46 protein-coding genes and 1 pseudogene (2 of these 47 cut by a window edge) are annotated in these 57,671 nt (G+C 47.2%); 25 read left to right on the top strand and 22 right to left on the bottom strand.

Features of this window, described 5'->3' with window-relative positions:
* The 5 genes from ABEW73_RS17115 to ABEW73_RS17095 form a co-directional block, all read right to left on the bottom strand.
* On the bottom strand, positions 1 to 33 hold the 5' end (the start) of the coding sequence (locus ABEW73_RS17115) for an EVE domain-containing protein (RefSeq protein WP_430166898.1). 474 nt of this gene lie to the left of the window's left edge; the window shows 33 of its 507 coding nt (coding positions 1–33); its start codon is at positions 31 to 33; its stop codon lies beyond the left edge, outside the window.
* Entirely contained in the window at positions 33 to 575 is a 543-nt protein-coding gene (locus tag ABEW73_RS17110) for a DinB family protein (protein WP_430166479.1), read from the bottom strand. The genes ABEW73_RS17115 and ABEW73_RS17110 overlap by 1 nt, the downstream gene beginning before the upstream one ends.
* Before the next feature lie 63 nt (positions 576 to 638).
* A complete protein-coding gene (locus ABEW73_RS17105) occupies positions 639 to 1,586 on the bottom strand; it encodes a helix-turn-helix transcriptional regulator (protein ID WP_430166478.1) in 948 nt (315 codons plus the stop codon).
* A 79-nt stretch (positions 1,587 to 1,665) separates the two neighbouring features.
* Positions 1,666 to 2,415: a class I SAM-dependent methyltransferase gene (locus tag ABEW73_RS17100; protein WP_430166476.1), complete on the bottom strand. Its 750-nt coding sequence runs from the start codon at positions 2,413 to 2,415 to the stop codon at positions 1,666 to 1,668.
* Positions 2,416 to 2,753: 338 nt separating this feature from the next.
* Positions 2,754 to 3,290, bottom strand: a complete 537-nt coding sequence (locus tag ABEW73_RS17095) for a hypothetical protein (protein WP_430166474.1) — start codon at positions 3,288 to 3,290, stop codon at positions 2,754 to 2,756.
* Positions 3,291 to 3,396: 106 nt separating this feature from the next.
* On the opposite strand from ABEW73_RS17095, the gene ABEW73_RS17090 reads away from it, so the two are divergent.
* The 4 genes from ABEW73_RS17090 (at position 3,397) to ABEW73_RS17075 (ending at position 8,371) form a co-directional block, all read left to right on the top strand.
* Complete coding sequence (locus ABEW73_RS17090; protein ID WP_430166472.1) at positions 3,397 to 4,311, top strand: phosphatidate cytidylyltransferase; 915 nt, start codon at positions 3,397 to 3,399, stop codon at positions 4,309 to 4,311.
* A 415-nt stretch (positions 4,312 to 4,726) separates the two neighbouring features.
* The gene (locus ABEW73_RS17085) at positions 4,727 to 6,079 is read left to right on the top strand and encodes a glycosyltransferase family 2 protein (protein ID WP_430166470.1); all 1,353 of its coding nucleotides are present in this window, start codon (positions 4,727 to 4,729) and stop codon (positions 6,077 to 6,079) included.
* 30 nt (positions 6,080 to 6,109) lie between these two features.
* Positions 6,110 to 7,201, top strand: a complete 1,092-nt coding sequence (locus ABEW73_RS17080) for an acyltransferase (RefSeq protein WP_430166468.1) — start codon at positions 6,110 to 6,112, stop codon at positions 7,199 to 7,201.
* 6 nt (positions 7,202 to 7,207) lie between these two features.
* The gene (locus ABEW73_RS17075) at positions 7,208 to 8,371 is read left to right on the top strand and encodes a glycoside hydrolase family 18 protein (protein ID WP_430166466.1); all 1,164 of its coding nucleotides are present in this window, start codon (positions 7,208 to 7,210) and stop codon (positions 8,369 to 8,371) included.
* Between the two features lie 198 nt (positions 8,372 to 8,569).
* Here ABEW73_RS17075 and ABEW73_RS17070 read toward each other — a convergent pair whose 3' ends face one another.
* The gene (locus ABEW73_RS17070) at positions 8,570 to 9,706 is read right to left on the bottom strand and encodes a VanZ family protein (RefSeq protein WP_430166464.1); all 1,137 of its coding nucleotides are present in this window, start codon (positions 9,704 to 9,706) and stop codon (positions 8,570 to 8,572) included.
* Positions 9,707 to 9,929: 223 nt separating this feature from the next.
* Between ABEW73_RS17070 and ABEW73_RS17065 the strand changes: the two genes are divergently transcribed.
* Positions 9,930 to 10,325 (top strand): MerR family transcriptional regulator, encoded by a 396-nt coding sequence (locus ABEW73_RS17065; RefSeq protein WP_430166462.1) that lies wholly within the window; start codon positions 9,930 to 9,932, stop codon positions 10,323 to 10,325.
* 17 nt (positions 10,326 to 10,342) lie between these two features.
* Entirely contained in the window at positions 10,343 to 11,191 is an 849-nt protein-coding gene (locus ABEW73_RS17060) for an SDR family NAD(P)-dependent oxidoreductase (protein WP_430166460.1), read from the top strand.
* 50 nt (positions 11,192 to 11,241) lie between these two features.
* Here the strand turns inward: ABEW73_RS17060 and ABEW73_RS17055 are convergent, their stop codons facing one another.
* The 3 genes from ABEW73_RS17055 to ABEW73_RS17045 all read right to left on the bottom strand — a co-directional run bounded on the left by ABEW73_RS17055 (position 11,242) and on the right by ABEW73_RS17045 (position 15,046).
* Positions 11,242 to 12,231 carry a phosphotransferase gene (locus tag ABEW73_RS17055; protein ID WP_430166458.1) on the bottom strand — a complete coding sequence of 330 codons (990 nt, stop codon included), beginning with the start codon at positions 12,229 to 12,231 and terminating at the stop codon, positions 11,242 to 11,244.
* A 371-nt stretch (positions 12,232 to 12,602) separates the two neighbouring features.
* Positions 12,603 to 14,081, bottom strand: coding sequence for a protein adenylyltransferase SelO (locus ABEW73_RS17050; protein ID WP_430166456.1), 1,479 nt, complete (start codon positions 14,079 to 14,081; stop codon positions 12,603 to 12,605).
* Positions 14,082 to 14,305: 224 nt separating this feature from the next.
* The gene (locus ABEW73_RS17045) at positions 14,306 to 15,046 is read right to left on the bottom strand and encodes a Bax inhibitor-1/YccA family protein (protein ID WP_430166454.1); all 741 of its coding nucleotides are present in this window, start codon (positions 15,044 to 15,046) and stop codon (positions 14,306 to 14,308) included.
* Between the two features lie 563 nt (positions 15,047 to 15,609).
* On the opposite strand from ABEW73_RS17045, the gene ABEW73_RS17040 reads away from it, so the two are divergent.
* From ABEW73_RS17040 to ABEW73_RS17030, 3 genes are read left to right on the top strand one after another with little or no spacing between them, the layout of a single operon-like run.
* Positions 15,610 to 16,245 (top strand): hypothetical protein, encoded by a 636-nt coding sequence (locus ABEW73_RS17040; RefSeq protein ID WP_430166452.1) that lies wholly within the window; start codon positions 15,610 to 15,612, stop codon positions 16,243 to 16,245.
* Positions 16,245 to 17,459 carry a 7-cyano-7-deazaguanine synthase gene (locus ABEW73_RS17035; RefSeq protein WP_430166450.1) on the top strand — a complete coding sequence of 405 codons (1,215 nt, stop codon included), beginning with the start codon at positions 16,245 to 16,247 and terminating at the stop codon, positions 17,457 to 17,459. Before ABEW73_RS17040 ends, ABEW73_RS17035 begins: the two co-directional genes overlap by 1 nt.
* The gene (locus tag ABEW73_RS17030; protein WP_430166448.1) at positions 17,446 to 18,177 is read left to right on the top strand and encodes a TatD family hydrolase; all 732 of its coding nucleotides are present in this window, start codon (positions 17,446 to 17,448) and stop codon (positions 18,175 to 18,177) included. Before ABEW73_RS17035 ends, ABEW73_RS17030 begins: the two co-directional genes overlap by 14 nt.
* A gap of 204 nt (positions 18,178 to 18,381) precedes the next feature.
* Here the strand turns inward: ABEW73_RS17030 and ABEW73_RS17025 are convergent, their stop codons facing one another.
* On the bottom strand, positions 18,382 to 19,254 hold the full coding sequence (locus tag ABEW73_RS17025) for an SMI1/KNR4 family protein (RefSeq protein ID WP_430166446.1): 873 nt from the start codon (positions 19,252 to 19,254) through the stop codon (positions 18,382 to 18,384).
* A gap of 202 nt (positions 19,255 to 19,456) precedes the next feature.
* Entirely contained in the window at positions 19,457 to 19,810 is a 354-nt protein-coding gene (locus tag ABEW73_RS17020) for a helix-turn-helix domain-containing protein (protein ID WP_430166444.1), read from the bottom strand.
* A 141-nt stretch (positions 19,811 to 19,951) separates the two neighbouring features.
* Here ABEW73_RS17020 and ABEW73_RS17015 point away from each other — a divergent pair, with 141 nt between their 5' ends.
* The 3 genes from ABEW73_RS17015 (at position 19,952) to ABEW73_RS17005 (ending at position 22,619) form a co-directional block, all read left to right on the top strand.
* Positions 19,952 to 20,332, top strand: coding sequence for a HEPN domain-containing protein (locus tag ABEW73_RS17015; protein WP_430166442.1), 381 nt, complete (start codon positions 19,952 to 19,954; stop codon positions 20,330 to 20,332).
* A 134-nt stretch (positions 20,333 to 20,466) separates the two neighbouring features.
* Positions 20,467 to 20,901 carry a VOC family protein gene (locus ABEW73_RS17010; RefSeq protein ID WP_430166896.1) on the top strand — a complete coding sequence of 145 codons (435 nt, stop codon included), beginning with the start codon at positions 20,467 to 20,469 and terminating at the stop codon, positions 20,899 to 20,901.
* Between the two features lie 272 nt (positions 20,902 to 21,173).
* Entirely contained in the window at positions 21,174 to 22,619 is a 1,446-nt protein-coding gene (locus tag ABEW73_RS17005) for a DEAD/DEAH box helicase (protein WP_430166440.1), read from the top strand.
* A 250-nt stretch (positions 22,620 to 22,869) separates the two neighbouring features.
* Here ABEW73_RS17005 and ABEW73_RS17000 read toward each other — a convergent pair whose 3' ends face one another.
* Entirely contained in the window at positions 22,870 to 23,949 is a 1,080-nt protein-coding gene (locus ABEW73_RS17000; protein WP_430166438.1) for an ankyrin repeat domain-containing protein, read from the bottom strand.
* A 204-nt stretch (positions 23,950 to 24,153) separates the two neighbouring features.
* Complete coding sequence (locus tag ABEW73_RS16995; RefSeq protein ID WP_430166436.1) at positions 24,154 to 24,897, bottom strand: hypothetical protein; 744 nt, start codon at positions 24,895 to 24,897, stop codon at positions 24,154 to 24,156.
* Positions 24,898 to 25,141: 244 nt separating this feature from the next.
* Between ABEW73_RS16995 and ABEW73_RS16990 the strand changes: the two genes are divergently transcribed.
* From ABEW73_RS16990 to ABEW73_RS16975, 4 genes are read left to right on the top strand one after another with little or no spacing between them, the layout of a single operon-like run.
* Complete coding sequence (locus tag ABEW73_RS16990; protein WP_430166435.1) at positions 25,142 to 26,278, top strand: DUF418 domain-containing protein; 1,137 nt, start codon at positions 25,142 to 25,144, stop codon at positions 26,276 to 26,278.
* A 19-nt stretch (positions 26,279 to 26,297) separates the two neighbouring features.
* A complete protein-coding gene (locus tag ABEW73_RS16985) occupies positions 26,298 to 27,419 on the top strand; it encodes a sensor histidine kinase (protein ID WP_430166433.1) in 1,122 nt (373 codons plus the stop codon).
* The gene (locus tag ABEW73_RS16980; RefSeq protein WP_430166431.1) at positions 27,416 to 28,021 is read left to right on the top strand and encodes a response regulator transcription factor; all 606 of its coding nucleotides are present in this window, start codon (positions 27,416 to 27,418) and stop codon (positions 28,019 to 28,021) included. The genes ABEW73_RS16985 and ABEW73_RS16980 overlap by 4 nt, the downstream gene beginning before the upstream one ends.
* 51 nt (positions 28,022 to 28,072) lie before the next feature.
* Positions 28,073 to 28,615 carry a hypothetical protein gene (locus ABEW73_RS16975; protein WP_430166429.1) on the top strand — a complete coding sequence of 181 codons (543 nt, stop codon included), beginning with the start codon at positions 28,073 to 28,075 and terminating at the stop codon, positions 28,613 to 28,615.
* A 148-nt stretch (positions 28,616 to 28,763) separates the two neighbouring features.
* Here ABEW73_RS16975 and ABEW73_RS16970 read toward each other — a convergent pair whose 3' ends face one another.
* The gene (locus ABEW73_RS16970; protein WP_430166427.1) at positions 28,764 to 29,387 is read right to left on the bottom strand and encodes a class D sortase; all 624 of its coding nucleotides are present in this window, start codon (positions 29,385 to 29,387) and stop codon (positions 28,764 to 28,766) included.
* A 443-nt stretch (positions 29,388 to 29,830) separates the two neighbouring features.
* On the opposite strand from ABEW73_RS16970, the gene ABEW73_RS16965 reads away from it, so the two are divergent.
* The 3 genes and pseudogenes from ABEW73_RS16965 to ABEW73_RS16955 all read left to right on the top strand — a co-directional run.
* The gene (locus ABEW73_RS16965; RefSeq protein ID WP_430166425.1) at positions 29,831 to 31,336 is read left to right on the top strand and encodes an alpha/beta hydrolase family protein; all 1,506 of its coding nucleotides are present in this window, start codon (positions 29,831 to 29,833) and stop codon (positions 31,334 to 31,336) included.
* A gap of 269 nt (positions 31,337 to 31,605) precedes the next feature.
* Positions 31,606 to 35,025 (top strand): S-layer homology domain-containing protein, encoded by a 3,420-nt coding sequence (locus ABEW73_RS16960; protein WP_430166423.1) that lies wholly within the window; start codon positions 31,606 to 31,608, stop codon positions 35,023 to 35,025.
* A 126-nt stretch (positions 35,026 to 35,151) separates the two neighbouring features.
* Positions 35,152 to 35,316, top strand: a pseudogene (locus tag ABEW73_RS16955) (aquaporin); the annotation flags it as partial.
* A gap of 10 nt (positions 35,317 to 35,326) precedes the next feature.
* On the opposite strand, the gene ABEW73_RS16950 reads toward ABEW73_RS16955, so the two are convergent.
* From ABEW73_RS16950 to ABEW73_RS16920, 7 genes are all read right to left on the bottom strand, one after another.
* Complete coding sequence (locus ABEW73_RS16950) at positions 35,327 to 38,440, bottom strand: ATP-binding protein (RefSeq protein ID WP_430166894.1); 3,114 nt, start codon at positions 38,438 to 38,440, stop codon at positions 35,327 to 35,329.
* A gap of 389 nt (positions 38,441 to 38,829) precedes the next feature.
* Positions 38,830 to 41,610, bottom strand: coding sequence for an endo-beta-N-acetylglucosaminidase (locus ABEW73_RS16945; RefSeq protein ID WP_430166421.1), 2,781 nt, complete (start codon positions 41,608 to 41,610; stop codon positions 38,830 to 38,832).
* A 94-nt stretch (positions 41,611 to 41,704) separates the two neighbouring features.
* Positions 41,705 to 43,225 carry an ABC transporter substrate-binding protein gene (locus tag ABEW73_RS16940; RefSeq protein WP_430166419.1) on the bottom strand — a complete coding sequence of 507 codons (1,521 nt, stop codon included), beginning with the start codon at positions 43,223 to 43,225 and terminating at the stop codon, positions 41,705 to 41,707.
* 116 nt (positions 43,226 to 43,341) lie between these two features.
* On the bottom strand, positions 43,342 to 44,289 hold the full coding sequence (locus ABEW73_RS16935; protein WP_430166417.1) for a carbohydrate ABC transporter permease: 948 nt from the start codon (positions 44,287 to 44,289) through the stop codon (positions 43,342 to 43,344).
* Positions 44,290 to 44,310: 21 nt separating this feature from the next.
* The gene (locus ABEW73_RS16930) at positions 44,311 to 45,240 is read right to left on the bottom strand and encodes an ABC transporter permease (protein WP_215158247.1); all 930 of its coding nucleotides are present in this window, start codon (positions 45,238 to 45,240) and stop codon (positions 44,311 to 44,313) included.
* Positions 45,241 to 45,673: 433 nt separating this feature from the next.
* Positions 45,674 to 47,224 (bottom strand): response regulator, encoded by a 1,551-nt coding sequence (locus tag ABEW73_RS16925; protein WP_430166415.1) that lies wholly within the window; start codon positions 47,222 to 47,224, stop codon positions 45,674 to 45,676.
* Positions 47,221 to 49,083: a sensor histidine kinase gene (locus tag ABEW73_RS16920; protein WP_430166413.1), complete on the bottom strand. Its 1,863-nt coding sequence runs from the start codon at positions 49,081 to 49,083 to the stop codon at positions 47,221 to 47,223. The genes ABEW73_RS16925 and ABEW73_RS16920 overlap by 4 nt, the downstream gene beginning before the upstream one ends.
* Positions 49,084 to 49,441: 358 nt before the next feature.
* Here ABEW73_RS16920 and ABEW73_RS16915 point away from each other — a divergent pair, with 358 nt between their 5' ends.
* Both ABEW73_RS16915 and ABEW73_RS16910 read left to right on the top strand, forming a co-directional pair.
* A complete protein-coding gene (locus tag ABEW73_RS16915; RefSeq protein ID WP_430166411.1) occupies positions 49,442 to 50,515 on the top strand; it encodes a hypothetical protein in 1,074 nt (357 codons plus the stop codon).
* A 154-nt stretch (positions 50,516 to 50,669) separates the two neighbouring features.
* Complete coding sequence (locus ABEW73_RS16910) at positions 50,670 to 53,294, top strand: family 16 glycosylhydrolase (RefSeq protein ID WP_430166409.1); 2,625 nt, start codon at positions 50,670 to 50,672, stop codon at positions 53,292 to 53,294.
* A gap of 203 nt (positions 53,295 to 53,497) precedes the next feature.
* Here ABEW73_RS16910 and ABEW73_RS16905 read toward each other — a convergent pair whose 3' ends face one another.
* On the bottom strand, positions 53,498 to 54,016 hold the full coding sequence (locus ABEW73_RS16905) for a hypothetical protein (protein WP_430166408.1): 519 nt from the start codon (positions 54,014 to 54,016) through the stop codon (positions 53,498 to 53,500).
* 393 nt (positions 54,017 to 54,409) lie between these two features.
* Here ABEW73_RS16905 and ABEW73_RS16900 point away from each other — a divergent pair, with 393 nt between their 5' ends.
* From ABEW73_RS16900 to ABEW73_RS16885, 4 genes are all read left to right on the top strand, one after another.
* Positions 54,410 to 55,861, top strand: a complete 1,452-nt coding sequence (locus ABEW73_RS16900) for a helix-turn-helix domain-containing protein (protein WP_430166406.1) — start codon at positions 54,410 to 54,412, stop codon at positions 55,859 to 55,861.
* Between the two features lie 135 nt (positions 55,862 to 55,996).
* Positions 55,997 to 56,707, top strand: a complete 711-nt coding sequence (gene deoD, locus ABEW73_RS16895; protein WP_430166404.1) for a purine-nucleoside phosphorylase — start codon at positions 55,997 to 55,999, stop codon at positions 56,705 to 56,707.
* 40 nt (positions 56,708 to 56,747) lie between these two features.
* The gene (locus tag ABEW73_RS16890) at positions 56,748 to 57,347 is read left to right on the top strand and encodes an ECF transporter S component (protein WP_015738050.1); all 600 of its coding nucleotides are present in this window, start codon (positions 56,748 to 56,750) and stop codon (positions 57,345 to 57,347) included.
* Positions 57,348 to 57,391: 44 nt separating this feature from the next.
* Positions 57,392 to 57,671, top strand: partial view of an energy-coupling factor transporter transmembrane component T gene (locus tag ABEW73_RS16885; RefSeq protein WP_430166402.1) — the 5' portion only. It continues 470 nt past the right edge of the window; only the first 280 of its 750 coding nucleotides appear in the window; the start codon lies at positions 57,392 to 57,394; its stop codon lies beyond the right edge, outside the window.

Genomic DNA, 57,671 nt, shown 5'->3' with positions numbered 1-57,671 from the left:
CACATCCTGATATTCCACGACCTGATGTTCCATCATACACGCTGCTGCTCTAAAGCCTGTTTCAACCGGTCGAGCTGCCGGACATGATGCCTGTAATGCATCTCGATGAGCAAAAACCACTCTTGTGCATGCAATCCTCCGAAGCTCGGATGGGAGACGGTATGCAGCAGGGATGCCTCTCCAAGCATTGGCTCGGTTTGTCTCATTCGTTGGACGACAGTATCCAAACCTTGAATCAATTGCTCTTTCGTTGCAGGCTGCTCCGGCGTATATTGGGGAGACGGCGGAACCTGAATGCGGATGGGAGGGTAACCTCCCTGTTCGAATATTGCCATACCTACTTCCGTTTTTCCCGCTGGAGGGGCTGCTGCATCCCCAATCGGGTTTAAACATAACTCAATATTTTGCAGATGCATGTATAACGCGGATTGAATCAAGTGCTGATACATTTGCCCGATCGACCACTCGTCCTCTGCCTGTCTGTACTTTAATTCCTCCATGCTGAAACCATCCAGCTCCTGTAGATAAACCTGCACCGTCTCTTCGAACCGCTGCAATGCTTCCGTTGTATTCATATCTACCACTCCCTTAAATCGTCTTTGTACCGAATATACAAAAACGCTACTGACAACGTCATGTCAGTAGCGTTTTAACATCTTTTCCGCTTCATCACGGATCTGATCACGGAAGGATTCCGGCTCAAGGACGACGACATTGGATCCCCAGCCGAGCACCCACTGAATAATCTCCTCCGGCCGGCGAACGCGAAGGCTCACAAGCAGCCCGTCCTCACATTCTTCCAATGTCTCCATGTAATAATTACCGGATTCCTTAACTCGATCCGCAATATCGGGATTTGCCAGAATCCGAACTTGCAGATTTCGATCATCCGGAGGTCGATAGTCGGCCAAGTCAAAATCCGGCGGCATCTCAAACCGCTCTTCAAGAACCGTCAGATCCTTCATGCGGGACAGCCGAAAATGGCGGATGCCTTGCCGCAGATCACACCAGGCAACTAATGTCCATGAACCTTGAAGAAAGACCAGCCCATAAGGAGCTGCCGAGCGAATGCTCTTCCGATCACCTCTGGAATCGGGCATTTTCTTCACATAATGGAATTCCACCTTACGCCCTTCCAGTATGGCTCGGCGAACCATTTCCACATAATCCTTCTCTTCTCCTGAAGTTGCCTGGTTACCGGTAGTCAGCAGCCGCATGGTCTTTCGAACCCGCGAGGCATCTGCGCGGACAGGCTCCGGCAGAATAGACTCTAGCTTTTTACGGGAAGCCTGAGCCTTCAAACCATATCCTGCGTCAAAGCGTTGTTCGACGAAATCCGTTCCAATGAGCAGCGCCACGGCTTCCTCCGCCGTGAACATGACCGGCGGCAGAAAATACCCTTCCATTAACGAGTATCCTTGCCCGGGGGCTCCCATCACAGGTACGCCCGCTTCGCTAAGGGCCTGAATATCCCGGTAGATGGTCCGGACGCTCGTCTCGTATATGGATGCCAAATCTTCAGCCCGCACAACCTTTCGCTGCTGCAGCTCAAGCACGATAGCCAGCATCCGATCTGTTTTGTTCATGCTGCTGTACCTCCCGTTCCATTATTAAAGCCAGTACTCTATTATTCTGCAAACAGCGAAATCGATCAAGAAGGTCTGCCTAAACCTCTCCCCAGTACACCTTCGTCTCATAATCAAAAAACACGCAGCCATCCTGCTCATTCCGTTCATATATCGTGCGCAGTTCGTTCATCATTGGTTCGTAGTTCGGATGCCCTGACAGCGGAGCGTAAGAGGACGAGTGCAAACGGCCGCATAATCCCTCATAATCAAACGTCTGCCGATTGAAGAATTCCGCCTCCTTCATGTCCCCCGCCCGGAAAAAAGCAGCCAGCGTTTCGTGCGCAATGTTCTTCTGATCCACTTCTTTATAATCGGTGCCATAGGTAAGGAGCAGCTGCTCATACGCTTCCAGGAATGGCGTTCCCTGCGTGAGCCTGGAATTCCATATCAGGGCAACCTTCCCGCCCGGTCTCAGGATCCGCCGGAACTCCGTTTGGGCGGCGTCACGGTCAAACCAATGAAAAGCCTGGGCGCTCACGATATGATCCACCGATTGATCAGGTAGTCCCGTCACTTCGGCTGAACCCGAGACCATTCGAAAACCGGGCTTGCCCCCAAGGTCCGACTCGGCAGCTTCCCGCATCGCCTGATTGGGTTCCACGGCAGTTACGCGGCTCCCCCGCTTCAGCAACAGCTTCGTGAATATCCCCGTCCCGGCGCCAACATCGGCAATCTCGCCGTCCAATCCTACCGTATCATACAGATAATCCATGACCTCTTGGGGATAACTCGGGCGATACTTCGTGTACGAATCGACGCGATTCGAAAACCGTTCCTTGCTGTTCATCCTAAACCACGCTCCCATCCAAGATATAAGCGAAATCCAGACAACGACGATTATTGTTTCATTAGATGAAACCCAATTTCATTTTCAACTCCATTTTATAGCAACACTCGCTGATTAGCCAGCATTTATTGCCTAACCCCTAACAAGATCGGCGGGTGTCTCATTTTGAGCACTTACATTACAGAAAACCCCGCATTCGCCTGGACAGGCAAACCGGGGTTATTTGGGATTCAATTAGAACGGGCTGCCTGTCGAGCTGGAGTCGTGATGGTCATCGCCGCCACCTGCAAAATATGTTACAGCAAATCGGCTGCCGAAACCTGCACGCGAAGTTGTATCTAGGGCTCATACTCACTCAGTTTCCCTTCATAGATCAGTTGCAGGCGCTCGCTTTGGCGAAAATCATCCGGCGTCACCAAGGCGGGCAGCTTATCCCATAGCCTGACTCCGGACCGATGTAGAATCTCCGCCACGAATTGCGAACAGAAATAGGAATTGCTGAATTCGATCGGTTCCTTTAGCGCGATGCCCAGGACGCCCAATATATTATAAAAATACTTTTTGTCCTTTCGGATAAAAGCCTGCAGCACCCGCTTCATTTTCGCGATGTCGCGTTCCGATACCTGTAGCTCATAGATGACGCACGTCGTGTTGGGATATTTGCTGAACGTTCCCGTCTTCAAATCCTCCTTCACGAACCCGCCGTTCAAGGGATTGTTGGGATTCTTTCTCCCGAAGCTATATAACTCCGACAGCTCCCGGTTAAAGGATATCGAAGCGTGGTTGTAAGGTGCTCTTGTATAGCCCTGAATGACTTTCGTAAAGAGCGTTCCGGTATTGGTAAGCAGTACAAAGACCGAGTGATCGTCTACCATTCACGAAATTTCCCCTTATCCATATTGAATTATTCCTTCATAATAACATATGATTCCTTTAGTAGAACAAAGAATGATACCCTTACAAGTTGGTGATGATAGGCATATGGACAGCTCGCTTTTAACTATAATCCTGATATTCTCCGTCTTATCGGTCATCCAGCTTCTCTATTACGTGATGAGCAAGACGCAGCCGAATATCGACTATACCGAAGTCGGATTTCGCATCAAAACCTGGTGGGGCATGCTGGTCATCTTCTGCTTGGCAACGCTTCTGAATCCGGTGGTTTCCCTGCTATCCCTTATGGTGCTGACCTTCTTTACGCTCAAAGAATATTTCTCGATGATCAAAACACGGAAGGCCGATCGCCGTTTATTTCTGTGGGCGTATTTAACCATACCCGTTCAATTCTATTGGATCTATATCGAGTGGTACGGGATGTTTATCGTGTTCATTCCGATCTATGTATTCCTGGTGCTGCCGCTTCCGCGGTTGATCAATAAAGGCACTGTCGGATTTATGCGCAGCGTCAGCTCGACCCAATGGGGCCTGATGCTTATGGTGTTCGGTCTCAGCCACCTGGCCTATTTCCAGTTTGCCACGCCCCAGTATGGAGCAGGGCTCGTGCTGTTTCTCGTCGTCTTAACGCAGCTGAACGATGTGGTGCACACGCTCGCCTCCCTCTATTTTGGCAGACGAAGAATCGTGCCGACCTCCAATCCAAATCTGACTTGGGAAGGCTTTGCCTGCGCGTTTATCATTACCACCGCAAGCTCCTATCTTATCTATCCCTATCTGACGCCGCTCAGCCCGACGTTTGGCCTTCTGTCCGGCATGCTCATCAGCCTCGCCGGCTTCTTCGGCAGCTTGACGGTTTCGGTGCTGAAGCGCGATTTATTAATCGGGGATGACGGGCGATTCGATGCCTTGAAGAAAAGCTATCTGAGCCGGGTCGACAGCCTGACCTATACCTCCCCGATCTTTTTTCATTTCATCCGTTACTTCTATGACTTTATGTAGTACCTCAGATAACCACAGGTATACAAGCCATAACCATGCGAGCTTAGGCTCAACTTGGTTATGGCTTTTGTCAGATATAGATTTCCGTGCCAAATCGCTTTAGCCTTCTAAAATATAGAAAGTTGAACCAAAACAGAGACTGCTCTTGAAAAGCATCTATGTATTCGTTTTCTTGCTCCATAGAGCGGTTTTACATTTAGGAGCCAATTACGATAGTTTATTACATAGGGTGTCATATGGGTTTATATGGAATGAAAGGTTTTAAATGGGATGATATTATCCCTTTATACCTGAATTTTATCCCTTGACATTGCTTGTTATAGAAAAAGCGCATACCTAATCCGAGTCCAATAGAGTAGGCGCACCATACTGGTCTTCATTACAAAGAGAGACAGAGAAGAGAGGAGTGAGGAGTTTGCAGTACTTTTTTTATGGATTAGCCGGCGTATTCCTTGTGTTTCAAACCCTGTATACGTTCATCCCGCTGCTATGCAGCAAGGTGAAGAAGCTGAATCCCGATCTCGTCGAAAAATCAATCTCTGTGCTCGTCCCCGCTTACAACGAGGAGCTGACGATTCGGAATTGCATCGATGCCATGACCGGCTTGCATTACAGCAACTATGAAATCATGATCATCAACGACGGCTCCAAGGATGGGACGTTATCCGCGCTTGACGAACTCCTGGATTTGGAGCCGGATGCCAGGATGGCAGACAGTAAACTGACTTATAAGCCGATAAAAGGATTCTATCGTTCCAATCGATACCGCCATATTTACGTTATCGACAAGGTGAATGGCGGAAAAGCCGACTCGCTGAATGCGGGCATCGATTATGCCGCCTCCGATATCGTGATCACCCTGGATGCGGACAGCATGCTGGAAGCCGACTCGCTCAAGTATGTGAATCAATACTTTCACGATGACGAGATCATTGCGCTGGGCGGTACCGTCAAAATTGTACAGGGTGCCGTGCGGGACAAGAACGGTGCCATTATGGAGAAGTTTCGCGGAAAAGGGCTCATCAAGAGCCAGATCATCAATTATACGCACGGCTTCTACGTCCGCAAACTCACGCAATCGTATTTTAATTCGATCGTAGTGATTTCAGGCGCTTTTGGTGCCTTCTATAAAGACGTTCTCGTTCATGTTAACGGATTCCGCAGCACGGTGGGGGAGGATATCGACATTACGCTGAAAATCCACGAGTACATCAAAGCCAATCAATTGAAGAAAAAACTCGTCTACGCCCCCGAAGCGGTATGTTACACCGAATGTCCGGAGAATCTCCCCAACTTCTATAAGCAGCGCATTCGCTGGCAGAAGGCGTTTATTGACTGCATCCTCATCTATTGGTCCAGGCTGTCCCAGAAATTCAGCGTTAGCGTGAGTCTGTTCTTTGCGATTGACGGGTTTATGCTGGGGACGCTCTCGGCGTTTACGACGATATTTTATCTGGGGCAGACGCTGATCGTTGGCGGGAACATCCTGCATGCGATCATCTTCCTGCTGATGAGCGTGCTGCTGAATGCCGCACAGATCATCATCGCCCTGTACTTATGCCGTAAATATGGCAGTACGTATACGTTCTCCGATTATGTGAAGATGTTCTTGTTCAGCCAAGCGGAGCTGTTAACCTATCGAAATTTGCTGCTGTACATTAACATTGCGGGGACATTCAAATATTTTGACAATGATGAGGGCTGGGGCTTCGTGGAGCGCAAAGGCGTGGCCGCCATCAGCCAGAACATTGCCGCAGGATCGAATTAACTTAAGGTGAAGGAGGCTGCCTGAAACAGCATGGTTCCCAATAAAAGAATTATCTATGTCGATATTCTACGAATTCTATCCATTGTTGCCGTCATTATTCTGCACTACACAGCGGAGGTGCTGACCAACACGAATGATTTCAATTCCTCCTCCTGGTGGATCAGCAACGGGTTCAACTCCATATCCCGCTTCGCCGTACCGGTCTTCTTCATGATTAGCGGAGCGATGATCCTGCGCACGAAGATTACATCCTACCGGGAGTTCTATACCAAGCGGGTCGTACCGCTGCTCATTCCCCTTCTGACCTGGTCGCTCATCTATGGCTTGTACAATCAATACTATCTGATGCAAAGCAAGCTGAATGCCTATGAGTTCGTTGTTGACTTCGGGTATCGGCTGCTGACCGACCGGAATTATGTGCATCTGTGGTTCCTATACGCCATTATTGCCATCTATATGACGGTGCCGCTGATGAGCAAATTCATCAAATCCTGCAGCGAGAAGGATCTGCGGTATTATCTGCTCCTCTGGTTCATCGTCAGTATCGCCTATCGCTTCATCTCGGATGCCGTATTCCGTGCAACGGATCAATACATCAACATTCCGATCATGAACATCCCGTTCTTCATGGGCTTCCTTGGCTATTTTATCCTTGGGTACTATCTATTCCATTTTGAACTGCCGCTTAAGGCAAAAAACATACTATACAATCTGGGGATCATCTCGTTTTTTATCACGCCGGTGGCCACCTATTTTGTCTCGCTGCGCAGCGGTGTCCTGGATGAGATGTTCTACGGTAACTATTCCGTCACCACCTTCTTCATGGCTGTCGGTTTGTTCATCTTCTTTAAGGAGAAGGAGGCCAAGATCAGCGATCAAGTGAACCATAAAATCCAGAAATTGATCAGCTCGGTCTCCCGGGCCAGCTTCAGCATCTATCTGATTCACCTGCTGGTCGAAATGATGTTATCCGGCCGAACCGAGGTCGAGGCCACGTTTCTGGAAGCCTCCCTCAGTCTGATCGTGAATATCTCCATCATCTTCGCCATCAGCTACATCACCGTCAAGGTGCTGAACCTAAGCAAAACGGCAACCTACATTCTATTCGGCGGGCGGGGTTAAAGGACAATGAGAATCACGATATATACAAAAATATTCATTGTGGTGCTGCTTGCGGGCATGGGTCTCTATTTCTATCAGATCTCCTCGGCAGAAGAGCGGAAAATCACGGCGGTATACGTGGAAGCCTGGCAGGATTACCGAAACATCAAGCTATCGGAGAAAGGCGTGGACATTGCGTTCATCGCTTTCGCCAAGATCAAAGGAACGGATCTCTACTTCCATGAAGACAGCACAACCAACAACCAGATCAAAGAAAATATCAAGCAGTTGAAGGCAGCCAATCCGAAGACCCAAATGGTGCTGGCCGTAGGTGGTTACGGTGCAGATGGCTTCTCCGACGCTTCGCTGGACGGCAACCGGTACCTCTTCACCGAGAGCATCATCAACCTGGTCAAGGAACTGGATTTAGACGGCGTGGATATCGACTGGGAGTATCCGGCGTTCCATGCCTGGAATACGCAGAAAGCACGCCCGGAGGATACGAAGAATTTCACCAGTCTGATGAAGGAGCTGCGGGAGAAGCTGTACAGGCTGCCTCACAAGAACAAGAACTATCTGCTGACGTTCGCCTCTGGAACCCAGGACTGGTATTTCCAAAATGTCGAGGTCAAAAAAGTGGAGAAATACGTGGATTACATCAACGTCATGTCCTATGACCTGACCGGGAAGTGGTCCGACACCACAGGCTTTAACTCCAATCTGTATGTGGATAGCCAGGGGAAATCCAAACACTCCATTGATAGCATCATCTCCATGTACCTGGACCATGATGTCGACAGCAAGAAGCTGCTGCTCGGCGTGCCTGCTTATTCGTACGGCTGGAAAAACGTGAAGGAGGCCAAGGGTGCCAAAGACGGCCTCTTCGCTCCCGGAACGCCCATCGATATCGACAAGGTGAACCTCAATTATAAGCAGATCGAGAAGGCCTACCTGAACAAAAATGGCTTCAAGCGTTATTACGACAAAAAAGCTAAGGCCGCCTACCTCTATGACGGCAATACCTTCATCAGTTACGAGGATCAAGAGGCCTTGAAGGAGAAAGTGGCGTACATTCAGAGTAAGAATCTCGGAGGTGCGATGGTCTGGCAGTACTCCCAGGACGCGGAGGATGGCATCGTGAAGTATCTGACGGAGCATTTGAATGAGAGGCAACAAGCCGACAAGCGGTAACATGCGGCAACGGTACCTTTTCTTAAGCCAGTCTTGACAGCGTCTTTAAGAGGGTACGCGTCTAAAGTCACTACTGCTTTATCAAATAAAGCCGATGATCCTCGCAGTCGAGTGCGGGTCATCGGCTTTTTATATTCTGTCAGCCCCTGCGCGTGCTTGTTGCGGCCGATTCATCAGTATCGCCTATATTTTCGTTAATCACTTTTCACCAGTGACTCTTACAGCCTCTATGTGACTGTATCGATTAAAATAAAGCGTTGTGTCCTTTTTAATCCATCTGATCACGATATGACAGAAAAGAAAGAACCATAACAGACCTGTAAGAAAAACCACTCCAATTACAAATAGGTTAGCTAGAAGATCTTCACCCATTTGATTAGAAAATATCTTCGATAAGGCTGAGAGCAATAAAGGCATATAAACAATGATGTAACGTCGGCTCAAGCTTCCTAACCAATTCCCCTTTTCCGGAATTAATCTCATGCGAACGATCTTAGAGCCCACCGTATTTCCTTTCCAAATTACAGGGATAACTACCATAACCACAAAGAAAACAATGGCAAAGATGATCTCGTCAATGAGTACTCCTGGTCTCTTCAGCAACCCGAATATAAAGTTGGTTATGATTCTGGCGACTATTATATTTAGAAGAACCTCCATGAGTTGGGCACCGAACGTTGCCTTTCTTTGATTGTTAAAGAAGTGGCTTTGTTCACTAAGGGTCTCCCTCGATGGAATTAACACCAAAAACATGGGAGCGAGGATAAAGCCAAGTACGGTCCCCACCGTATTGGTCAACAAATCATCTACATCAAATATACGATAGGGGCATTCAAAAATGCCAAACAAAGCGGTTCGTTGGGTTATTTCAAAGAAAAGCGAAACACCAAATCCAATAAGAGCAGCATGAAACCACTTCGCTTTCCCCTTAAAAAAGTATCTCAGAAAGACACCTAAAGGAAACAAAAGCAAAACATTAAAAAACATTTGATAAAAGGCTCGCGCTGTCAACAAGTCGATATAACTTGAAGGCACCGACCAATGAAATCCGCTTTCACGTTGAATATCCCGAATAAATTGAAAAGGACGATTTTGAATGAAAATCGCGCCGGGATTAATCGAAGCACAATTATACCGAGTACTGGGTATTGGAAAAATCACCAAGAAGAACGCACTTAATCCATAAAAGATAAAGCTCAAGATAAGTAATGTTCTCCAAAAGCTAAAGTATCCATGTTTACGATACTGATAAACGGCCCATGGCAGCGTCAGAATGGACGCTAATAAAAAACATATGGAGAGCGCAATGAAAATAGGCAATACATAGGCTTGCATTCTATTCTCCCTTTCTGATTGCAACTAGAGGAGGTATAACAACTGAAAGGATGAATAATCTTCAGTCTTTATAAGTATTTCCAAAAGTTTGATCTGGCAATACCTGATGATCTATTTCCCCAAAGGGCACAGAGAGCGTAAAAATCGATATTGACTTGGTGTTAACACCAAGTTGTACGATAATATGGCAACGGACTCCCTGCTGCAGAAAAGAGGTGACCTTATGGGGGACACATTCTCCATCAAACAAGTGTCTAAACGAACCGGACTGACCGAGGATGCCATTCGCTATTACGAAAAAATCGGGCTCCTCCCTCCTCCCAAAAGGAAAGATAACGGCCATCGTGTCTATCACTTGGAGGATGCTGAGATTATGGAATTGATCACATGCCTGAAGAAGACAGGAATGTCGCTGGAGGATATGAAAGCATATGTGCATCTTCCCTTTAAGGAAAGCATTCAATCCGTTCCGGAGATGAACGCCATGCTCCAGAGTTACCGTCAGAAAATTACCGATCAAATTTCGGACCTGCAGCGCATTCTGCGGTTCATCGATGACAAGTTGAACTATAATCAGTCCCTGCTTAATCCCGATAGGGCGAACAGCAAAGAATCTTAAGTATAGGAGATTTACCCATGACACATAAAAGAAATAACAGAGTCGCCTTGATCACGGGCGCAAGCTCCGGCATTGGCTTGGAGCTAACCAAGCGATTATTATCCGAAGGCTGGCAAGTCCTCGCTTTGATTCGTTCTGCCTTTCCATCCGATGATTTTCTTGTACAAAACTACCGTAGATCGCAGCAGCTGAGAATATACACGGCCGATTTGTCGGATTTCACGGATCTCCATACCTCGCTGAATCAGATCAAAAAACACGAGAATCATATCGACCTGCTGTTTAATAACGCAGGTGTCTCCTTCGGCGAATTATCCTACTCCAAACAAGGGCGCGAGATGCATTTTGAAGTAAACTCCGTGGTGCCTTATATCATCTTGATGGAAATGAAAGAGCTGCTAGAAAAGGGCAGCCTCAAGACGGTAATCAACACATCCTCCAATGCGTTGCTGTATCTCAAACAGTTCGATTACCATACATTGGCATCCCCTACCGTGTTCAAGAAGCTGGTTGGACCTTATGCCGCGAGTAAATTAGCCCTATCGTTGTGGACTCAGGAGATCGCCACTGCCATACAGAAGGATGGCATTATGATTAGGAGCGTCTGTCCGGGAGCGAATAAAACAACCATTACCAAAAATGCCGGGATGCCAAGATTTATGATCCCGATCCGTAACCTGTTCTTCTCCCATCCCCGTGAAGGAGCTTCACGTCTGTATGAAGCAGCGCTAGGCGGCTCCCAACAATCGACGGGAGTCTTTCTCAACAAGGGTAAAGCAACGCCTTTGAAATTCTCAAGCCAAAGTATGGAGCTACTCAGAACAATAGAGCCGATCTATGAGAAGGAGTTTGCAACCATATTGTAAACCCATGCAGGAGAGTTTATGATGTTTTCAGCCCATCTCATGAAGGCCTGTTACCGGGTTTGCTGCCATTCCTCCATGAAGCGCAGGGTGTTGCACGCGTGATGATCAGCCAAATTTGATGCAAATGCCTGATCCGGAAATCCACGGTGAAACAGCTTCAAGCCGCCCGAGGTTAATGAGATATAGTGATGCAGACGGTAGAACAACATCCGATTCGGATCAAGCCCGCTTTGTTGCAAATACCGATAATGCTCACCGAATCGAAGCTCAAGAAACGTATGCTCATGCTCAATGTCAAAGAATTGCGCACCTTCAATATCAATCAGATAGGGCTCTAAACGATCTGTAACCAGGATATGGTCAGGCCCCAACTCGCCGTGGATAAAGCCATACCGCTGGCGGGAATTGATCCTGGATTCAAGCTCATGCAATACAGCGAGCAGCCTGTCGTGATTCTTCCGAATGCTCTCGTTATGCAGGATGATGTAGGACAGCTGTTCCTTAGCATTTTCCAACTGCACAAGATGGCATCGCTCCCGCTGATTCCCGCTTTGATCCGGCTTTCCATAGTTCTGTCTGTGGTTTGCATGCATGCGTTCGATCATGTTGCCCACCCGTTCGAAGACCTCATCCCGAACCCGTTGATCCGGATGCTGAAAGTAGGCCTCCGCCTTCTGTCCCTCAATATATTCGACTAATGCATAGTCAAACGGGTATTGCTCCCGTTCCGTGTGAAGATGATATAGAGCAGGCGTAGAAATACCATGGTCCTTTAACCATCTGTTATTGATTTCGAACGAATGACCGCCAAAGGATCGTTCATGCACACTCTCGTTCGCTATTTCTTCCTGAAAATAATTCTTCGTCAAATCCCACACATACAACACGCATGAGAATCCATTTTGACACTGGATCTTATAGACGACCTTTTGCGCCCCGCCATGCATCTTCGTGACATCCGCCACAATATAACCGGTACCCAAAACCTTCCCGACATACTCCTGTACATCTGTTTCATCGAGGTGACAAGTCCAACTCATGAAACCACGCTCCATTTCATTTGTTTTTGCCGGCTCCCCCACTCTATGACATTTCCGGGCAAAAATATAGACTGTTTCTTTCGGTTCTGCTATGATGTTGAATAAGGTCTCGAAAAAAATTGCCATACGATGAATAGCCCCTGGACACCGGTCCAGGGGCTTTTTTGTGCATCTCGATGCATAAATGATGCAAGGCCAAGCAAGGGAATTCTTGCTTGGCCTTTTTGAGGTTCTTGGAGTTATATCCATTACCCGTGCGCATGATGGTCAATGTTACGGTGGGTCGTCTTGATCATGCTAATCTCCGAAGTTCATTAAATTTATTCTTATATCGCCTAATTTTTTCCTATTGGAGAGATTCCTGTATATCCTTACGTACCGCAGAAGGTTCGGTAAGGACGGGAAAGCTCGGGCACGATAGCATATTCAGTCTGTTCCGGAGAATGCGCGTAGGGATTAGACAGAACGTTCAGCAGTTCTTTCATCACGCTGTAGTCCCCTTCGCTCTCCGCTGCTTCCAGCGCTTCCTCCACCCTGTGGTTACGAGGAATGACCGCAGGATTGCTGCAACGCATTAATTGATGGGATTGGTCCTTGGATTCCTGCTGGCTGCCAAGTCTCGCCTGCCAACGCTCATACCAGGAAGCCAAATCGGGTGTGCCATTTAGAGGCGTATCCTCCAGCTTATCAAATGTTAACGCACGGAAGGTATTGGTATAATCCGCCTGATGATTCTTCATCATCTTGAGGAGATCTTCGATCAGGGATTCGTCATCCTCCTCTTCATGGAAGATCCCCAGCTTGGCTCTCATGCCTGCAAGCCACTGCTCGTGATACAGATCGGTAAAGCTCCCGATTGCACCCTCGGCCAGCTTAACGGCCTGCTCCTCTTCTTCATGCAGCAGCGGCAGCAAGGATTCGGCCAATCTTGCGAGATTCCAAGCCGCAATATATGGCTGGTTCACATAGGCATAGCGGCCTTGTGAATCGATGGAGCTGAATACCGTATTCGGGTCAAATGTATCCATGAAGGCACAAGGGCCATAATCAATCGTTTCCCCGCTGAGGGTCATATTATCGGTGTTCATCACCCCATGGATAAAACCGACGAGCTGCCACTTGGCGATTAGAGTCGCCTGACGCTTGATGACCTCCTGCAGCAAAACCAGATAACGGTTGGCACCGTCGCCAACGTCAGCTTCCGGGTAATGCCGCTCCAGGGTGTAGTCTGCCAGAATCCGCAGATCCTCGGTTGTACCCGCTCCCCTTACATATTGAAACGTCCCCACTCTCACATGACTTGAGGCCACACGGGTCAGAATTGCACCTGGCAGATCCCTCTCACGAGTGACAGGCTGTCCGGTGGACACCACCGCCAGGCTGCGGGTGGTCGGAATTCCCAGCGCATGCATGGCCTCGCTGATGATATATTCGCGCAGCATCGGACCCAGAGCCGCCCGACCATCTCCTCCACGGGAGTACGGGGTCCGGCCCGAGCCCTTAAGCTGAATATCCATACGCTCATCCTGCGGCGTGATTTGTTCACCCAACAGGATCGCACGACCGTCGCCCAGCATCGTAAAATACCCGAATTGGTGCCCAGCATAAGCCTGTGCGAGCGGCGATGCCCCCTCAGGTATCTCGTTGCCCGCGAGCATCGCTGCACCCTCGGGGCTCTTCAGTCCCTCGGCGTTTAAACCCAGAGATGCCGCCAACGGCTCATTAAGGATGACCAACTCCGGTGAGCGCACAGGGGTGGGATCTTGTTTGGTAAAAAAGGACTCCGGCAGCTTGGCATAACTGTTATCAAAATTCCAACCTATATCGATCATGGCTTTCTTATGGGTCATGGGATCTCCTTCTTCAAGCAGTATGATGATGACAGTATCTACTTATTATTTAAACACAAGTCGCTCTTTGTAGGGTTTACTGAAGGAAATTTATTATTCTGCCAAGGCTACTTTTGGCTGCTGCTCGATCGGTTCAATCCATTCTTTGTACTCTCTTTATATATCACAAAAAATCGCCGCCGGGGACATCCCCGGGCAGCGATTGATGATGCATTATTATAACCTTAATCCCGATTCGCCAGCTTCGCCAGCAACCGGATAATTTCGATATACAACCATACGAGCGTAACCAACAAACCGAAAGAGCCGTACCACTCCATATATTTAGGCGCACCTTGCTGTGCTCCCTCTTCGATAAAGTTAAAATCGAGTATGAAATTCAAGGCAGCAATGATGATGATCACAACCGAAATTCCAATGCCGATTGGGGTGCTGTCATGCAGGTAAGGCACCGCCACACCGAACATGCCCAGAACGAAGCTAAACAGGTATACAAGTGCAACGCCGATGGTTGCAGCAATGATCCCCTTTTTGAAGCCTGCAGTTGCCCGGATCAGACCTGTTTTATAAGCGAGCAGCATACCGAGGAATATGCACATCGTCAGTAAAGCCGCTTGCAATGTGATTCCGTAATACAGATATTCATAATGAGCGGATAATGCACCGAGGACAAATCCCTCCACGATCGCGTAGATCGGCGCCAAATAAGGTGCTGCCTTCGGAACAAAGCTGATGATCAGCGCAAGAACGAGGCCGCCTATTGCTCCCCCGATCAAGAACGGCAATACATCATACCCGTTAAAATACATCACCCATGAAATGACCGCTGCCCCGATCAGCAGCGCGAGCAGCATGAACGATTTGTTCACCGTTCCGCCAATCGTCATCGTTTCCTGGCCGTCGTAATACCCACTTCTCTCAAATCTTTCTTCGTTTAATGTCGGATTTCCACTGCGCCCTATCAATTAAATGCCTCCCTAACTTTCTTTTTTGTATCCATTTTAGCACAGGTTGGAATATTTTAGGATGCAAAAAATATTGCATCACGGATGAATTGGGATTGGGACTAATTTATTGGGGAACTCTATCCCAACCCAGTTTTTAAGTACTGTAATCCATGAATTCTCTTTTTCTTCATCCACAACCATCATTTTAGTATCGGTTTAAACTTTTAAACGCTCTATATTCCGCCAATATCTTTGATTACGTCTTAGGAACGGAATATTTCCATAAGCCTAAATGTTACATTTGGGAAATAAATGAATTTACTACTTTGCTCCCGTAGCTTGATAGAAATTAAGTCCATCTTTTGATTACTTAAGTATCTCAGATCATATGCAACATGGGTAATTTATTTATTGATGTTAATATCACGTTGAGTCTTTAATTATGTAGGATTGTAGAACTACTAAAAAACAGTTCACTAATACCATATAATTCCTGTTACTGCAATATATTATCGCCTAAAATAAGGTTGCATAATGTAAAATCCTTACTATTCTAAATGTACTCAATGGAGGATCAATCAATGGGAACTTCTAAAAGAAAATTATCTAATGAAATTAAAAAGCTTCTAAAAGAAAAATCATTATCGAGTATAAATGAAAGTGCACCTGGACTTACAAAAAAGATTTTAACTAAAAGCAACTTGGGGGATAACTTTGATGAATCTGAAACAATTGGTAATTCTATAAGAATAATCTCCAGTCAATTCGTCTCTCTCTCTCATAATGGATTTAAAGGTAAGACAAAGAAAGAATTAATCACCGATCCAATATCACAACAAGAATTTATAGAAATGATTTTAGAAATGATTGAAACCACGACTATCATTGAATCAAAAATATTAGAGAAATCTCTTAAGATTGTAATGTGTGAATTTTTAGAACATGATGAATTCGATGTATATGAATTCGCACAATTATTATTTTACCAAATCATTTATCAAGTTCTACTTGGTGATCTGAATGACAACATTAAAGATATACATGAAGAACTTGATTATGAATTAATACAAAATATGGTGAAAAATGCAGCAAACCAGATAATGAATGATAAGGTATACACAAAAGTTAACTTATTTATTGATCGTAAAGTACTATTGGTTGATGTTCTTGATGAAATAATTGTTCAGACTTCTAATGCAAGTTTCGGTGAATTCTAATGCACCGAGAAACCTCATTTTTTACTACTCTTCATAGTTCTCTTCTACAAGATATTAGTTATAACTATCACGAAATCAGCACTATATATCTAGACCTCGTTACCATAATGGGTGCTATTTACTATAAAGATGTACTGACACCGAAACAGAATGATAAACCAAGATTAATTAATATAGATATCCCCGTATTTAATATCGCCTTGTTAGGAAAACAAGAGATTATTGAATTGTTACAAAAAATGGCGAAATGGGTCTCTGAAGACAACTTTAATATTAACTTTCATCCTATTACACTTAATCGTGAATTAAATTATATTAATAGCCTAGTAAGTTCAACTAATGATGTAACACTTTTTTCAGGAGGATTAGACTCTTTTGCTGGAGCATTTCATAATTATAAGAATGGAATAAAAAGTGATTATTTAGGGTTTATTAATAAAGGTGAAGAAAAAACCAAACAATTGGAAATGTCTAAGTTCTACAAGGAGATATTTGACGCTTCTACAGAAATTGTACTAGTAGAAAAACCAATAAGAAAAAAGGTCACCTACATTCAATCTACTAGATCATTGTTATATCTCGCCTTAGCTGTAAGCAAAGCATATTTTAATTCAGCACAAAATGTATATATCTATGAGAACGGTATATTATCTTTAAATCCAGAGATAAAAAACAGATATACGACTAAAACAACTCATCCTAAAACAATTTTTATGTATGAACACTTACTAAGACTTTTGGGAATCAGTATAAAGATCAATCATCCATTTTTATTTAAAACAAAAGGCCAAATTATTAATGATATGGATGTAAAATTCAAAGTAGCAATTAAACAAACTTTCACTTGTGGCCAAGGGCGATCTCACCCAGAGCGATCACACAATGGACAGTGTGGAATATGTATTCCATGTTTACTACGAAAGATTTCGCTAGCTGCGTATAATAATGAGAAATACGATGTACAATATGAGTATCCGTATGAAACAAAGATTAGCAATATAAAAGAGGAACTTTATAAGAAGGATTACGAAAGTAATCTAAGTTATTTTGATAGTTATTATAGATCTATTAAGGCCAATCGTATTCATCTTGAAGTGCATACAAGAGAAAAGTATTATAGTGAAAAAATTGATTTCAGACTATACAATCAAACAATGTTTAATACTTTTGTTCAAGAATATGAAAGGTTTATGGAATTATATGCCCCTTATTGATACCCATGTTCATATTGATTTTTACCCTGACCCTCAAAAAGTCGCAAGACAATATGAAGCTTTAAAAATTTATACAATGTTTGTAACTAACTTACCTGAATTATTTCAAAAACATTATAGCTCATTCAAACAGTTTAAATATGTAAGATTGTGCTTAGGGTTTCATCCACAAGTAGCGAGTGAGTATGAGCTTAATGAATCTTTGTTTAAAGAACTTATTTGTAAAACAAGATATATCGGGGAAGTTGGACTTGACTATATTAAGGAACATACTGATATAAAGAATAGGCAAATAAAAGCCTTTGAGTACATCACTTCTCCCTTAATTAACAAAGGAAGAATCTATACAATACACTGTAAGCAAACTGAAGATGTGACACTAGATATCCTTAAAGAAAATGGAGTTAAACACGCTATTTTTCATTGGTATAGTGGCAAGGTATCTACTCTTGAAAAAATTATTGATAACGGATACTACCTTTCATTAAATCCCAAAATGTTAAATACTCAGAACGGTCTCAAGATAATTGATAGATTGCCAATTGATCGAATTCTTTTCGAAACAGATGGTCCGTTTGCGAAGTATAATGGTCAGATTGTCTATCCATCTTATATATCAAAAATCTACTCTGACTTTGATGACGTTATACCATCCTTTGAACAAATTGTGTTTAAAAACTTCCGCCGTTTGTTAATAGAAAAAGACCTATATAAATAAGCTAATTTTATATCTTGAAATATGTTTATATTTTGGATCAAAAAAATCACTCTATATTGAAGTTTATTCCAATACTAAACTATCTGAACAACACACAGATATTAATATTAACCCGCGCCAGAATTGGAGCGGGTTAATTTATTGGGTAGCCAAATCAGTAGCATCTAAACCAGCAATAATTCCAACTGTATAACGTAATTCCCCTTATTGCGCCAAGCCGCCAATGAAAGCCTCAAAGTTCGAAGCAAGTCGGGTTATTTTGTAATCATTAGCCTTGTCCACATGAATAACCTCGGGCTCCCCGTCATTTCCGGAGGAACGGTAGTCCAGCATCACAACCTCGGACTGGGAAGGACAATCGCAAATCACCACGCCAATCTCAGGGTATCCGCCATTCTCGATCATAAAACGGCTGCCCAAACTTCCGCACAATGATTTTTTCTTCTCTCGTCCAATGCCCAAAACACCTGTGATTTCAATATAATCCTGCGCTCCATCCCCGATAGGGAACTTCCGGTTCCGGGGAATCCCGCCATTATGTAATTTCATTGCTTGAATATAAGATGATGGCAGCTTGAAGACCAGTGCTTCCTCCACAGATTCAATCCATTCATCCGTAGGCGGAGCCGAAACGTATTGGTCTGCCTCAAGGGCACTATCATCCCAGAAATTCAGCACATCGGGGTCCGTATAAGTCACCGCAGTGGACTCCTTAGCAGGTTTCGGAGCGGTTTTATTCCGAATCCACTCCAGAAACTCTAACGTATCCTCATCGCCGGGTTCCAGGTGATCGGCCACTTCAAATGCTTTCCGAGCATCCTCATACCGGTCCAAGTAATAATAAGCGAGCCCTATGCGGTAATGCCACAAGAAATCATCCTTGCCCTCTTCTTGAATAGATAGGAATTGCTCAACCGCCTCTTCATAACGTTCGAGATTGTTTTGCGCCCTGCCCAAGTGACTGATCAGCTCATAATCCCGCTCTTCCTCAGGGATCTCCATAATCGCATCTACGATTTCTTCGAACTCATCCTCTTCGTGCCACTCTTCCAGCTGCTCCAAAAGCTCCTCACTCATCGTTCATGCCTCCCACTCTAATCATCCTTTCTGAAATTATACCATTCCAGCATGGCCCTCTCCAGCATGGAAGACTGGAGCACTTGCAATACAGATAAACTTAATGATGTTTACGAATTTGTTCAAAGGCAGTGTTAAGGGAAGAGTACGCATTATAATAGTTCAGCCCACATTAACCGCCAGCATGGAGTCGACAAATAATCTATGTAGATGCGTTACCTCTTAAAATTTCCCTCAGCACATTTTTAGCCAAACGCAGCTTCTCATCATTGGCTTCATGAAGTAATCCAACAATATCTTGAATATCGCTCTCCGTAGAGGTAACCAAGAACTCTTCATCCACATATGCAAATAGCTGAATCAAACTGACATCAAGAGCCCCAGCAATCTTATACAAATTTAATAACGATACATTCTTTTCACCACGTTCAACCTGTCCTATATATGAAAAATGAAATCCACCCTTCTCACCAAGTGCTTCTTGCGACAAGCCCTTCTCCTTGCGTAGAGCACGTATCCGGGTTCCTACAAGCTTTAATATTTCCTTATCTATCACGGCATTCACCTCTTCATGTCAAAAGTGTAGACAAGTTTCATCGAGGCAAACACCAAACAATAAATATTATTATTTAAATTAATATCTATAGATATTAAAATGTATATAACACTCCCCTTTTTCCGTTAGGAGGCGGCCGTTATGGAGAATAGTTTGCATCATATAATAAAAGATTATTGTCAACTTGCTAAAAATCATATGAAATTAGCTCATATCATGAGAAATCACAATCGGTTCATGACGTCCCTCATCCTTTGTCATTCTGCTCTCATGGCCATGATCCGAGCTCTATTTATTTATGAGAACAAAACACTACCCCGCTCAGAGCTGACACTGGTTGATCTCTTGCAATTATTACATACGGACTATAACCTCGGGCTTGAAATCGTGGTGTTTGTTGGCAAGTTAAATTTTATAATTTATGAGGATCAAGAGAGTTTAGAGGTCGTGAAGGAAGAAGATATGGATCGGCTGATAAAAAGAACAGAAGAGGTTTTAAGGGAATTATGTAGGAGAATGTGATACGGTTCCTTATCAGCATCCCGAATAATCCTTCTGCCCAGAAAAAACCAAAACACTGACATAATGCCGTCAGTCATCGCAGCTCATAATAGCTATAAAACCAACCATAACGGGTTATAGGAGGAAAATAAATGATGAGCACACACCCAACATTGCGAGGATTTGCGACCATCAGTTACTGGGTGGATGAGATGGACGCGGCAAAGGCTTGGTATTCGGATCTGCTGGGTATAACACCTTATTTCGAACTTTCGGGGCCCGATGGCCAACTGGCCTATGCTGAATTTCGGATTGGAGACTACCAGCACGAGTTGGGTCTCATCGATCGCCGTTTTGCCCCTGCGCAACCAACGTCCGGCCCCGGCGGAGCGATCATGTACTGGCATGTCGATGATATAGAAGCCACCCTCAGCCAATTAAAATCCATGGGTGCTGTAGAGTACGAACCTCTCGTACACCGGGGAGAAGGATTCATCACGGCATCCGTCACGGATCCATTCGGCAACGTGCTGGGAATTATGTACAATGCTCATTATTTAGAGATAGTGAATTCAAGAAGCCGGGGGTGACCCAAAAACATGGTAATCGATAAAACGGTACACGTGCAGACTTGGCAGGATTGGCGGAAGTGGTTAAGCGATCACCCGATATGAAGACCGAATCTTTTATACGTTGTGTATTCATCAACCGATTTACGGTTATAGTTATCTAAGGGCTTTTTCGTTCATGAATGTACCGATCCATATCATTGGATTCAGATTATAATGGATGAGTATATGATAGATGTACGGTGGAAGTCTGTATATATAGATATTCGAATATAACGTAGAAGAGGTTAAAGATGAGTGAGAAGCATTTTACAGATTATCCTTTAAGTGAAGAGATTGTGAGAGCGCTCCATAGTTTGGGCTATGAGACACCAACGGAGGTTCAGACAAAAGTCATTCCTGTTGTGCTTAAGAAGAAGGATCTTGTTGTTAAATCGCAAACCGGCAGCGGCAAAACAGCTGCCTATGGAATTCCGCTCTGCGAGCTAGTGGATTGGAACGAGAATAAGCCGCAGGCATTAATCTTAGCGCCAACCCGCGAACTTGCGTTACAAGTCAACGAAGACATTACGAATATTGGGCGCTTTAAGCGGATCAAGGCGACCCCTCTTTTTGGGAAGCATCCTTTTCATGTCCAAAAGGCCGAGTTAAAACAAAGAACGCATATCGTTGTTGGTACAACTGGGCGTGTACTGGACCATATTGAACGCGGCACGCTATCGCTAGAGCGGATGGCCTATCTCGTTATTGATGAAGCCGATGAGATGCTGAATATGGGCTTTATTGAGCAAGTTCAGTCGATCATTCAAGCCCTGCCTCGTGACAGGGTTACCCTGTTATTCTCCGCTACGTTTCCTGAGGATGTGGCCAAGCTGGCACGCAAATATATGGACAATCCTGCCCAAATAGAGATCGATGCGAGCGGTATTACGACGGCAACGATTGAACACGCTCTTATTCAGGTGAAGGAGGCGGACAAGCTGGCATTGCTTCAGGATCTACTCATTGTTGAGAGTCCTGACAGCTGCATTGTTTTCTGCCGTACACAGGAGCATGTGGACAACCTATTCAGAGAAATGGCTAATCTCGGTTACTCATGTGACCGTATTCATGGTGGGATGGAGCAGGAAGAGCGATTCGAGGTCATGCATGCGTTCAGAAGGGGACAATTCCGTTACTTGATTGCGACCGATGTAGCCGCCAGGGGTATCGATATCTCGAATATTACTCATGTTATCAATTACGATATTCCACTTGAAAAAGAAAGCTATGTTCATCGCACGGGACGTACAGGTCGTGCAGGCAAGACGGGTAAAGCGATTACCCTCGTCACGCCGAAGGATTTCAAGCGATTAGCCGAGATTGAGACGTATATTGGATTCGCGATTCCGAAAATAAAAGCTCCCTCCGAACAGGAAGTGGATCGCCATAGGGAAGATTTTGAACAGAAACTAAAGTTTAAGCCTGAACCGAAAAAAGATAAGCGCGAGCAATTAAACAAGCAAATTATGAAGCTTAACTTCAATGGCGGCAAGAAGAAAAAGCTAAGAGCCGTAGACTTTGTTGGGACGATTGCTAAGCTTGACGGGGTAACTGCAGACGATATAGGGATTATTACGATCCTCGATTTTGTGACCGATGTTGAGATTCTGAACGGCAAAGGACCGTTTGTGCTTGAAATGATGCAGAACACGACGGTAAAAGGCAAGCTGTTAAAGGTGCGCAAAGGGAATAAATAAAGAGTTGAATTTGACAAAACAAGGGTGATCTTAGCAATGTGCTGAGGTCACCCTTCTGTATTGGACTCGTGTAATCATTTATTTTGATTGTTAATAACTTGTGAAGAAATCAAAATTTTCACCAAACGAAACACGCAGCGCAAGGCGATTCTCACAGGTGGTATGTCCGCTCAAGCGAAGTAAAGCATATGACGATAGACAACGAGTCAAAATTTGAGGTTGTAGGTGCCTATGTTCCTTGAGATTGAGATTACAACTCTCCCTCAAGAAAACGGATGAGGTACGATTCAGGCTGCGCGAAGAACTCGGTAAAGCTGCATAAATCGGCGTACGTCTGATGCTCCACATCGTAACAACCGATCAGACCTTTTTTCTTCGGATTCCACAAAAGCAGCAGATCGGAGTAATTATCGATATTGGCTGACAGACGCAGCATCTTTTGCCGGCCAACTTTCATCTCGATCGTATCGGTCATGGTGAAGAAGTCGATATACCCGATTTCATATTCATTCTGCGGCAGCTTAAGCCGCAACTGGTCTCCTGTCAGAAAGCTGACGAGTTCATCGGTCAATTTATATTTTTTCAGCGCATACTTCTTGTTCTCTAAACTATGAAACTCAGCTGGCTCCAGCGATTTCAAGTAGTCCGCCAGGACAGTATCCTTATTGCTCACAGCAATCGTATATGGTCGTTCACCATCCTTTTCCGCTATCGTCACGTCCGCGTCTCGCTCAATCAAATATTTGACCATCCCTAGATTCCCCATCCGCGCGGCGACGGTTAGCGGGGTCGCTTGGTAAGGATAGACCATATCGGGCTGATTATAATTGATGTCAGCCCCATGATCGAGTAGATAATCGAGGGTCTTATAGTCATGGTCCGACACGGCTTGGCGCAGTACAGCGCTGCCATGCAGCTTGATATCCAACCCCAGCTCATGAATGAGCGGGATGTTTTTTTTGTTGCCGTAATAGGCCTGTGCATATGCACCTGACCCGATTTGATTGAGTTTATCCAGCTCGGCGCCTTGCGCAGCGATATACCGAACGATATCTTCCTTACCATAGCGAACAGCCTTTAAAAAAGCTGGATTATGATGGACATTCAGGTTAACGCCCTGCTCGACCAGCAGCTCCACAACATCCATTCGCTGAGATATCAGCGCCAGATCAAGCGGACTTAACGTCGTATATCTGCTCAGTACGATGCCTTCCTCTATATTCCAACCAGCGGCGATTGCTTCCTGCAAAGCCGGAATGTTTCCTTTGTAGATGTGCATGGCTATTTCCGGCAGCTCTTCGAATTTACCGATATCTTTCAGAACGATCATCTATTATCCTCCCTGAGTAACGTACGCCTTTAAGTTCTACGGTGCATTTGCTTTCATTAATTCAATATTCACACATCTTCTCTGCACCTGACCAGGCCGGGAAGAAGCATTACTATGAATTGAAAATACTCGGAAGCTGACTATCCTTTTATGTATGAAAACATGCCGGAGCGGCTCCAGACATCGTTGAGCATCTACCCTGCATCACGATGGAGTAGGGTCTAAGCACCCTTTTGACAATAACCATTGCTTCATTACGGCAAACGCCTGCCCTGCATCCTGTTCATAGAAGATGGCTACCTCTTGCTGATAAGCATAATTGAATCGTACATATCCGCCCAGTTCTCGGTAGAACAAAAGGCAAACATAGGGCGTTTCAATAGACAGATCGGAAGGAAAGGCCGCTTGACACATTCCGGCCAGCTCAGGCAATGACAGCCCATCCTGCACCGGAGGCAAGCGTAAGAAGATATGACTCCGCGTACCCGTCCACGGTTCATAATAAACGGCTTCCTCTTGGCTGCACCCATACACCTGACGAAATATTTCATCCAGCACCACCGCGTACGTCCTTTCATCTTCCTGTTCCTGTGTCTGCAGCGAAATCGCCTTTATACGCTCCTCATGCCGAGGCAGCCATAGCAGACCGGCCACCTGGGGATGCACGGCCAAAAAATCACCGTCCACCGTTGTGCCTATTGCGATACACTCTGCAATCTGCTGCTCGGTAATCGGGCTGTCTTCATCGTGCCCCCATAACCCGTACTCGGCAAAAGGCTGAAGCACCTCCGTATCCGGTAACTGGACATTCATCCACCCTCGGTAAGTCCCTTCGCCGAATCGCTGCAAAAACCGCAGGTAGCCCGGCGGATAACCAGCGGCATCCTCCCTGATAAGCTCCTGATTTTGACCATCTGATAGAAGTCTGGGTTCCGATACGATGTACATGATCACTCCTCCTATTTTTGAGTAGATTCACTTCCGTCTACGAACCTCAATTGGCAATGCTCCTAACCATTATTCCACAATTTTCAAGTGGTGACGATAGCCCCAACCTCGCTTGCCCAATTCCCTTCCTCCTAATGTATGACACGTGTCATACGGATCTCTTTACAGGTGTGAATGTTGCATCAAACGGATCGCATCTACAATAAAAACACGAGAGAATCAACAAGGAGAGAAGGAATTGGAGATGGAACAACGAAAAGACAGAATCCGCCTGCTGGACATTTTGCGGGGCTTTGCGATTCTAGGAACGCTTGGGACGAATATTTGGATCTTCGCGCACGCGGGGGACCTCAGCTACATTACAACCTTTGATCATTCCGGTTGGTGGGGAGCGAATGACTTACTTCGCATGATCGTCTTATTCCTGGTGAACGGGAAGCTGCTCGGACTGCTGACAATCATGTTCGGCGTCGGCTTGGAAATGAAGTACCGGCAGGCCAAGCGCAAGGGAAAGCCGTGGCCTGGCGTGTATGTGTGGGCCGTCCTGTTCCTAGTCCTTGAAGGCCTGCTGCATTTTATATTGGTCATGGAGTATGACATCTTAATGAGCTATGGAGTTACCGCAATCATTGCAGCCTTCATCGTAAAGGGAGGCGATCGGCTCATCGCCCGTACGATGAACGTAATCGGCAGCGTCTTCGCTATTGCGATTCTGGCCCTCGCGGGACTGATGCTAGCGAGCGGAGCAAGCGTATCGCTGGGCAGTTTTGGCGATATCGTTGCCCTTTATCAAGAAGGAACTTGGATAGAACAAGTCCAATATCGGCTAGCGAACTTCCTTCCACTGCGAATGGAAGCCATCCTCGTGATTCCGACCAATGTGTTTCTGTTCCTGCTAGGGGTTCGCTTCATGCGGGCAGGAGTGTTCTCCCCGGATGAGAAAGGGAAAAAGCTGCGGAGAACGCTATTCAAGCTTGGGATATATGTCGGTGTGCCGCTCAATTTGCTCATTTTTATCCCCGGCGGCGCTTTCGATCTACCGGTGCGCTATTTATTCGCACCGCTGATGTCCATGGGGTATATAGCAATCATAGCGAGAATGATACAATATACAAAATGGGAATGGCTATGGCGACGTCTGGAAAACGTCGGAAAAATGTCGCTGAGCTGCTATGTGCTCCAGAACATCATCGCATCCGCTGTTTTTTACGGGTGGGGCTTGGGGCTTGCCGGCAAGCTGAATTCAGCGGCCATTATCGCCATCTGGCTGGTAATCTCCGCATTTCTGCTGGGCATGTCGTCCCTATGGCTCCGCGGCTTCAAGCTGGGACCTATGGAGACCGTCCGCAAACAGGCGATAGGTTTCTTCGAATCAAGATAGCCGAAATTGGGGGCTTGATATGTTCTATAAGTTGTACCCGAGGGATCAGATCAAAAGTTATTTGCTCATCGATATCGTACTGACCGTATTCTTATGCTACCGGGTGTTTCGTTCGGATACGCCGCTGGGACTGTGGGGCAGCCTCTTGCTGCTCCTGCTGTTCCTTGTTTCGTTCTATGTCGCGCTGTGGCGCCGGGGCGGCTGGCTGCTCGCTGCCGTGCTGACGGGTCTGTCCGCGATTGCCGTGCTCGGAGCGTATATCGGGCCGAACGTCCTGCTGTTCGGGATCATTTTCGCCGACTTGCTGGGCCGGTCCAAGTCTAAGGTGCATATCGCCATCGGCTGTGCGGCCATTGCCCTATCATTCCTGCTCGTGTTCGTTTTCCGAAAAGAACCGCTGCTCGAAACGTCCAATGCCATTTACCTTCCGGTCATGATCATTCAGTCGGTATATCCGATCATCATCTACATTAAGGAGAAAGCGAAAAGCCTGCAGGGGGAGCTGGATGAAGCCAACGAGCAGATCGCAAAGTATATCCAGCAGGAGGAGCGGCAGCGAATCGCTAGGGATCTCCACGATACTTTGGGACAGACCCTCATGATGATCAAAATGAAAAGCGAGCTGGCGACGAAATGGGTAGATAAGGATGCTACCCAAGCCAAGCGAGAGCTAGGCGAGATTCTGGACACCACCCGAACGGCCCTGAAGCAAGTGAGGGAGCTGGTATCCGATATGAAGTTCATCTCGCTGGCAAGCGAGTTGGAGCATTCGGCCAAGCTGCTGCATACGGCCGGAATATCGCTGAGCATCGAGAATCCGAAGAAGATTCCGCTGTTATCCAGCGTAGAGGAAACGATGCTTGCGCTTTGCGTCCGGGAAGCCATGACCAATATTATCAAGCATAGCCGCGCCAAGCGGTGCACGATCATGCTGGAAACGAAGGACCATGCCTTCGGCATCCATATTGCGGATGATGGCGTGGGGCTGACGGGGAAAGGCGACGGAAACGGTATCCCGTCGATCATGGAGCGGATGAAGACGCTAGGCGGCTCTTTCGCCATCGCCCCGTCACCTGAGGGAGGCACCAGGGTATCCTTGAATCTCCCGCTTCGCCGGCATGAAAAGGAGGACGCTTCATGATTCGAATCGTTATTGCGGAAGATCAGAAAATGCTTCGCGGTGCATTCGCCTCATTGCTTAATTTCGAAGATGACATCGAGGTGGTGGCCGAGGTGCCTGACGGGCAGCGAGCCTGGGAGGCGATCCGGCAGCATCAGCCGGACGTGTGCCTGCTCGACATCGAGATGCCTCATATCAGCGGTCTGGAATTGGCCGAGTCCATACGTCAAGCAGGTCTGCCCTGCAAAATCATGATCGTGACGACCTTCGCACGTCCCGGTTATTTACAAAAAGCGATGGATGCACAGGTGGAGGGCTATCTGTTAAAGGACGAGCCGATCGATTTCTTGATCGAAGCCATCCGGCGGGTCATGAAGGGCGAGCGGGTTGTGAGCACTGATCTGGCGGCCGCACTCTTCATGAAGGAAGAGAACCCGCTCAGCGAACGGGAAATCGAAATGCTTCGCTTAACCAAGGAAGGCATGACCACCGGCGAGATCAGCAAAGCCCTGTTCCTGACGAGAGGAACTGTTCGCAACTACCTCTCCTCAGCCATACAGAAGCTTGCGGCCGAATCCCGGCAGCAGGCCGTGGCAATCGCCGAGGATAAAGGGTGGCTGTAAACATCCTCGGACACAGCGCCCCTTGTTTATGACTTGAAGGAGGAGATCGAAATGAACGCTTTGGCCCAAACGACAACCAGCATTCCATGGCAGCGGTTGACGACCGCCTATGGAAGAGGAACGGACATTCCGCGGCTCATGGAAACCGGGCAGTATGAGGAATTGGCCAACCTGATCGAGCACCAAGGGACCCTGTGGCAGACAACGCCGTGGGCCCTGCTTATACTCCTGCGAGAACTTGCCAAGCGGACACCAGAGCGGGTCTCCTTGGGAGAAGTTGAGCTGTATATGGCCGTAGCCTCTGCTATAACCGTGGAGTATATGGATTCGCAGCATGCGATGAAGACGATGGACAAGCTGCTAGACGAAAAGTACTTATGGCCGGAGAACGAGGAAGAGGATGAATCGCGATGGGAGGAGGAGAGGCCGCCTGGCTATGAGTCCGAGGTCTTTATCAGCTATTATCACTTCAGTTATGTGCTGCTGAGGGAGGCGATTCCTCTTTTCACCGCGATGATGAACGGTAACGATAAGCTTGCTCCTGCTATTGCAGAGCTGCTGCTTCTGCTTGAAGCCGAAGGTACCGGTGAGTAGCGCTATGCATGCTCAGCGAAAAGCCCGAAAAGCGTAAAGTATACATTCTTTAGAGAAAAACAACGCAGCCTCATGAGCTGCGTTGCTTTTGTATAGTAGAGAAAGAGTACACCCACCTATAAGGGATGTGATCAGTCTGTGTCTCAATCTATCCATGATCACCGACCGGGTATGCGTAAAAAATATAACGCTCTGGCGCATTTCCCACAAAGCGAAACGGATAGCAGGTCGAAATGACCAGCACCTCGGTTCCCATAGAACGAATAACCGATGTATCGTCTTTATCTACGATATCCGTGCTTTGAATCTCATATTCAAATGAGCCATAAGGCAGTTTTACGATAAAACGATCCCCTACCGAAAGCTTATCGAAGTCCCGAAAAACGGTGTCCCGATGCCCAGACAACAGGATCTGCTCGTTATCCATTGGAAAAGCGGTACCGCTGTAATGCCCGACGCCTCTCTCGAGCATCTCTTCATCCGTGCCTTCGATGATCGGAAGTTCCGATTCCAGCTTTGGGATTTGAAGCATTCCGATCACATCGTTCAGTTTCGGATCGAACTTGGATTTGTCGATCACGTGATCACGATAGGATACAGGATCCGCACGCTGTTCGTTTGAAGCATCTATTGGTTCTGACTTACGAATCAGCTCGTTTGCTTCCGCCATAGCTTCCTTCAAGTTTGCCTGATGTTCGACATATTGAATGACAGCGAAGGTCACGATCCCCATACCGGCAAGCAGCAAGAGCATACCTACTATTCTTCGCATGTTCTCTCCTCCCAGCCTGCATTAATATATCAATCGATGACTGCCGGATAAGTAAATAGCCAACAAGAGTTTGTTTAAACATCTATATTTTCACAATGATATCTTACTGTTTCTTATCTTTAAAATCCAGTTGAAGGCCATACACCTTCAACACAATAAGCCAAAAGTAATATATCCCCTAACGGTAATCCCCCCCTCTGTTCCATAGATTTGCTTCACCCGAGTCTATATTAGGTTTGGGCTGCGTCCAACAGCTGCCCCCAAGTGAACACGACTTGGGGGGCAGCTGTTGGATTAAGCGATTTCTCTTAAATAAGCATGAAACGCGCATCCACTACTCGAACGACTATCCCATATTTAAACCATTTTTAAACGGAACTGCCGTTCGTTTTAACCTTGGTCCGCTACGATAAAAGAAAATGGAGCAACAAGGGAGAGAACGTATGCGAGTATTGGAAATGTTGTTGGTGGCATTCTGCGTTTTGGTGCTGATGGTCTTATTTTTCCGTAACACAATCAACCGGAAGGTTGGTGCTATAGCCGGCATGGCTTGCGGTTCACTGCTGGGCGCGCAACTGTTGTTTGAAGGGTATAGGTGGCAGATGATTCCGGCCTATATCGTCGCCGCTTTGCTCCTCGCCTTCGTCTTATTCAGACACAGAAAAGTCGGGAAACCACTGCGTTACACGATATTGGCCCTATCCGTTGTTTTGCTGGGCGTATCAGTTGCCTTATCGGTGCTGCTCCCGGTCTTTCATTTACCGAAGCCTTCAGGCGAGTTCAATGTGGGAACGGAAACGTTCCATTTTATCGATGCCGACCGGGAAGAAACGTTTACCGAGCAGAAAGGCGACAAACGGGAGCTTATCGTTCAAGCATGGTACCCCGCTGCGGAATCTGGCCAAAACGCCGAGAAAAATGCGGTGTTCCCTAAGGACAGAGGGCTCTTCCATGCCTATATGCAAGCTTATTCTGGATATCTAGGCCTTCCTGCTCCTGCCCTCGACTACTGGAAATACAGCCGGGCCAATTCATCTGTCAATGCCAATTTACATCCGGCGGACAATCCGTATCCGGTGGTGCTGCTATCACACGGCATGGGGGTCGGCAGAATTTTGCATACGTCGCAGGCTGAACATCTTGCCAGCCACGGCTATATCGTATTCGCCGTCGATCATACTTACAGTACCGTTATGACCGCATTTCCGGACGGGCGCGTGACCGGTTTCCTTACAGAGCAGTCTCAAGAGCGATTATTTGAGGACAGCCGCGCCATTTTACATGTGTGGAACGGGGATATCACCTTCGTCATGGATCAGTTGGAGAAGCTGCATTCAGGCGCCATCGCCAGCAAATTCGAAGGAATGCTGGATATGGACAACATCGGCATGTTGGGTCATTCCTTCGGTGGAGCAGCAGCTTTTGAAGCCGTTTATTCCAACCCGCGAATCAAGACCGGTGTGAATATGGATGGCACGTTGTTCATAACGAAGAACCGGGGCGACATGAAGAAACCGTTTATGTTCATGGAATCCGAAGATTTTATGAATGTGAATGAGCAGCAGGCGAAGTACCGCAAAACCCCGGCCACGGATGCTGAGCTCAAGGAGCTCCGCTTAACACGAGAACAATTCGACACCATTTTGGAGAATCGGGAACTGGAACTGAAGCTGATGGACTGTTTATCGCAACAAGGGTATGGACGGACCATTTACATTGAAGGAGCCGGACATTATAACTTCACTGATCTCCAGCTGTACTCTCCGCTTATTGGACTGACTGGCATGACCGGAAGCATGAATGGAACAAGGGGCGCAGAAATCGTCAATCGCTATCTTTTAGAGTTTTTCAACCAGCATTTACGCGGAATCGAGAGTAAGCTTCTGGCCGGTCCCACTGAGGACTATCCGGAAGTGAAGTATCCGAACCCGGTTTTCCAAGGAGAATAGATTGAAAGAAAAACGCTCTTCGTATAACGGAGGGTGTTTCTTTTTGGGTTTAGCTTTCAACAACCACCTTCCCCTCCCATCATTCGTCCGGATTTTCATTAATATGAGCAATTCATGCAAGATTCAACAGCCCATGTAGAGTTCTTGTAGAGATTTGCGTGATACAATTCGATCAAATTCAACCCTACCATATAGAGGAAAATAACGACCGAGTAAAGACTATTAATTCCTTGAATAGGTTAGAGATCAGAAAAGAAAGGATGGGAAAATTGATCAAGCTTTTCAAGAAAAAACAGGCAGCGTTATTCCTGAGCAGTGTCCTGGTCATTGGCGGTTTACCGGCAGGACTAGCTCCGAATGTAGTAAGTGCTGCTGAACCGCAGAAGGCCTTAATCACCACATCGAGTGAAATCACCAGCTACAATTATGTTGAAAATACAACGAAACCCCTGGAAGTAGTTATAGATCCGGCAATTACGGTCTACGACTCAACCTATACTTTGGAAGCAGCTACGGTGGTTATTGAGAATGTTCAAGCCGGAGATCAATTAGTTTTCGAAGAAACGGGAGGAATAAAAGGAGACTATAATTCTGATAATGGGATCTTGACGTTAACGGGTACGGCTTCTTTTGAAGGGTACACGGAGGCCTTATCCAATGTCAGATTCTCAACAACCTCTATTGTAACGTCCGACAGAATCATCAAGTTTACGCTTGGTGATGCCCTTCCTTATGGAACTGAGGGCCATTTTTATAAATATGTTGATAAAGGGGCAGGTAACTCCATTACCTGGAATGATGCAAAGAACGAGGCCGAGAGCAGCGAATATTTTGGGCGTAAAGGGTACCTCGTTACGATTACAAGTAATGAAGAAAATATCTTTGTTCAGGAAAAGACCTTAGGTATCGGTTGGCTTGGTGCAAAAGATATTGAGCGGGATGCAAGCACACCTAAAAAGAATGGTGACTGGCGCTGGGTAACGGGGCCGGAAGGCTTGGAGAACGGCGGACAAGGCACAAAATTCTATCAAGGTTATACAGGCAGCGGAAAAAACCTTTTGTATAACAACTGGGATGCTGGAGAGCCAAATGACTACGGTGGAACAGAATTTGTTGCCCACATTTTTGGACCTGGAGCTCAAGCTGGGAAATGGAACGATTACTCTCCAATCAACGCTTCAGTAACAGGATACATTGTTGAGTACGGCGGTATGCCAGACGACAACAATGTTGTAATCAGTGCCGAGAAGACTCTTTCTTTTGTGAACGTTACCGAGCTTACAAAAACAAAAGCGGTAGCCGACCAATTAAACAAAGAGGACTATGCTGAGAAAGAATGGCTTGAATTTGAAAAAGCATTGGAAGCTGCCAATACGGTCCTTCAAAATCAAAATAAAATCCAAGACGAGGTAGACGCAGCCCTGAAAGCGCTGAAAGATGCGCAAGAGCAGTTGAAGCCCCGGGTTACAATCACGGAGCCGAGCGGCGATACGGTATATGTGGCCAAGCCTGAGTTTGAGGGTGAAGCCGCTAAAGGTGCATCCGTCACCGCAGCTATTTATGATAAAGACGGCAAGCTTATCGGTACTCCTCAAGTCAAAGTGAATCCGGATGGTACATGGAGCTTTGCACCTGACCAAGAGCTGCCTGATGGCGACTATGTGGTTGAAGTGATTGCTGAAAAGGACGGCAAGACAAGCACGGAAAAGAAAAATGTAACGGTAGATACCACAAAACCGAATGTACAAATCACTGAACCAAGCGGTGAGAAAGTCAACGTGGTCAAACCGGAGTTCAAAGGTGTAGCTGACAAAGATGCAAAGGTCATCGTTGAATTGACAGATGATAGCGGTAAAGTAATTGAGACCCGCGAAGTGGACGTAGACAGCAATGGAAACTGGAGCTTCACACCGTCCGAAGACTTACAAGACGGTAAATACACAGTCAATGTAACGGCAGAGAAAAACGGCAAAGTGTCCACGGACACCAAGAACGTTACGGTAGACGCAACAGACGAATCACAGCTTTCGGGTCTCGAACTAAAACGTGGGGATGGAACACCGATTGCGATCTCTCCGGCTTTTAACGGGGCAGTAACCGATTATCGTGCTTCCGTGACCCATGATGTATACAATACAACCGTAACGCTGGCGACTTATGACCCGAACGCCACAATCGAAATCTCGCTTAATGGCGGAGCATGGCAAGGAATTCCTAACGGCTCTGCAAGTGATGAATTGCCGTTAGCATTCGGCACCAATACGATTGTTGTGAAGGTAACGGATTCCCAAGGAAATGTGACGGAATATACGCTGACCATCACCCGAGGGTCCAATGATAACAACAATAATAATAATGGAGGCAACAGCGGAGGCAGTACAACACCTTCTACACCTCCTTCTACGCCGCCTGCGACTACACCATCCCCTACGGACCCTGGCGTGAATACGTCCGTGAACGGTAACAACGGTGGGTTTGCCACAGGGAAAACAACCACTTCTGAAGGTAACAAACAAACTTCCGTACAGGTGAACAGAGATAAGCTCGGAGACATATTATCGAATGGAACAGGTCAGAAGCTGTCCATTCAATCTCCGAATGATGGAGATATGCAGGTTGATGGTTTAACGGCTGCGGACATTCGTTTGTTAGCTGATAAGGGAGCAAGCCTTGACATCGGGAATCCGTTAGCTATCTACCCGGTGCCTAGTAAGCAATTGGACTTGAATGCGGTGTCCGGGCAGCTGGGAAATGCTGCGCTCAACGATATCGCAGTTCATATCGACATTAAGCGCTCCTCGGAGACTTTGAGAAACAATGCCAAGAACAAAGCAACGTCGGCAGGCTACCAGCTGCTGGTTGATCCGGTCGACCTGGAAATGACTTTTAGCCAAAATGGTAAAACCGTAAAATCCGGGAATTTGAACGGGTACGCTCCAAAATATATCGCTCTGCCGGAAGGTATCGACCCGAACCGTATTACAACAGGCGTTGTGGTCAATCCCGATGGCTCGGTATATCATCTGCCAACCGTAGTTACGAAGATCGGGGATCGATACTACGCGCAGATTCATGATTTACGCAGCAGTGGTTCGTACTCGGTTATCTGGAATCCGCAGGATTTCGATGATGTGAGATCTCACTGGGCGCAAACGGAAGTGAACAATATCTCTGCTCGCCTTGACCTGAAAGGGAATGGCGGCAATACGTTCGCTCCGAATCGAAATGTGACCCGGGCTGAATTTGCGGAGATTGTGGTATTGGGTCTTGGACTGATGCGTCAGGAAGAGCCAAAAACAACATTTGACGACGTTACGGCAACTGCCTGGTACCGAAATGCGATCTCGATTGCCAGTGAATTCGGCATCGTACTCGGTTATAACGATAGCGCGTTCCGTGGTAACCAGACGATTACAAGAGAAGAAGGAATGGCGATGATCGCTCGAGGTTATCAATTGATCAAGCCAGGCCATGCAATTAGCGAAACAGAAATTAGCAGACTGCTCGCAGGCTATGAAGATGCATCCCAAGTAGCAAGATGGGCACGACCTTCCGTAGCAACCTTGCTGTCAACAGATATTGTCCAAGGAAGCGGAGATAAGGGCTTAACTCCGAAATCCACGATGACGCGGGCTGAAACGGTAGCCTTGATACAGCGTCTACTGCAAGTTACGAATTTAATCGATTAAATCAATAAGTATGAATCAATGACCCGCAAGTGGCACTTTGGAAAAAGTGATCTCTTGCGGGTCATTTTTTGTTCGATAATCTGACATGCGAAGCTCTCTGTTCAGTTTTGTCTATTTGCCTCGTTTATGGTGCTTGTTCTGTTCGGCTGCGGCAGTGCCGCTACGGCGGGGGGAGAGCTCGGCCATTTAGGAATCGCCTTGGCATTCGGGCTGTCTATTGTGGCGATGGCCTATGTCATCGGTCCGATCTCGGGATGTCATATCAATCCGGCGGTTTCACTTGCCATCTATAAAATGACATTTACTTCGTTTCGCTGCGCACATAAAAAGTTACCTTGGTCCCTTTACCCAACGTGCTTTTGATATGAAGTCCTGTTCCGAAGTGCCGCTTTAAGCGCTGATCTGTATTGATCAGGCCGACTCCTGAGTTGCGTTCTGCTTTTCTTTCCAATATCCGTTGCAATTGAACTTCGTCCATTCCGATCCCATTGTCTTGAACCGTTATCTCTGTCAGCGTGTCATGGACAGAAATTCGAATATGTATTTCCCCTCCGCGAGTGCGCTTCATAATGCCATGTCTTATCGCATTTTCTACTAAAGGCTGGATCGAGAGGAAAGGGACTTTTAACTCTTCGCAGTCATCTACCTCCCATACGACCTGCAGCCGCTCATCAAATCGGACCTTTTCGATGTATAAATACGAGCGCACTAGACTTAACTCCTCTTTGATCGAAACAAGTCCATCCGTATCTTGGAACCTGAATTTATACCTCAAAAAATTGCTAAACTCATCAAGCAAATGACGCATCTTATCCAAATTAATGTCACTTAACGCTGTTACGGCACTTAATGCATTGAATAAGAAATGAGGCTGGATTTGCGCTTGCAGCCATGCAGCCTCTAATCGCAATTGTTCCCGAACCGTTTGTTTAATCGTTGTTAGCGCCTTAATCCGCGATCTGATTTCTAATGCTTCCACCGGCTTTGTCACATAATCGTTTGCTCCTGCTAAAAAACCGCTTTGAATATCCTTCGGCTGGCTTCTTGCGGTAAGGAGCAGCACAGGGAGTTCGGTAAGTGTATACCGCTCACGAATCCTTCGTGTCAGCTCATAACCTGACATCTGCGGCATCATAATATCGGAGATGACCAGATCCCATTCCTTCGTGTCCAGCATAGCCAATGCTTCTTTACCGCTCGTTGCCATCGTTACATCATATTCGTCAGGCGGTAGTATAGCCTCAAGTACTTGAAGGTTGACCGGATCATCATCCACAATTAATAAGAGCGGACGATCACGATTCATTGCAACAAAGGTTGTTTGTTTTACCACTGGCGGGATGTCCTTTGTTTCCAGAACAATTGAGGCTGTTTCCTGAGTCGACGCTGGTTGTAATGTTAATTGTTCTAATGAGTTAGAACCCCCATCCTCTTCCTCCGCGTCCAAACTAGCCAGCTTTAACGAAAATGTAAACTTCGAGCCTTCTCCTAAAACAGAGGACACCTCTAACGTACCACGATGAAGTTCAATGAGCTGCTTGCTTATACTTAAGCCCAACCCAAAGCCGCCTTCAATCATGGTCTCGCTCGCGCTGGCTTGCTCGTACGGAAGGAATAAGCGCTTCAGCATGTCCTCATCCATGCCGATCCCGGTATCAGCAATAACAATAAATGCTCTTCCATCCTCTGCCAAAGCCTGAATCGAAATGACACCTTCATTCGTATACTTCACGGCATTATGAAGCAAATTGAAAACGATTTGAATCACCCGGTTCTCATCTGCAATGACAGGTGGAAAATCCTCAGGAATCTGATTTACGATGTTGACGGCCTTCACCTCTGCGTTAAATTGCAGCATATCAATGACTCCCGTTATGATCGGCTGAATCGATATGACTTTTTTCTGTAAACGTGGATTGCCTTCCCGCAGACTCATCACATCAATCAAATCATTTAATATAAGTGTTAGCCGACGTCCTACAGATAGTACCGTTTCGAGCTCCTTGACACTTCGATCCTGTAACAAATGCCCTTCTCTGTTCAGAACGGACTGTGACATGTTAAGGATGCTATGCAGCGGATTTTTAAATTCATGAGACGTGTTCGCCAAAAATTGATCTTTATGGTCATTCACTCTTTGCAAGGTTGCGGCAATCTCCTTGGTGTTAGCATGCATGTTGAAATAACCCTTAAACCATACAGAGGCCAAGCACCCCATCGAAATAATCAAGTCAAACGGATAATGGACAACGCTCAAACCGCTCTCCCGCCAGAATAAAGACCAAAGAAAATGGTGAACCAGCGCAAGCATAGAAAAGAGAAGGAACAGATGGCTTTTTATATCCTGGATTACTTTTTTTAAGATGGCTATGATCGTGATTACGGCTGCGATGCATCCCAATAGGAAATAAACCGGGAAGAGCATGATCACCTGATGGGGAGCTAAAAACAACGTAACTGCGGCAGTTCCCAGATTCATTATGGTATAAATAGGATACATCCTGCGCCAATAAGGGAGTTCACGATGATTCGTACATTCTAGCAACGCATAGCATCCGATCATGAACGCGGCATTGGATAGTCGAAAGTCCCAATCACTGCCGACGTAAAACAATTGATGAAACAGCTTCTCATCGCTACTAAATAGACTGGAAAGAGTTACGCATAGTGTCAACAAAGAAAAATAAAGCAGCCTCTTCTCTTTATTTCCTAGTAAAAACAAAATAAGTGCATAAACAGAATGCATAAGAAATATAATGGCTCCCAGCGTCTGCATGGAAACGGAGAATTTCATTTCCTTTGCAATGGCTTCTTCTGAACCGAATTTAATGGACCTAGCAATGCCGCCGCCTCGACTGTCCACATAATTTGCCGACTGAATTACTAAATCGATGACACCGTTGTCGTCTGCTGTAAAACTTGTAGAATAAGGCAGGTTCTTTGCCGTATATTCTTCCTTTATTTTCGCCACCTGCCCGGATTTAGCAAGCAGTCGGCCATTTACATATAATTCGGATGAAGTGCGTACGCTGGGTACACGAATACTATAATTAACGTTCTGTTTCGGATTTACTTTAATGCGCAGGCGATAGGATGCATAACCATATGGGGTTGGCTCTTCGCTATGCAAAGCTTCATTCCATCCTCCCGGAACCGAAATCAGCTTTGGCTCGATCTCGGCTGACACACGCTGCCGACGACCACCATCCAGCAACCATTGTGAGGGATAAAACTCCCATTCCCCATCAAGTAAGAGAACGCCGCCATCTTCTGCATTCCAATGACGTAAATCCAATTGCCCATTCGGAATGGACACCTGCTTTTGATGAGGTAACAATTCCATCCACACCATGCGCAAGCTCGATAGAATGACTAACAATAACCCAATTAACAAGATCATATGACTCTTTTTCATTTGGTATTTTGGTGAGTCGTTTGCCAAGAAGTATTCCTCTCCTAATCCATTCTAATATAGGCACTGCTCCATCATTTACGGTTCCAAATAGATATGAAAGAACAACCATTGACGACTTCAATGCCATCAATGGTTGTTTGCGTTGCTACATTATATATCGACCAAGATGGTCAATCTCAGCAGCCTTGCAATCAGTGCTCTTACGGCCCGCGTCAATTGCGCAACATCCAAATCGTGTCCTACATCAGGTTAACAACCCTATCTATACAAAATCTATACACGCTGGCCTAGGGCCTTAACGGCGATTCTATGAAAGGAGCCAAACTGTATAGACAACCAAAAAAGAGCGTTCCCCCACTCAAGGGAAACGCTCTTTCTCGTAATCCGAATTATTTCAAGCCCAGTACCTCAAAATCATAAATTCGCGCTGCCGTATCCCCGCCTTGTGTCGCCTTCTCTACTTGAAGACGCACATACTGTGCGGAAGTCAGTTCGATGGCATGGCTGCTGACCGCTTTCGTATTGTCTTTGACCGATACCGCATCCTTCCACTCCTTGCCGTCCGAGCTTACCTGAATGGAGAATGCCCGCGTATTGAATGCGGCTGGCTCGCCTCCGGCTTCCGCATGCTTGATCACGAATTCGCTGATCTTATGCTCGGCTCCCAAGTCCACCGTCATCGAATGAGGCCCGTCTCCGACAGCACACCATTTGGTAGCCGTATTACCATCCACCGCAAATTGAGGTGCTTCCTTCTCATTCACGAAGCTGGATGCTGACGTTTTCTTGCCAAGGGCAAGGTTGCCAACGCCATTCTCCGCTTCCCGTGTAACCGTGATGAGCTTCTTCCGAACCAAGTCCTCGCCAACGCTATTTTTAGCAGTTAGCGTCACTTCGTACGTTCCTTCCTCCGGATATGTCACTTTAGGATTCTGCTCCGTGCTGGACGCTGGCTGTCCACCTGGGAAGCTCCAGCTCCAGGACTCCGTTACTTCCGAGGAAATATCCGTGAATTGCACCGTTTCTCCTGGTGCGATCAGCGTTTTATCCGCTTTGAAGGCTGCAACCGGCTTCGGATATTCCGGCCAGTCAAAGCTTATCGACGATGCTTTTCCTTGTTCATAATGACGGTTCACTGGAATCACGACCATCTTGGTTGCCTGCTCTTTCAGCAGCCGCTTCATTTCCGGCACGTAATACACGGTATTCCCCGTCATGCCCATCAACTCGTACTTGCCGTCCGGATGAACCCGGTACACCTGGTAGTACATCACGTCCTCAGCCTGTTTCGGTGCCTTCCAAGACAACCGCGCATCACCATATATTCCGTCCCGGAAGTCGTTCTCGATCACCTGAAGATCGGTCACCTGGTGCGGTTTCTTCGCCTTATCATTCACCTGCGCAACGGCCAGTTTGCCGATATTGGCCCGATAATCCGCTATGTCTGCGGCAGATTCGAATTGAAGCGAGATTCCCACGATCGTGCGGTCTTTATACTTGTTCAGCTTGATGCTTCCCTGCTTCCAATCCTGATCCGCGCCCGTGGCGGTCCACTTGCCAGGCTCGAAAAATTCATACTTATCCGGCGCATCGGAGAATGCCAAACCGATCTTTACCTTGGCGTCCTTCGCATTGTCTGCATAGACAAGCGATACTTCCGTCGTCGCTTCTACCGGGATATTTGCCTTATACAGCTTGACATGGGTAGAGGAGTCTTTGCTTACGGCACCCGCCACCTGAAGCGAGCTGCCTCCATAGTAGGATTTGGTGAAATCAAATCCAGGCTTGAGGGCTTCACCTTTGCCGCTTAGTTCCGTGATCCAGCGCCAGGTCGGCAAAATATCCTGCAGGCTCCGGTTGCTCCAGTCGCTGCTTCGCATCACTTTGCCGTCCACCGCAAACAAATGGCCGTTCCCGGTATTAAAATGGGTCACAAATTCGGAATCCGTGAGTACGGTTTTGGCAACCACATCATTCGCTATCCCTCTCCAGGCAAGCGGATCGGTCCCTTCAGGCTGCGAGGTATGGGCTGGATTCATTCCAGGTCCCGCCCAGAAAATCTGCTCCTTTTTCATATACTCCTCATGGGTTTCGGAGCTGTTAAACGCCCAATCAGGACGGTAAATGCCGAGGGAGGTTGTCGCTTTCTTGCCTTCCGGGAACACAACCGGCCAATTGAATTTGCCCTCGTAGCCGTTCGCCTCCACATCGATGCCAGCATATAGATCATACGGGCTGCGACCAAGCTCCGCCGCTTTAGCCGGGGAATTTAAGAACGGCGTGATGTAATCGTATTTGCCGTTCTTCTCATCCTTGTACTGCCAGCGGAAATCAATAAACATATGGTCGGAAACCCGCTGATTTCCCGCCTGGAAGAACATCTCGTTCTTATCCGTTAAAGCCCCCTGCCACTTCACTGGTCCTTCCTTGATCATGGAATCGTACCAGATCACTTCCATGCCTGGCGCTTTTTTCTGCTGAAGATACGTTAAAAACTCAGCCATCTTGGCGGCATCCTCAGGCGTTCCGCCCTGAGTTTCCTGATTGATGAACCAGCCGTCAAATCCGTAATACGTTGCAACCTCAATCAGTTTGTCAGCAACCGGGAAGGATCCGTCCTCCCGCTGCTTTAACAGATCATGCAGCCATTGGATCTTGCCTCCATGCTCGGTTTGCGGCAAGAAAACGGTTCCAAAAACAGGTACGCCATTCTTGTGAGCCGCATCGATCACATCCGCGCTTGGCGGAACGATCAATCCTTCGCCTGCCGAGCCGCCCCACATCACCAGCTTGTCGATATACTGCCAATTGCTGAAAGTATAGGTATGGAACTTCTCCGAGCCTTGGGAAGGAGCTCCGCTTGTGCTTGGATACATGGAAGCAATCGATAAAACCTTCACTTCCTCCTTGGCATTGCGGTTTACCTTATTGCCCTGGATTCGCTGATCCTCGAGCTTCACCGTTCCCCGATTAAAAAGCGCATCCTTATCCGTGGACGGCGACCATTCCAGCAGCGTGTTCGGATACCAATACGACGAGTGAGGCTGTGCGGCTTCGGCTTCTCCAGCAAAACCCGTCAAGGACGCGGCCAACACCGCCGTGCTCATCCATACTGTCATTCTGCGTTTCCACTGGGCTTTCGTTAAATAATCCGGTTTGATTCGTTTCATTGGAACAACCTCCTATATTTATAATGACTAGATATGACAGAGAGAAACGGCCGTGAAGATCAGCCGTTTCTACCCCTCATACACTTTTTATGGATTACTTGTTTTGAGCTTTCCACTCATCAAACTGCTTTTGAGCTTCAGCGATAACTTTGTCAATTCCGGCATCCTGGAATTTTTGTTTTGCTTTTGGCAAGTATTCTTCAGGATCGATGGAGCCGGTATACAGTGCAGGAATAAATTCCTTCGCTACGTTCGTGATAGCCGCAACTTCCGTTTTTACAGGAGCCGTATCAAAGTTAAAGCCGAACGTAGGAGCTACTACAGCGGAGCTGTTAAATTTCTCGAATGCTTCCCACTTGTCCTTAGGCTCACCTTCATGAAGGTACGTCAGGAACATATTGCCGAGCGCAAATCCAGGCATGGCATAGCTTTCCTGCATGGCAGGCATATCCTCGATGTACGGCTCTTCAAGCTTCTTGTAGTGCGTTCCTTCTAAACCGTATTGAATCATATTCCGGAGTTTCACATCGGTGTTCAGCAGGTTCAAGAACATCATCGCCCGCTCCGGATTTTTGGAGTAAGAAGAAATTGCCATCATGGAGCCAGCTGCGGAGCTGGTGTAAATGACAGGGTCATGCATCGGTCTCGTCACAATGTCATATTTCGCGTTTCTGGACCAGCCGAGTTCTGCGTATGGCTGGGTAATCTCGCGGTCCACGAGCCATTTGCCGGTTTTGATGTTATCAATGCCATCCAGCGTCGCTACATCCTCGCGTACATAACCCGCTTTATAGTATTTGCGCATCGTGGTCAGCGCCGATTTCAGTTCAGGTGAATCCAGCAAATTCTCAAATTTAAAGTCTTTGGTGTCAAGGTACATACCAATCGGAATTTCATCGCCAAGAGGGAAGTCCACCGGCAAGTACGGCTTAAAGCCTTTCGGCACGGCAAGCGGCGTAATATCCGCAGGCTCGTTCTCTTTAATCGTTTTCAGAAGCGGTTCCAAATCCTCAAGCGTTGTCACGTTGGAAATGTCCAGGTTGTACTTATCCAGATACTTCTTGTTGAAACGCCATACAAACTGCTGTGCCAATTCCTTGTTGGCCGGGATGCCATAGTTCACGCCGTTGACCTTCGTTCCTTCCAAGAAACGAGGATCCAGCGTTTCCTTAATGCCTTTTCCATATTGATCAAGCAGGTCATTCAGCGGCTTGAATGCGCCCTTCGCTGCATTGGGAAGATAATCGAACGCCCATGAGCTAGTGAAGGCGATGTCGTAATTCTCGCCGGAGCTTGTAATAACCTGCATCCGCTGGCTGTAATCGCCCCAGTCGATCATACTGATCTCGAGCGTTGCATTGATTTTTTCCGTCAAATATTTATTGATTTCCTCTTGAACCACGGGAAGATCCTTCTGGTTAGGCCCGATCATGTACATTTTCAGTTTGACCGGATCCAGCTTGGAAACATCGACCGTGCCGTCGCTTTGAACGGCTGCCCCTTCCTTCGAAGGTTCGCCAGACTTAGCGCCTTCCTTACTGCCGCAAGCCGACAATACGACCGTCAGCAGAAGCACAAGAGCAAGGGACAGTATAGAAGCCTTTTTCTTAAACATGTGTTTTTCCCCCTGTATCACTTAATGGTTAATGCTATATTGACACCGCTTACACACCTGAGACATCAAAGCCGGATTTCTCCGGCAGTGTGCGATGCGGGTACAACCTTATGAGATTAGCCTTTGACCGAGCCTACCGTCAGGCCCTGGACAAAATATCGCTGGAAGAACGGATACGCCATAACAATCGGCAGTGTCGCCAATACGACCATCGCCATCCTTACCGTCTCTGTCGGCAGGCCAGCTGCTGCATCGAATGAACCGATATTTTGCGCATTCTGCGTCAGAAAGTCCATGTTCTTCTCAATCTTCATGAGCATGAACTGCAGCGGCGGCGTCGCCTGCGGATTGTTATAATACAGCAAGGCGTTAAACCAGTCATTCCAGTAGCCCAAAGAGCTGAACAAACCAATCGTTGCAATCCCGGGCAGCGAGACCGGCAGCACGATTCTGATAAAGGTCAGAACCTCGCCGGCGCCATCGATTTTGGCGGACTCAATAATTTCATCCGGAATTGTCGTTTGGAAGAAGGTCCTCATGACAATGATGGAGAACGCGCTCAAGGATAAAGGAAATATCAACGCCCAGATTGTGTTTTGCAGATGCAGAAACTGGGTCATCACGATATAACCAGGTACCATACCACCTGAGAACAGCATGGTAAAGAATGCAAGGAAGCTGAAAAAACCTCTAAATTCAAAGTTTCGACGGGACAATGCATAGGCATAGGTCGTAACCAACGCCAGACTCACCAGCGTCCCCAGTACCGTGACCAGGAGCGTTAAGCTGAATGAGGACAGCAATTCGCCTCCCGTTTCGAAAATATATTCATACGCTGCCGTACTGAACTGACTCGGCAGCAGCCTGAAGCCTTCCAAGACCAGGGTCTGTTCATCCGTCAAGGAAATAATAATAACAAATAGAAACGGAAAGATACAGGAAAACGAGAAGATGCCGATCACGATATTAAAAATCGTATTCCACAATGGGGAGATGGCGTTGTAGTCTCTCTTCTTTGAACGCTTTGCCGGCGGATTCGCGGTTTGCGTGGATAGCTGCGTCATGAACGGTACACCTCCCTCGGATTAGAAGATCGCATGATCTTTTTCAATTTTACGAACGATATAGTTAGCGACCAGAATCAGAATCAATCCTACAAGCGATTGGTACAAGCCCGCCGCCGTACTCATTCCGATATCCCCCATATTGATGAGTCCACGGTAAACGAAGGTATCGATAACATTCGTGACCGGATACAAGGCGCCCGAATCCTTCGGAAGCTGATAGAACAATCCGAAATCGGAACGGAAGATGCCCCCGATTGCCAATATGGTCAGTATGATCATCAGCGGTTTCAACAGCGGAATCGTTATGTATCGCACCTGCTTCCACTTGGTGGCTCCGTCGATGACAGCCGCTTCATAATAAGACTTGTCGATCCCTGTAATAGCGGCCAGGTAAATCACGCTGTTGTAGCCCACGCCTTTCCAGATACCGACAAATACGAGAATGTAGGGCCAATACTTCGCTTCCGAATACCAACTGATCGGATCTCCTCCGAAATAGGTAATGATTTGATTCAGCGTCCCTTTGTCCACACTCAGGAAGGTGAACGCAAAATAACTGATAATAACCCACGACAAAAAATGCGGCAAAAACATGCCGGTCTGATAAACCTTGGCCGTACGTTTATTGACAAGTTCGCTTAGCATGATCGCAAAGCCCACTGCAAAGACCAGACCCAGGATGATAAAAGCCAGGTTGTACAGGATTGTATTCCTCGTAATGATATAGGCATCATTGGTTGTAAACAGATACTCGAAGTTTTTGAACCCTACCCATTCGCTGTTGAACACGCTGGCGAAAAATCCGTCCGGGCTTATACGGAAGTCCTTAAACGCGAGAACGGTGCCGAACATGGGCAAGTAAGCAAAGATAAGAAACCAGATGGTTCCGGGCAGTATCATCAGCAGCATAAACCGGTTGCGTATGACCTTTTTGATGAACCCCGACATGAGCACTCCTCCTCTTCCCTGTTAAATACAAGTGCTGCGACTGTTGTAGAAGATCCCCCATGATCTTTGTCGATGCGGCTATTCTATCACTCGCCTTTAACTACTACCATTGTGCCAAGTAAGCGCTATCGTGCTCAAGTTGAAAAATACTAGAACGGGATGGATAAATTAAAGAATCCCTTATAAGTGCGTGTTCAAAAAGTCGGGTTTTCAGCACCGAGAAGGTTGGATGAAGCTAGGGACTGAGGAGCGGAGCGTACGTTTTGGGTACGTGAGCACCAGAAGGCCCGGCTGAATTCAAGATTCGATGCCGAGTTACTTCTTGATTCCCTTCGTGATCAAAAGATGACTTTTTGAACAACCTCTATAAAACAACAAAGAACAGGCTGAGGGTCATCCGCCCTGAGCCTGTCGCTAATGGTTTACTGTTCATTTAGATCCGATACATGGACCTCATCTCGGTTGGAGATACGCCCGTATATTTTTTGAACTGCCTGTAAAAGTAGGAGCTGTCCGTATAACCTACGCTGAACGCAATATCCGCCGTCTTTTGATCCGTATGTAGGAGGAGCTGCGTGGCTTTCTCGATACGGTACTGGTTCAAATAGTCCGAGAAGCTTGCCCCGACCTCCTGCTGAAAGAGCTGCCCCAAATAATTCGGATGCATCTGCAGCCGCTGGCTCAGCGTCTTCAGGGAAAGCTCTTCCGGATAATGGTGCTGCACCTGCTCCACAAGGAACGAGACATGCAGGCTATAGCCCTGATCCGCTTCTTGCAGGCGCGCGAGGCTGCGTTCGACGATACGCCATACGTGATTTCGGAGCCCCTGGAGCGTATTAATCCGGTGCATTGGGGTAAATATCTCGCTGTAATCGGGGTTTTTCTCCATATCCTTCGCCGCGATCATCAGTTGGACTGCCGCATTCAAGCAAGTTCCCCGGGGTACCGTCTGCTCCCCACTGCCATCGCCGAGAACGGTCTCGATATAAGCCTGCAAGGAGGGAACGTCTCCCTCGATCAGCAGCTTTGCAAAGGTATCGGGACGAGCGGACGGCGAAGAAGCCTGAACGGTCTCCGGTTCCGTAGGCGGACTGTACAGGTTCATGTCATCTCCGGCAATCAGGCAGGCGTTGAAATGGCCCTTCGCCTTCCTGTAGCTCTCCTGAATATCTTTGAAATCATTGAATCCCGCGCTTCCTTCGGAGCACCACATGCGCAAGCCGGTCAGCTCCCGCAGCTTGACCATAGCATTTCTCATGCCCTCCCGCGCGGCTTCCCTCCGCTCATTCATCGTGATCGACATCACAACGATGTCGTCATCCGCATCGGGGAAGCAAATTACCTCATGATTTCCCCCAAGCTCTTCCGAAAAGGCCCGGCAATATTCATCGGCTAGGCTGGTTAAGCGATAAAGCTGGGATACCGGGCGTTCGTCGGATATAAGCCGCAAAACATAAACCTGGTAAGACACATAATTCAGCGGAATGCCGAGAAGTTCGGCTCTTTGCTTGAGCTCCGAGCTTTTGATTTCCCCGTTGACCCATCGCTGCAAAATATTGCTGCGCAGAATCTTCCAATCCTCCTCGGAGCGAAACCGTTTCAATTCCTCGCGCTCCCAATCGCCACGGATATGCTTGATGGTCGCTTCCAGCTCTTCGATGTTGATCGGCTTCAAAATGTAATTCTGAATGCCGAGCGTGATCCCCACCTTCACATATTCAAATTCTTCGTACCCGCTCAGCACAATGAATTTGGTCCGGGGATGCATTTCCTTTACCTTCTTGATCAACTCGAGCCCGTTCATTCTGGGCATCATAATGTCCGTGATCAGCAGGTCCACAGGCTCCTCCCTTAACCGCTCAAGCGCCTGTAGCCCATCGTTGGCCGAACCTGACACATGCAGGTCGTAGTTCTGCCAATCCACAATGGTGGCCAAGCCCTGAGCAATCAAAGGCTCGTCATCAACAAAAAATACCTTCCTCATGTCGTCTCCCCCTTGCGAAGCATCGGTATTTCCATGCGGACCTCGGTTCCCTGTCCTTCCGTGCTGTTTATGGTCACTCCGTAATCATGTCCGTAGTTCAGCACGATTCGTTCATGCACATTCATCAGCCCGATCGAACGGTATCCCTTGTCGGGAGGCTGAAGAACCTTGTCCAGCATGCCGCGGATTTGGGTCAGCTTTTCCTCCGGAATGCCCGTTCCATTGTCCGATACGATGATCACGACCCGGTCCCCTGCCCGGCGGGCACGGACTGAAATTTTATTGTTGTCTTCCAGAGGGCGAAATCCGTGAACAATATAGTTTTCCACGATCGGCTGGACCAGCAGCTTGATAATGCTGACGCTTTGGATTTCCGGATCCACCTCGATTTCCGTCTCCAGCCGCCCGTCATAGCGAATGCGGAACAAGTCGAGATAAACGGAACACATGTCCATTTCTTCTTCAACGGTAACCACCGTGCTTTTTTTCACCATGTTCTTGAACATGACCGACAAGCTGTATATCATTTGCCCCACTTCCTTCGCCCCCACAAAGTACGCCTTCATGCGAATGGATTCGAGCGTATTGTATAGAAAATGGGGGTTGATCTGGGATTGCAGGGCAACCAGCTCCGCGTTTTTTTGCTTGATTTCCGAGGTATACATTTTATCGATATATTGTTCCAAACGGTCGCCCATGTCGTTAAACCGGCGGGAAATCTGCTGAAGCTCGTCTTCGCCGGACATCTGAATGCGCGTCGACAGATCGCCTTCGCCGATCCGGTTCATCGAGCGAATAATCCGCTGCACTTTTTTGGAAAACTTGCGAACGATCGTAAACGTAATCGCAAAACTGGCCGCCATAAACACAAGGGTGACCAGAATCAGTCCCGTTCTTAAACTCTCCGTGCTCTCTTGGATCAGGGATTGCGACACAATTCCCACCACCGACAGGCCCGCATTGCCGACATTCAAGATGTTCACCTTGGAGGGTTCATCCAGTTCCACCCAGTCCCCGGCTTTTTCCTGCTCCAGGTGGTAGGGATAGGTTTGACCGTAGTACTCATCCTCAGAATCGTAAATAACGGTTCCCTGCGCGTTCAACACCAGAATCCGGCCTTTTACCGAAGCGCGGCTCTCCAGCCAGGATGAAATCTGCCGGGCGTCGAACTCCACATTCATCATCCCCACCCGATTTAAGGTCCACGGATCCTTCAACTCTCTCGAATAGGAATACGATCTAGGACTGGAACCTCCGGATGAACCCGAGGACTCGTTTTGAGGCATGGTATCCCAGCTGTGCTGCTCCCGGCGGGCGAACCAGGTCTCCCACTTGTTCTTGGAACCCGCTTCATTATTCAACTGCTGGTTGGTCCGGCTGATATGCATGTAAAAATTGTTCGGATAGCTGTAGATCGACACACTTCTGGCGCTTGATTCCTGCTCCAGATAATTTTTCAGCAAGGTATTGAAAGACCGTAAACGCTGCTCTCCCGTCCTGGTGTACAAATCCAGCCGGTATTTCAGGTAACTCTCATATTCGTTATTCAAAAAATAGATCAGCTCATCGCTCAGCGTGGCATCTCCGTATATCTGCTGAAATATATTCTGTATCCCCTCATACTGCCGACTCAAATAAATATTCAGAACATGCGCGGATTTGAGATTCGCATCGGTCTGCTCACGGAGTATGCGCTGCGTCTGGTATTGATAAACCAGGGTTGCCGCAATCGCGAACAGCACGATCATGACGGTCGAGTACAGCACGACGATTTTGTTGAACATTTTTCGCTTCAGATGATTTAAATAGAATTGGCGCAGTCTGAAAATATGAAACACACCCTGTTCTATAATGGTCACTTCACTTCGGCACCCAGTGTACACCCTTTCCGTAAACCCGGCAATTGAAATTTGCATCTTTATGAAGCTTAAAGAAATAATTCGCGTCCTTTCAAGAAGCCCTCCAATCCTGAACTCCGTTCATACAACCGGACGGTGCACCAACGTTTTCCTAGCTCGGCATGGCAGCGGTGCTGAAAATGAGAAACACATCCGTTCGTCCTGACCGAACGCATGAACGAAAATATTAAACTACGATATGGAATGGAACGGACAAGTCAGCACACTGCATTTATGAAATCGAAGAGCAGAGGAATGCCCTTCTATATGTTGAATATGTATATGGAACTAAATCATATATGAAACCGAGGATATGAAGATGAAACTTCAATTACTGTATCATGAATATCTGAATCTAAAATTCAATAGAGGATTACCGTCCATTCCATTGGACGGCTTTAAATATGAACTTCTTGAGGAAGATGGCGCTGAATTATTCTTTGTCGAACATAAAGATAGGGCCTTTGTTGAGTGGGTGTACGAATTACACCCCCGAGATCCCCATTATGTTGCGAGCCCGGACTGGAAGCCTGTGCTCTCGGCTTTTTTTAACCATCTGGACGTCTATGATGAACTCGTGCTCTATTACCTGTTATTTACGATCAACAAGACGACGTCCATCGTAAGGACCCATCCATTCCATGCCATGAATGATTTTATGAAGAACTACTGCTTTTTTCAGTTGGCTCAGTTGACGGATGCCTCCGGGTTGAACGAGGAGCAGAGGCAGCAATTAAGGGACTTCTTTTTCTTTTTCTACCTGTATGCTCACCCCGTTAATGAGGAGACGCTCTACGCCTTTTCATTCAATGGGCAAGATTTGATTCATACGAAAACCAATATCCGTATGGAGCATTATTTTACTGTATATCACGATTACTATAGCGAGAATCTCGACAAGCATAGAGACCAACTGTTCATCGCTCCTCATGAAATTCATGCCTGCAAGGATCTCACACTGGAGCTGTTAAGGTCCATCGAGGGTAAATCACCCAAGCCAATCATGCCTTCCGAGGAGGGTTTAGACGCACTAATACAACTGATCAATAACGTTGATGATTTGATTCATATGAACGCCGAGAATAAAACAACGTTATTCGGTATAATTAGAGACTTTCTCTCGGACAGTCGCTCGAACCCCTATCGACAGCATTGTTTCCGTACGCTGCTTCAGAATTACGTTTGTTATATCCTTTATTTTAAGTTTGATGAAATTAATGAACTGGTCGATTACTTTAAAGGCAATCCGGTATGGTGCGAAGCGATCATCAATAACATCTTTACCGATGCCATCTTTATTCAGAAGATGATGAGGCAGAACCAAATCGATATAACCAAGTATCCGAACGTGATCGAATTCTTCAATGAGGAGGCGCGGAGGATTTACCTGTAAGTATATAAACCCGAAATTATGGGGCTCAACCAAAAAAATGGTACCTATCCTTCTGATTATGAAATTCGATAGAATAAAGATGTTCTTCGGTGTAAGCGTTTTCCATTACGCGCATAGTCTGGGAGAATCCATAATTCTTTAAGGGAGGGTATTTATGAAGCGATATCAAATTTCGGAAAGGCGGTTTAGGCAAAAGGTATTGAGTTTGTTCTTAGCGGTCGTGATGCTGGCTGGCATCGGCCTATTGCCGACTTCGAAGGTTCAGGCTGCTGGAACCACCATTACCTCGATGTCTTACTTTTCAGCTGCAGACGGACCTGTCATTACAAAATCAGGGGTTGGCCAGGCCAGCTACGGTTTTGTCATGCCGATATTCAACGGAGGCTCTGCCACCTGGAATGATGTTGCCCAGGACCTGGGCGTAAAGGTGAAAGTAAATGGCAGCTGGGTCGACATCGACAGTGTCGGCAGCTTCGTCTATAACCAGAACTGGGGTCACTGGAACGACGGCGGCTTTACCGGCTATTGGTTCACGCTCTCCGCAACAACCGATATTCAGCTGTACTCCAAAGCCAATGGAGTCACGCTTGAATATTCACTCGTCTTTCAAAACATCAACAAAACAACCATCACCGCGATGACCCCGACGCAAGGACCGCAAATCACGGCTGGTTTTACGGGCGGAGCGGGCTTTACCTATCCGATATTCAACAATGACCCGGCCATAACCTATGCGGCCGTAGCGGATGATTTGAAGGTGTATGTAAAGCCTGTAAACAGCAGTCAATGGATCGATATCGACAACAATGCAGCCAGCGGCTGGATCTATGATCAGAACTTCGGTCAATTCACCGATGGGGGCGGCGGCTACTGGTTTAACGTCACGGAGTCGATTAACGTCAAATTAGAATCAAAGACCTCTTCGGCTAACATCGTTTATACCATCACCTTTAATGAGCCTGTAAGAAACTCTTATGTCCTTACGCCTTATGAAGGAACGACCTTTACAGCTGATGCGAGCGGCGCTATCGGCATCCCGCTGCCTAAGATTGATGGGGGCGCTCCAATCGGCACGGAGCTTGGCAATTTCGTATACCAGATTCACATCAACGGGCAATGGGTGGATCTGGACCATTCAAGCCAGAGCGGATTTGTATACTCGGCGAACGGCTACAATAACATGTCCGCTGCCAATCAGTGGGGGTATTGGGCCGACCATATCTATGGCCTATGGTTCCAGCCGATCCAGGAGGATATGCAAATCCGTATCGGCTATCCGCTAAATGGGCAGGCAGGTGGAAGTGTGGGCAGCAATTACGTCAACTATACGTTGATTGGCAACCCGGATGCTCCGCGGCCGGATGTCACCGATCAGGAGGATATTCCGATCGGAACGCCAAACGATTCGGCCATCGAAGGCATGAATCTCATCTGGCAGGATGAATTTAACGGGACTACACTCGATCAAAGCAAATGGAATTATGAAACAGGGTATTATCTCAATGATGATCCTAATACTTGGGGTTGGGGCAACTCGGAGCTGCAGCACTATACCAATAGTGCGCAAAATGTTTTTGTACAGGACGGAAAGCTTAATATCAAGGCCTTGAACGAGCCTAAATCCTTCCCTCAGGATCCAAATCGGTATGCACAGTACTCCTCCGGCAAAATAAACACGAAGGATCATTTTTCCCTCAAGTACGGTAGAGTGGACTTCCGTGCCAAGCTGCCTACAGGCAACGGCATCTGGCCTGCACTCTGGATGCTTCCGCAGGATAATGTGTATGGGACATGGGCATCCTCCGGTGAAATCGATGTGATGGAAGCAAAAGGACGCTTGCCAGGCTCGACGAGCGGCGCTGTACACTTTGGGGGACAATGGCCGACGAACCGGTATCTTTCCGGTGAATATCATTTCCCTGAAGGGCAAACCTTTGCCAATGACTATCATGTTTATTCCGTAGTCTGGGAAGAGGACAACATTAAATGGTATGTGGATGGCAAGTTCTTCTTAAAAGTGACCCGGGATCAATGGTATTCCGCAGCGGCGCCAAACAATCCGAATGCTCCTTTCGATGAGCCGTTCTACCTCATTATGAATCTAGCGATCGGCGGGACCTTTGATGGCGGTCGGACCCCGGATCCGTCCGATATCCCTGCAACGATGCAGGTGGACTATGTGCGTGTGTATAAAGAAGGGGAAGGCGGCGGCCAGAATCCAGGAAACGTGCCCGCTACCGGTGTAACGGTGAATCCGACCACGGCACAGGTAGAAGTCGGGCAGAGTGTTCAATTAAACGCCAGCGTGGCACCGTCCAATGCAACGAATAAGCAGGTCACCTGGTCCGTTTCCGGTTCCAGCATCGCTTCCGTGAGTCCGAACGGTCTCGTGACCGGACTCGCTCAAGGTACAACAACCGTCACAGCGAAGACCGCTGACGGCAATAAAACAGCCAGCGCTACGATTACCGTTGTGCCGGCACCTTCCACCGTGATCGTCATTGGCGATGAGGTAAAGGGCCTGAAGAAAATCGGCGATGACTTGCTGTTCTATGTCAATGGCGCGACCTTTGCCGATTTACATTATAAGATCAATAATGGCGGGCAGTTAAACGTAGCCATGGCTCCGACGGGGAACGGTAACTATACCTTCCCTGTCAACAACCTGAAGCATGGGGATACCGTCGAGTATTTCTTTACCTATAACCCGGGGCAAGGAGCGCTGGACACCCCTTGGAAGACGTATGTTCATGGGGTAACGCAAGGAACACCGGAGTAAGCCGGGTAAGCCCGGACGATCATGTACGTGGTTGAACAACCGGTGCCTGCTCCGGGCTGCGAGAACGCAATGAGAAATAAATCAGGGCAAACAGAAGGCCGTCGACATTGTCGACGGCCTTGCTTCAGTAGATCAGCTCTATCGTTTTGTTCTCCGTTAGCTGAATCAGTTATCTTTATATTTTTATGCATATCACTTCAATATTACGACTGTACGCTCGCTGCTGCTTTACTCGCCTGTCTTGAATGTAAAATTTTCATGGCGTATCTTGCTATAGGCTGTGCGATCAACATTTCAATCCAGAACGCTACGCCAAAGTTTCGAGGCCAAGTATGGAGAAAATTTTTAAACGGATCCAGACTTATGTGTTTCGTACCAACCATAGGGCCAATAATGGAGAGCAATAGAGATAATACCGTTACATTTAGTACGATATTTAATAGTACTCTTGCATTAAATCCATCGGTCTGTCCCACGAATTTGGGCATCACCTTACCAACGATCGGGCCTGCAATTAGCTTTACGCATAACACGACGATGACCCACATAATAGGAATCACTTTTAGACCATCCATGTAAACTTCTTTACTAAAGCCGCGTTCCAATCCCATAATAATCGGCGCGATCGTGTTTACTGAAATAATCGATATGATCAATAAAAATAATATACCCTCTTTTCCGTTTCTAGGCAGTCTTGTCTCTACGTATCTCTGGTTTGCCATTCCCTATCATCACCCCTTCATATAATGGTTCACCGTGTTATTTTAGCGATTTAGGAGCTTTTTCATAAGTGAACACTTTGTGAACTTCTTCGCCTCACTGATCATTCGGTCATCAAGCGTTTTGCACCAAGATGCCGTTCAATTTCTGATATACCGATTGATTAAAACCCCAAAGCCCATTACGATTACTTATAAGATACTTGTCTTGAGAGACATAGCTGTCCTCAAAATATAAAAGCACATTGACTGTATGCCGCGTAAAACGGGAAGCCTTCTGAACGTTTGACGCGGCTGTTTATAAATACGTACATTACGTCCCATACTTAGGTCTATCAACGGGTAAGAGGATTGACAAACTAACCGACTCGTTCCGTAAAGGGGGAGAACCGACGCATGGAAAAGGAATTTATACTGACACATAAGCTGTTGACCCTGCTCGATTCCGAATATCGCTGGTTCACCCTTGCCGAGATTGAAGAGCAGATTGGCGTATCGGACAAAACGATCCGTAAAATTATCGATGAAGCCAAGCAGGAGCTTCCTCCTTCGATTCACTTTGAAATTTCGCGGGGAAAAGGCGTCATTCTCCACTATGATAAACGGAATGTCGCGATTGGCGAGGTCATCTCTTCCATGTACAGGCAGAGAACCTTCTACCAGCTGCTCGATGTGCTTTTTGCCGAGGGAGGGCGCTACCCGCTGGAAGAGCTGGCCGACAAGCTGTATATGAGCTCTTCCTCGCTGAAAAAGCTGATCATCCGGCTGAACAACCATGAATTGGAGCGATACCATTTGCGCATTACGTATTCCATGCCAGAGGTCAAAGGCAGGGAAATCAGCATCCGTTATTTTTACTGGAAATTGTTTTACGATGCCTATGAATTCTCCGGCTGGCCATTTGCCGACATAGACCAAGCCCAGATCCATGAGTACATTACGGCGGTCGAGTCGGAGAATGACATCGTGTATTTCCTTAACGCCAAGCGGAGCTTGTCTTTTCTGGCGGCGATCATGATTACCCGAGTGCTGCAGGGCAAATATGCGGATGTTCCGAGCGGACCATATGACTGGGAGAACCGTATGCTTCACTCCTCTGTTGCCGCATTGGCCAGAGCGCTGGAACAGCGGTACGCCATTCATTTGCCGCTGGACGAAATCCGGTTTCTGCAGGCCATGTTCAGCTTAGGCCAATACAATTATTATGATGAAGCGAAAGTCAGCGCGATGGTATCGAGGGAGAAAGCGAATCTCGTGCAAATTGGGGAGGAAAAATATCAAATTATCAATCATTTTCTCATGCTGGCGCTTGCCGCGTTCCCTGCGATTGATATGAACGACCGGTTTATCTGGGAAATCGGAGATTTCTTCGACAAGCTCCGGCTGGAAAATGCGCTTCCCGATCTGATCGCCGTCTCGTCAAGCAGCCTGACGGAATACGTCCAAAGGGATTGCCGCCCCATGTACCAGAGTGTAAAGAGCTGTATGCTGGAATGGGGCCAGCACTACCCGGGCATTCAGTATAACGACTATCATCTGACGAAGCTGACACTGTTGATCAGCTCCAGCTTGCGCTATAACAGCAAAAAGGCCTTCCTGCTGATCGGCGAGGAATTCTCCATCCGCCATTACGTCGCCAAGCTCATCAAGAATGAAATCGGCGACGAGCTGATCATCAACACCTCCATTATGGAGGGACTTACCGATGAAATGATTCAGAAGCACGGCATCGATTTCGTGATCAGCACGTTTCCCGTCGAGCTGCATACGGTGCCCGTGGTCATTATCTCAACGATACCGACCAAACGGGATTTGGAAAATATCCGCAAGGAATTAATGCAACCATGACACTCATGGTTGCATTTTTCCGTTAAGCTCCGTAACTTTCTGGTCTTGGTTATGCCCCCGATTCTGACTATGATGAAGGCAGATCAAGAATAAAGCGCTTTCTTAAGAGGGAGGCCAGTAAGCAGGAGGAGCAAGATGAGCATACATTTGGGAGCAAAACAGGGAGATATCGCAGAACGCGTGCTGCTGCCCGGCGATCCGCTGCGGGCGAAGTTTGTGGCAGAGCACTTCTTGGAGGAGGTATATTGTTACAACGAAGTGAGAGGCATGTACGGGTACACCGGCCTTTATAAAGGAGTTCCCGTTTCTGTCCAAGGTACGGGAATGGGCAACCCGACCATGAGCATATATGCGACGGAGCTGATTCAGGATTACGGGGTCAAAAAGCTGATCCGCATCGGTACTTGCGGCGCCATGCAAAAAGAGCTTCAGGTCCGTGACATCGTACTGGCCCAAGCCGTATCCTCGGACAGCAATCTGATGGAAAAAATATTTCATGGCTGCAATTACGCGCCAACCGCCGATTACGGCATGTTAAGCAAAGCCCATCAACTAGCTCAGGAGAAGCAGGTGAATGTCTTTGTCGGCAACATTTATAATTCCGATGAATTTTATAGGGAAACTTTGGACCGTCTTCATAAATTCATGGACTTCGGTGTGCTCGCGGTCGAGATGGAAAGTGCCGCCCTGTACACGCTGGCTGCTAAGTACGGCGTCAGGGCCCTGTCCATATTAACGGTAGGCAGTCATCTGCTGACCAATGAACGCTCGTCCCATCAGGACAGCGAGAAGTCCTTCCACGACATGGTCGAGGTCGCGCTCCATACCATTTTAGCGGACGAATAGGGATTGCTGAAAACAAACTATGCTCTAGGGGGATAAATCAATGGGAATCAAACGCGGATTTAAATATGATTTTTCGTTGTTGGCCATTTTGTTGATTCCGATCGGGATCGCCATCAACTTTGTTGGTGCGCAAATCATACTGCTGCTCAAGCTGCCGATTTACCTGAACACCATCGGGACGATTCTGACGGCCATGATCGCCGGTCCTTGGGTCGGTATGATTACGGGGGCCAGCACCAATCTTGTTGTCGGCATAACGAACCCAGTCTCGTTCGCATTTACGCCTGTACAAATGGCCGTCGGTCTGGTGGTCGGCCTGCTCTCTATGAGAGGCATGTATACGAAGCTGTGGAAAGTGATCTTGTCTTCATTCGCCGTCGTACTGACCGTTCTGATCGTGGCCTCTCCGATCCAGGTGCTGATGTTCGGCGGAGCGACCGGCAACTCTTCGGATGCTGTGGTTGCTACATTCCTGGCCTCCGGTCAGCAGATCTGGACAGCGGTATTCTCAACCAAAATCCTGGTAGAAAGCGTCGACAAAATCATCAGCAACGTCATTGCCTTTGTCATCGTGATGAAGATGTCCCCAAGATACTTGTCCAAGCTCAATTACGGTGCAGCTTTTATCAAAAAGAAATGACGTGTAGTCCATAATGGATACGCTTTCATAAAGGAGGGGTTCTTGTGAATAACGAACGGTCCTTGTTGAGCCGTCTTTATCCAACAACCAAGTTTATGATTACCATCGCTTTATGCGTGGCCGCATTTATCGTGCCCGGCTACGGATTCAGCTACGCCGTTCTACCGATTTGCATGGTGCTGGCCTACTTCGCCGGCAGCTTTAAGGAGTTTTCCAATCTGGCGATCAAGGCTCTGCTGATGATTGTTGTGTTCATCTTTATTCTGCAAAGCTTCTTCTATCCCGGCAACGACATTCTGTGGAGCTGGAGCATCTTCTCCATCA

This window comes from Paenibacillus lautus (assembly GCF_050482385.1).
Taxonomy (GTDB): Bacteria; Bacillota; Bacilli; order Paenibacillales; family Paenibacillaceae; genus Paenibacillus_AQ; species Paenibacillus_AQ lautus_B.
The sequence above is the reverse complement of the archived record's forward strand: the minus strand, read 5'-3'. Positions and strand labels throughout refer to the sequence as shown.

Excerpts from the sequence above, each read along its gene's own strand:
- ABEW73_RS17095 (WP_430166474.1), bottom strand. The coding sequence starts at position 3,290 with ATGGTAGACGATCACTCGGTCTTTGTACTGCTTACCAATACCGGAACG.
- ABEW73_RS17080 (WP_430166468.1), top strand. The coding sequence starts at position 6,110 with ATGGTTCCCAATAAAAGAATTATCTATGTCGATATTCTACGAATTCTA.
- ABEW73_RS17025 (WP_430166446.1), bottom strand. The coding sequence starts at position 19,254 with ATGAGTGAGGAGCTTTTGGAGCAGCTGGAAGAGTGGCACGAAGAGGAT.
- ABEW73_RS16910 (WP_430166409.1), top strand. The coding sequence starts at position 50,670 with ATGAAGCGATATCAAATTTCGGAAAGGCGGTTTAGGCAAAAGGTATTG.
- ABEW73_RS16930 (WP_215158247.1), bottom strand. The coding sequence starts at position 45,240 with ATGTCGGGGTTCATCAAAAAGGTCATACGCAACCGGTTTATGCTGCTG.
- ABEW73_RS17105 (WP_430166478.1), bottom strand. The coding sequence starts at position 1,586 with ATGAACAAAACAGATCGGATGCTGGCTATCGTGCTTGAGCTGCAGCAG.
- ABEW73_RS16965 (WP_430166425.1), top strand. The coding sequence starts at position 29,831 with ATGCGAGTATTGGAAATGTTGTTGGTGGCATTCTGCGTTTTGGTGCTG.
- ABEW73_RS17040 (WP_430166452.1), top strand. The coding sequence starts at position 15,610 with ATGGGAACTTCTAAAAGAAAATTATCTAATGAAATTAAAAAGCTTCTA.
- deoD (WP_430166404.1), top strand. The coding sequence starts at position 55,997 with ATGAGCATACATTTGGGAGCAAAACAGGGAGATATCGCAGAACGCGTG.
- ABEW73_RS17015 (WP_430166442.1), top strand. The coding sequence starts at position 19,952 with ATGGAGAATAGTTTGCATCATATAATAAAAGATTATTGTCAACTTGCT.
- ABEW73_RS16940 (WP_430166419.1), bottom strand. The coding sequence starts at position 43,225 with ATGTTTAAGAAAAAGGCTTCTATACTGTCCCTTGCTCTTGTGCTTCTG.
- ABEW73_RS17005 (WP_430166440.1), top strand. The coding sequence starts at position 21,174 with ATGAGTGAGAAGCATTTTACAGATTATCCTTTAAGTGAAGAGATTGTG.
- ABEW73_RS17050 (WP_430166456.1), bottom strand. The coding sequence starts at position 14,081 with ATGACCCATAAGAAAGCCATGATCGATATAGGTTGGAATTTTGATAAC.
- ABEW73_RS16990 (WP_430166435.1), top strand. The coding sequence starts at position 25,142 with ATGGAACAACGAAAAGACAGAATCCGCCTGCTGGACATTTTGCGGGGC.
- ABEW73_RS17000 (WP_430166438.1), bottom strand. The coding sequence starts at position 23,949 with ATGATCGTTCTGAAAGATATCGGTAAATTCGAAGAGCTGCCGGAAATA.
- ABEW73_RS16890 (WP_015738050.1), top strand. The coding sequence starts at position 56,748 with ATGGGAATCAAACGCGGATTTAAATATGATTTTTCGTTGTTGGCCATT.
- ABEW73_RS17100 (WP_430166476.1), bottom strand. The coding sequence starts at position 2,415 with ATGAACAGCAAGGAACGGTTTTCGAATCGCGTCGATTCGTACACGAAG.
- ABEW73_RS17110 (WP_430166479.1), bottom strand. The coding sequence starts at position 575 with ATGAATACAACGGAAGCATTGCAGCGGTTCGAAGAGACGGTGCAGGTT.
- ABEW73_RS16915 (WP_430166411.1), top strand. The coding sequence starts at position 49,442 with ATGAAACTTCAATTACTGTATCATGAATATCTGAATCTAAAATTCAAT.
- ABEW73_RS17030 (WP_430166448.1), top strand. The coding sequence starts at position 17,446 with ATGCCCCTTATTGATACCCATGTTCATATTGATTTTTACCCTGACCCT.
- ABEW73_RS17060 (WP_430166460.1), top strand. The coding sequence starts at position 10,343 with ATGACACATAAAAGAAATAACAGAGTCGCCTTGATCACGGGCGCAAGC.
- ABEW73_RS17055 (WP_430166458.1), bottom strand. The coding sequence starts at position 12,231 with ATGAGTTGGACTTGTCACCTCGATGAAACAGATGTACAGGAGTATGTC.
- ABEW73_RS17090 (WP_430166472.1), top strand. The coding sequence starts at position 3,397 with ATGGACAGCTCGCTTTTAACTATAATCCTGATATTCTCCGTCTTATCG.
- ABEW73_RS16970 (WP_430166427.1), bottom strand. The coding sequence starts at position 29,387 with ATGCGAAGAATAGTAGGTATGCTCTTGCTGCTTGCCGGTATGGGGATC.
- ABEW73_RS17010 (WP_430166896.1), top strand. The coding sequence starts at position 20,467 with ATGAGCACACACCCAACATTGCGAGGATTTGCGACCATCAGTTACTGG.
- ABEW73_RS16980 (WP_430166431.1), top strand. The coding sequence starts at position 27,416 with ATGATTCGAATCGTTATTGCGGAAGATCAGAAAATGCTTCGCGGTGCA.
- ABEW73_RS16995 (WP_430166436.1), bottom strand. The coding sequence starts at position 24,897 with ATGTACATCGTATCGGAACCCAGACTTCTATCAGATGGTCAAAATCAG.
- ABEW73_RS17070 (WP_430166464.1), bottom strand. The coding sequence starts at position 9,706 with ATGCAAGCCTATGTATTGCCTATTTTCATTGCGCTCTCCATATGTTTT.
- ABEW73_RS16975 (WP_430166429.1), top strand. The coding sequence starts at position 28,073 with ATGAACGCTTTGGCCCAAACGACAACCAGCATTCCATGGCAGCGGTTG.
- ABEW73_RS16935 (WP_430166417.1), bottom strand. The coding sequence starts at position 44,289 with ATGACGCAGCTATCCACGCAAACCGCGAATCCGCCGGCAAAGCGTTCA.
- ABEW73_RS17035 (WP_430166450.1), top strand. The coding sequence starts at position 16,245 with ATGCACCGAGAAACCTCATTTTTTACTACTCTTCATAGTTCTCTTCTA.
- ABEW73_RS17075 (WP_430166466.1), top strand. The coding sequence starts at position 7,208 with ATGAGAATCACGATATATACAAAAATATTCATTGTGGTGCTGCTTGCG.
- ABEW73_RS16950 (WP_430166894.1), bottom strand. The coding sequence starts at position 38,440 with ATGAAAAAGAGTCATATGATCTTGTTAATTGGGTTATTGTTAGTCATT.
- ABEW73_RS16905 (WP_430166408.1), bottom strand. The coding sequence starts at position 54,016 with ATGGCAAACCAGAGATACGTAGAGACAAGACTGCCTAGAAACGGAAAA.
- ABEW73_RS16900 (WP_430166406.1), top strand. The coding sequence starts at position 54,410 with ATGGAAAAGGAATTTATACTGACACATAAGCTGTTGACCCTGCTCGAT.
- ABEW73_RS16985 (WP_430166433.1), top strand. The coding sequence starts at position 26,298 with ATGTTCTATAAGTTGTACCCGAGGGATCAGATCAAAAGTTATTTGCTC.
- ABEW73_RS17065 (WP_430166462.1), top strand. The coding sequence starts at position 9,930 with ATGGGGGACACATTCTCCATCAAACAAGTGTCTAAACGAACCGGACTG.
- ABEW73_RS16925 (WP_430166415.1), bottom strand. The coding sequence starts at position 47,224 with ATGAGGAAGGTATTTTTTGTTGATGACGAGCCTTTGATTGCTCAGGGC.
- ABEW73_RS16945 (WP_430166421.1), bottom strand. The coding sequence starts at position 41,610 with ATGAAACGAATCAAACCGGATTATTTAACGAAAGCCCAGTGGAAACGC.